The organism is Halomonas sp. Ps84H-12, assembly GCF_024124725.1.
In the GTDB taxonomy this organism is placed as follows: domain Bacteria; phylum Pseudomonadota; class Gammaproteobacteria; order Pseudomonadales; family Halomonadaceae; genus Vreelandella; species Vreelandella aquamarina.
Genome location: NZ_JAMXSJ010000001.1, coordinates 1 through 55,523 on the forward strand (window position 1 = coordinate 1; position 55,523 = coordinate 55,523).

The 55,523-nt window shown below is 62.4% G+C and carries 61 protein-coding genes and 1 tRNA gene (1 of these 62 running past the window's edge); 51 read left to right on the top strand and 11 right to left on the bottom strand.

Features of this window, described 5'->3' with window-relative positions:
• Window positions 1-552: 552 nt before the first annotated feature.
• From NH344_RS00005 to NH344_RS00035, 7 genes are all read right to left on the bottom strand, one after another.
• The gene (locus tag NH344_RS00005; RefSeq protein ID WP_044630780.1) at window positions 553-1,425 is read right to left on the bottom strand and encodes a GGDEF domain-containing protein; all 873 of its coding nucleotides are present in this window, start codon (window positions 1,423-1,425) and stop codon (window positions 553-555) included.
• A gap of 178 nt (window positions 1,426-1,603) precedes the next feature.
• Window positions 1,604-1,691 (bottom strand) — tRNA-Ser (locus NH344_RS00010).
• Between the two features lie 107 nt (window positions 1,692-1,798).
• The gene (locus NH344_RS00015) at window positions 1,799-2,305 is read right to left on the bottom strand and encodes a YiiD C-terminal domain-containing protein (protein ID WP_044630779.1); all 507 of its coding nucleotides are present in this window, start codon (window positions 2,303-2,305) and stop codon (window positions 1,799-1,801) included.
• A gap of 32 nt (window positions 2,306-2,337) precedes the next feature.
• Window positions 2,338-2,898: a nitroreductase gene (locus NH344_RS00020; protein WP_044630778.1), complete on the bottom strand. Its 561-nt coding sequence runs from the start codon at window positions 2,896-2,898 to the stop codon at window positions 2,338-2,340.
• Window positions 2,899-2,927: 29 nt separating this feature from the next.
• Window positions 2,928-3,761, bottom strand: a complete 834-nt coding sequence (gene queF / locus NH344_RS00025) for an NADPH-dependent 7-cyano-7-deazaguanine reductase QueF (RefSeq protein WP_044630777.1) — start codon at window positions 3,759-3,761, stop codon at window positions 2,928-2,930.
• Window positions 3,762-3,822: 61 nt separating this feature from the next.
• Window positions 3,823-4,596, bottom strand: a complete 774-nt coding sequence (locus tag NH344_RS00030) for an ABC transporter permease (protein ID WP_044630776.1) — start codon at window positions 4,594-4,596, stop codon at window positions 3,823-3,825.
• Window positions 4,593-5,555, bottom strand: coding sequence for an ABC transporter ATP-binding protein (locus NH344_RS00035; RefSeq protein ID WP_044630775.1), 963 nt, complete (start codon window positions 5,553-5,555; stop codon window positions 4,593-4,595). The genes NH344_RS00030 and NH344_RS00035 overlap by 4 nt, the downstream gene beginning before the upstream one ends.
• Window positions 5,556-5,879: 324 nt before the next feature.
• Between NH344_RS00035 and NH344_RS00040 the strand changes: the two genes are divergently transcribed.
• The 9 genes from NH344_RS00040 (at window position 5,880) to NH344_RS00080 (ending at window position 12,583) form a co-directional block, all read left to right on the top strand.
• On the top strand, window positions 5,880-6,032 hold the full coding sequence (locus NH344_RS00040; protein ID WP_228169093.1) for a hypothetical protein: 153 nt from the start codon (window positions 5,880-5,882) through the stop codon (window positions 6,030-6,032).
• Window positions 6,016-6,165 (top strand): hypothetical protein, encoded by a 150-nt coding sequence (locus NH344_RS00045; RefSeq protein ID WP_230834371.1) that lies wholly within the window; start codon window positions 6,016-6,018, stop codon window positions 6,163-6,165. The genes NH344_RS00040 and NH344_RS00045 overlap by 17 nt, the downstream gene beginning before the upstream one ends.
• A gap of 725 nt (window positions 6,166-6,890) precedes the next feature.
• Complete coding sequence (locus NH344_RS00050) at window positions 6,891-7,643, top strand: hypothetical protein (RefSeq protein ID WP_003296443.1); 753 nt, start codon at window positions 6,891-6,893, stop codon at window positions 7,641-7,643.
• Between the two features lie 118 nt (window positions 7,644-7,761).
• Complete coding sequence (locus tag NH344_RS00055; protein ID WP_003296444.1) at window positions 7,762-8,001, top strand: AlpA family transcriptional regulator; 240 nt, start codon at window positions 7,762-7,764, stop codon at window positions 7,999-8,001.
• 10 nt (window positions 8,002-8,011) lie between these two features.
• On the top strand, window positions 8,012-8,875 hold the full coding sequence (locus NH344_RS00060) for a ParA family protein (RefSeq protein ID WP_003296445.1): 864 nt from the start codon (window positions 8,012-8,014) through the stop codon (window positions 8,873-8,875).
• Window positions 8,859-9,119 carry a type II toxin-antitoxin system HicA family toxin gene (locus tag NH344_RS00065; RefSeq protein ID WP_172515618.1) on the top strand — a complete coding sequence of 87 codons (261 nt, stop codon included), beginning with the start codon at window positions 8,859-8,861 and terminating at the stop codon, window positions 9,117-9,119. Before NH344_RS00060 ends, NH344_RS00065 begins: the two co-directional genes overlap by 17 nt.
• Window positions 9,112-10,806 carry a ParB family protein gene (locus tag NH344_RS00070; protein WP_106763754.1) on the top strand — a complete coding sequence of 565 codons (1,695 nt, stop codon included), beginning with the start codon at window positions 9,112-9,114 and terminating at the stop codon, window positions 10,804-10,806. Before NH344_RS00065 ends, NH344_RS00070 begins: the two co-directional genes overlap by 8 nt.
• An 11-nt stretch (window positions 10,807-10,817) precedes the next feature.
• On the top strand, window positions 10,818-11,378 hold the full coding sequence (locus tag NH344_RS00075) for a DUF2857 domain-containing protein (protein ID WP_003296448.1): 561 nt from the start codon (window positions 10,818-10,820) through the stop codon (window positions 11,376-11,378).
• On the top strand, window positions 11,378-12,583 hold the full coding sequence (locus NH344_RS00080; RefSeq protein WP_106763487.1) for an STY4528 family pathogenicity island replication protein: 1,206 nt from the start codon (window positions 11,378-11,380) through the stop codon (window positions 12,581-12,583). Before NH344_RS00075 ends, NH344_RS00080 begins: the two co-directional genes overlap by 1 nt.
• A 79-nt stretch (window positions 12,584-12,662) precedes the next feature.
• Here NH344_RS00080 and NH344_RS00085 read toward each other — a convergent pair whose 3' ends face one another.
• Window positions 12,663-12,920 carry a hypothetical protein gene (locus NH344_RS00085; RefSeq protein ID WP_041609531.1) on the bottom strand — a complete coding sequence of 86 codons (258 nt, stop codon included), beginning with the start codon at window positions 12,918-12,920 and terminating at the stop codon, window positions 12,663-12,665.
• Window positions 12,921-12,941: 21 nt separating this feature from the next.
• Here NH344_RS00085 and NH344_RS00090 point away from each other — a divergent pair, with 21 nt between their 5' ends.
• The 23 genes from NH344_RS00090 to NH344_RS00200 all read left to right on the top strand — a co-directional run bounded on the left by NH344_RS00090 (window position 12,942) and on the right by NH344_RS00200 (window position 34,421).
• The gene (locus NH344_RS00090) at window positions 12,942-13,730 is read left to right on the top strand and encodes a PFL_4669 family integrating conjugative element protein (RefSeq protein WP_003296450.1); all 789 of its coding nucleotides are present in this window, start codon (window positions 12,942-12,944) and stop codon (window positions 13,728-13,730) included.
• Window positions 13,727-14,257: a DUF3158 family protein gene (locus NH344_RS00095; RefSeq protein WP_015879464.1), complete on the top strand. Its 531-nt coding sequence runs from the start codon at window positions 13,727-13,729 to the stop codon at window positions 14,255-14,257. The genes NH344_RS00090 and NH344_RS00095 overlap by 4 nt, the downstream gene beginning before the upstream one ends.
• A gap of 73 nt (window positions 14,258-14,330) precedes the next feature.
• Window positions 14,331-14,732: a single-stranded DNA-binding protein gene (locus NH344_RS00100; RefSeq protein WP_003296452.1), complete on the top strand. Its 402-nt coding sequence runs from the start codon at window positions 14,331-14,333 to the stop codon at window positions 14,730-14,732.
• A gap of 274 nt (window positions 14,733-15,006) precedes the next feature.
• Window positions 15,007-17,016: a DNA topoisomerase III gene (locus NH344_RS00105; protein WP_106763491.1), complete on the top strand. Its 2,010-nt coding sequence runs from the start codon at window positions 15,007-15,009 to the stop codon at window positions 17,014-17,016.
• 351 nt (window positions 17,017-17,367) lie between these two features.
• Window positions 17,368-17,679: a hypothetical protein gene (locus NH344_RS00110; protein ID WP_003296454.1), complete on the top strand. Its 312-nt coding sequence runs from the start codon at window positions 17,368-17,370 to the stop codon at window positions 17,677-17,679.
• A 290-nt stretch (window positions 17,680-17,969) separates the two neighbouring features.
• Window positions 17,970-19,562 carry an ATP-binding protein gene (locus NH344_RS00115; RefSeq protein WP_106763493.1) on the top strand — a complete coding sequence of 531 codons (1,593 nt, stop codon included), beginning with the start codon at window positions 17,970-17,972 and terminating at the stop codon, window positions 19,560-19,562.
• Between the two features lie 361 nt (window positions 19,563-19,923).
• The gene (locus NH344_RS00120; protein ID WP_106763496.1) at window positions 19,924-20,487 is read left to right on the top strand and encodes a hypothetical protein; all 564 of its coding nucleotides are present in this window, start codon (window positions 19,924-19,926) and stop codon (window positions 20,485-20,487) included.
• A 332-nt stretch (window positions 20,488-20,819) separates the two neighbouring features.
• Window positions 20,820-21,032, top strand: coding sequence for a hypothetical protein (locus NH344_RS00125; protein ID WP_106763498.1), 213 nt, complete (start codon window positions 20,820-20,822; stop codon window positions 21,030-21,032).
• Window positions 21,033-21,055: 23 nt separating this feature from the next.
• On the top strand, window positions 21,056-21,448 hold the full coding sequence (locus tag NH344_RS00130) for a hypothetical protein (RefSeq protein WP_003296459.1): 393 nt from the start codon (window positions 21,056-21,058) through the stop codon (window positions 21,446-21,448).
• 97 nt (window positions 21,449-21,545) lie between these two features.
• Window positions 21,546-22,007 (top strand): hypothetical protein, encoded by a 462-nt coding sequence (locus NH344_RS00135; RefSeq protein ID WP_058167139.1) that lies wholly within the window; start codon window positions 21,546-21,548, stop codon window positions 22,005-22,007.
• Window positions 22,008-22,108: 101 nt separating this feature from the next.
• Complete coding sequence (locus NH344_RS00140) at window positions 22,109-22,771, top strand: hypothetical protein (RefSeq protein ID WP_058167138.1); 663 nt, start codon at window positions 22,109-22,111, stop codon at window positions 22,769-22,771.
• A gap of 120 nt (window positions 22,772-22,891) precedes the next feature.
• Window positions 22,892-23,635 (top strand): hypothetical protein, encoded by a 744-nt coding sequence (locus NH344_RS00145; RefSeq protein ID WP_058167137.1) that lies wholly within the window; start codon window positions 22,892-22,894, stop codon window positions 23,633-23,635.
• A gap of 291 nt (window positions 23,636-23,926) precedes the next feature.
• Entirely contained in the window at window positions 23,927-24,739 is an 813-nt protein-coding gene (locus tag NH344_RS00150) for a hypothetical protein (RefSeq protein ID WP_003296462.1), read from the top strand.
• 592 nt (window positions 24,740-25,331) lie between these two features.
• Window positions 25,332-26,246 carry a DUF3577 domain-containing protein gene (locus NH344_RS00155; protein ID WP_033947817.1) on the top strand — a complete coding sequence of 305 codons (915 nt, stop codon included), beginning with the start codon at window positions 25,332-25,334 and terminating at the stop codon, window positions 26,244-26,246.
• Window positions 26,247-26,399: 153 nt separating this feature from the next.
• Window positions 26,400-27,227: a DUF932 domain-containing protein gene (locus tag NH344_RS00160; RefSeq protein ID WP_003296474.1), complete on the top strand. Its 828-nt coding sequence runs from the start codon at window positions 26,400-26,402 to the stop codon at window positions 27,225-27,227.
• Window positions 27,228-27,325: 98 nt separating this feature from the next.
• Window positions 27,326-28,012 carry a DUF3275 family protein gene (locus NH344_RS00165; protein WP_058167136.1) on the top strand — a complete coding sequence of 229 codons (687 nt, stop codon included), beginning with the start codon at window positions 27,326-27,328 and terminating at the stop codon, window positions 28,010-28,012.
• Window positions 28,013-28,101: 89 nt separating this feature from the next.
• Window positions 28,102-28,443 (top strand): hypothetical protein, encoded by a 342-nt coding sequence (locus tag NH344_RS00170; protein ID WP_106763501.1) that lies wholly within the window; start codon window positions 28,102-28,104, stop codon window positions 28,441-28,443.
• An 82-nt stretch (window positions 28,444-28,525) separates the two neighbouring features.
• Window positions 28,526-29,182: a hypothetical protein gene (locus NH344_RS00175; protein ID WP_106763503.1), complete on the top strand. Its 657-nt coding sequence runs from the start codon at window positions 28,526-28,528 to the stop codon at window positions 29,180-29,182.
• 66 nt (window positions 29,183-29,248) lie between these two features.
• Window positions 29,249-30,358: a DUF6094 domain-containing protein gene (locus tag NH344_RS00180; RefSeq protein WP_172515616.1), complete on the top strand. Its 1,110-nt coding sequence runs from the start codon at window positions 29,249-29,251 to the stop codon at window positions 30,356-30,358.
• Window positions 30,359-30,413: 55 nt separating this feature from the next.
• Entirely contained in the window at window positions 30,414-30,734 is a 321-nt protein-coding gene (locus NH344_RS00185; RefSeq protein WP_015879475.1) for a hypothetical protein, read from the top strand.
• A gap of 86 nt (window positions 30,735-30,820) precedes the next feature.
• A complete protein-coding gene (locus NH344_RS00190; RefSeq protein WP_106763505.1) occupies window positions 30,821-31,129 on the top strand; it encodes a hypothetical protein in 309 nt (102 codons plus the stop codon).
• Window positions 31,130-31,225: 96 nt separating this feature from the next.
• A complete protein-coding gene (locus tag NH344_RS00195; RefSeq protein WP_165794830.1) occupies window positions 31,226-33,511 on the top strand; it encodes a helicase-related protein in 2,286 nt (761 codons plus the stop codon).
• Window positions 33,512-33,641: 130 nt separating this feature from the next.
• Window positions 33,642-34,421 (top strand): competence protein CoiA family protein, encoded by a 780-nt coding sequence (locus tag NH344_RS00200; protein WP_232068225.1) that lies wholly within the window; start codon window positions 33,642-33,644, stop codon window positions 34,419-34,421.
• A gap of 69 nt (window positions 34,422-34,490) precedes the next feature.
• On the opposite strand, the gene NH344_RS00205 is transcribed toward NH344_RS00200, so the two are convergent.
• Window positions 34,491-36,305, bottom strand: coding sequence for an ATP-dependent helicase (locus NH344_RS00205; protein ID WP_015879479.1), 1,815 nt, complete (start codon window positions 36,303-36,305; stop codon window positions 34,491-34,493).
• Window positions 36,292-38,079, bottom strand: a complete 1,788-nt coding sequence (locus NH344_RS00210; protein WP_015879480.1) for an AAA family ATPase — start codon at window positions 38,077-38,079, stop codon at window positions 36,292-36,294. Before NH344_RS00210 ends, NH344_RS00205 begins: the two co-directional genes overlap by 14 nt.
• A 225-nt stretch (window positions 38,080-38,304) precedes the next feature.
• Between NH344_RS00210 and NH344_RS00215 the strand changes: the two genes are divergently transcribed.
• From NH344_RS00215 to NH344_RS00245, 7 genes are read left to right on the top strand one after another with little or no spacing between them, the layout of a single operon-like run.
• Window positions 38,305-38,868: a PilL N-terminal domain-containing protein gene (locus tag NH344_RS00215; protein ID WP_015879481.1), complete on the top strand. Its 564-nt coding sequence runs from the start codon at window positions 38,305-38,307 to the stop codon at window positions 38,866-38,868.
• Window positions 38,865-39,524, top strand: coding sequence for a hypothetical protein (locus NH344_RS00220; protein ID WP_015879482.1), 660 nt, complete (start codon window positions 38,865-38,867; stop codon window positions 39,522-39,524). The genes NH344_RS00215 and NH344_RS00220 overlap by 4 nt, the downstream gene beginning before the upstream one ends.
• A 12-nt stretch (window positions 39,525-39,536) precedes the next feature.
• Entirely contained in the window at window positions 39,537-40,265 is a 729-nt protein-coding gene (locus tag NH344_RS00225; RefSeq protein ID WP_015879483.1) for a TIGR03759 family integrating conjugative element protein, read from the top strand.
• Complete coding sequence (locus tag NH344_RS00230; protein ID WP_015879484.1) at window positions 40,247-40,837, top strand: transglycosylase SLT domain-containing protein; 591 nt, start codon at window positions 40,247-40,249, stop codon at window positions 40,835-40,837. The genes NH344_RS00225 and NH344_RS00230 overlap by 19 nt, the downstream gene beginning before the upstream one ends.
• Window positions 40,834-41,379, top strand: coding sequence for an integrating conjugative element protein (locus tag NH344_RS00235; protein WP_015879485.1), 546 nt, complete (start codon window positions 40,834-40,836; stop codon window positions 41,377-41,379). The genes NH344_RS00230 and NH344_RS00235 overlap by 4 nt, the downstream gene beginning before the upstream one ends.
• 4 nt (window positions 41,380-41,383) lie before the next feature.
• Window positions 41,384-43,573, top strand: a complete 2,190-nt coding sequence (gene traD / locus NH344_RS00240) for a type IV conjugative transfer system coupling protein TraD (RefSeq protein ID WP_106763512.1) — start codon at window positions 41,384-41,386, stop codon at window positions 43,571-43,573.
• Complete coding sequence (locus NH344_RS00245) at window positions 43,570-44,319, top strand: TIGR03747 family integrating conjugative element membrane protein (protein WP_015879487.1); 750 nt, start codon at window positions 43,570-43,572, stop codon at window positions 44,317-44,319. The genes traD and NH344_RS00245 overlap by 4 nt, the downstream gene beginning before the upstream one ends.
• Here the strand turns inward: NH344_RS00245 and NH344_RS00250 are convergent, their stop codons facing one another.
• Window positions 44,320-45,690 carry a HEPN domain-containing protein gene (locus NH344_RS00250; RefSeq protein WP_015879488.1) on the bottom strand — a complete coding sequence of 457 codons (1,371 nt, stop codon included), beginning with the start codon at window positions 45,688-45,690 and terminating at the stop codon, window positions 44,320-44,322.
• 163 nt (window positions 45,691-45,853) lie between these two features.
• On the opposite strand from NH344_RS00250, the gene NH344_RS00255 reads away from it, so the two are divergent.
• The 12 genes from NH344_RS00255 to NH344_RS00310 form a co-directional block, all read left to right on the top strand.
• Entirely contained in the window at window positions 45,854-46,231 is a 378-nt protein-coding gene (locus tag NH344_RS00255) for an RAQPRD family integrative conjugative element protein (RefSeq protein ID WP_015879489.1), read from the top strand.
• On the top strand, window positions 46,228-46,461 hold the full coding sequence (locus NH344_RS00260; protein ID WP_003296490.1) for a TIGR03758 family integrating conjugative element protein: 234 nt from the start codon (window positions 46,228-46,230) through the stop codon (window positions 46,459-46,461). The genes NH344_RS00255 and NH344_RS00260 overlap by 4 nt, the downstream gene beginning before the upstream one ends.
• Window positions 46,462-46,477: 16 nt before the next feature.
• Window positions 46,478-46,840, top strand: a complete 363-nt coding sequence (locus tag NH344_RS00265) for a TIGR03745 family integrating conjugative element membrane protein (protein ID WP_015879490.1) — start codon at window positions 46,478-46,480, stop codon at window positions 46,838-46,840.
• A 10-nt stretch (window positions 46,841-46,850) separates the two neighbouring features.
• Window positions 46,851-47,246: a TIGR03750 family conjugal transfer protein gene (locus NH344_RS00270; protein ID WP_106763514.1), complete on the top strand. Its 396-nt coding sequence runs from the start codon at window positions 46,851-46,853 to the stop codon at window positions 47,244-47,246.
• Window positions 47,246-47,926: a PFL_4703 family integrating conjugative element protein gene (locus tag NH344_RS00275; RefSeq protein WP_106763516.1), complete on the top strand. Its 681-nt coding sequence runs from the start codon at window positions 47,246-47,248 to the stop codon at window positions 47,924-47,926. The genes NH344_RS00270 and NH344_RS00275 overlap by 1 nt, the downstream gene beginning before the upstream one ends.
• On the top strand, window positions 47,923-48,825 hold the full coding sequence (locus NH344_RS00280; protein WP_172515615.1) for a TIGR03749 family integrating conjugative element protein: 903 nt from the start codon (window positions 47,923-47,925) through the stop codon (window positions 48,823-48,825). Before NH344_RS00275 ends, NH344_RS00280 begins: the two co-directional genes overlap by 4 nt.
• Entirely contained in the window at window positions 48,815-50,218 is a 1,404-nt protein-coding gene (locus NH344_RS00285) for a TIGR03752 family integrating conjugative element protein (RefSeq protein WP_106763520.1), read from the top strand. The genes NH344_RS00280 and NH344_RS00285 overlap by 11 nt, the downstream gene beginning before the upstream one ends.
• Window positions 50,199-50,633 (top strand): TIGR03751 family conjugal transfer lipoprotein, encoded by a 435-nt coding sequence (locus NH344_RS00290; protein WP_106763523.1) that lies wholly within the window; start codon window positions 50,199-50,201, stop codon window positions 50,631-50,633. The genes NH344_RS00285 and NH344_RS00290 overlap by 20 nt, the downstream gene beginning before the upstream one ends.
• Complete coding sequence (locus tag NH344_RS00295) at window positions 50,633-53,509, top strand: conjugative transfer ATPase (RefSeq protein ID WP_106763525.1); 2,877 nt, start codon at window positions 50,633-50,635, stop codon at window positions 53,507-53,509. The genes NH344_RS00290 and NH344_RS00295 overlap by 1 nt, the downstream gene beginning before the upstream one ends.
• Before the next feature lie 15 nt (window positions 53,510-53,524).
• Entirely contained in the window at window positions 53,525-54,283 is a 759-nt protein-coding gene (locus NH344_RS00300; protein ID WP_106763528.1) for a DsbA family protein, read from the top strand.
• Window positions 54,284-54,454: 171 nt separating this feature from the next.
• Window positions 54,455-54,961, top strand: a complete 507-nt coding sequence (gene radC / locus NH344_RS00305; protein ID WP_106763531.1) for a DNA repair protein RadC — start codon at window positions 54,455-54,457, stop codon at window positions 54,959-54,961.
• 181 nt (window positions 54,962-55,142) lie between these two features.
• Window positions 55,143-55,523, top strand: partial view of a TIGR03757 family integrating conjugative element protein gene (locus NH344_RS00310; protein ID WP_106763757.1) — the 5' portion only. 42 nt of this gene lie beyond the right edge of the window; 381 of the gene's 423 nt are visible here — the first part of the coding sequence; it begins with the start codon at window positions 55,143-55,145; its stop codon lies beyond the right edge, outside the window.

Below are 55,523 nucleotides of genomic sequence, written 5' to 3' on the forward strand. Positions count from 1 at the left end.
TGCTGTTCAGCTAACGGTTCCCGCTATCAGGGTCCGTAGGGGACTTTCACCCCCAAGTCATCCGGCCAACCACCACGGCGGACCGGATAGCGCCTAATTGGCGCTGCGCGCCATGCCTGGCGCACCATAAAAAAACCCCGGCCATGCTTGGCCGGGGTAGTAGTAACTCCTCCGTAATCCTTCTTCACGAGCCTCCAGTTCTCGTGCATCCCTGGTCTTGCAAGCGTTCCGTGCTTGCTCCTGCTCCTTAACACCTCTCCTTGTGTTACTGCCCACCTTGAACCTTATATGTGTCAAATACATTAACCCGAGATAGAAATAGCAGCACTTTGATTATTTTTTTGGTCTGTGCATTTTCAAGGGCTGCGCTGAACCACGCACGCGGATAAAAATGTGCGAAACCGCTAGCCAGCAGCTAGGCTTAAGGCACACTTATTTCTCAGAGGAAGAGAACATGCCGTCTACCACTACCATTGTTGTTGTCGTTGTTGTGATTGCCGTGACAATTTTTGGCTTTAGCGGTGGGCTACCGTTTTAAAGTCAGTAGCTTTACTAACGCGAACGACGCCTTTTCATTCGGTACATTTTCACGTCTGCATAATTCAGTAGCGTATCAGCATCTTTGCCGTCTTCTGGGTAGGTGGCCACACCCACACTGCAAGACGGCATGCCGATATCCCGCATATCCGCCCCTCCTACCTCTGCCGCGAGCGGTTCAGAGAGCACCTCCAGTATTTGGGCAGCTTTTTCGATGGCGGCCTCTTTAGAGTGAACGTCGGTTAATATCACCGTAAATTCATCGCCCCCCATACGTGCCACCGTATCAGTCTCACGCACGCAGCCACTCAAACGGCGAGCTACCTCGCAAAGCACCGCATCTCCCACCGCGTGGCCATGCACATCGTTAATTCGTTTGAAGTCGTTTACATCTAAAAACAGCAGCGCAAAACGGTTTTGATAGCGCTTTGCCGTACTTAACGCTGCCTCCAAACGACCGTAAAACAATGAACGATTGGTCAGTTTGGTGAGCGGATCGTGATGTGCAAGAAAGCGCAGGTCGTCTTCCGCTTGCACCTGAGCGGTTACATCTCGAGCAACGCCAATTCTCACCTGCTCTTCATCCGACCAACGGGCCGACCAAAGCACATGCACCACGCTGCCGTTCTTATGTAGGTAGCGGTTACGAAAATCGAGATGGGGCTGCCCATTCATCACCCGCCTAATGGAGGCTTTGGTTATAGCCAAATCTTCCGGGTGCATATAGTGAGTAATTAGCGTGCCTACCAGCTCATCGGCACGGTAACCCAGCAGCGATTCGCAGGCATCGCTGACAAAAAGAATCTTATGATCCGCATCCACGACGAACACAGCGTCGAGCATCAAATGAATCAGCTTAGGATAAAGCGCCTGCAAATCAACGGACATGGGCAGCCTAGTCGGGTGACTTTTCTCGAGTATAGACGGATCGTGGGTTGTCAGGGCAACTCTTGTGTCGGTGGAGGAGGCATTCTGCACGCTAAGGCATGAGCGCTGTTTGTTTATTCGCGAAAATCTCGGACACAAAAAAGCCCGCTGATTGCTCAGCGGGCTTTTTTAAATTCTGTGGCGGAGAGGGAGGGATTCGAACCCTCGAAGCCTTTCGACTTACACACTTTCCAGGCGTGCTCCTTCGACCACTCGGACACCTCTCCACATTTTAGCTCTGCTGTTAGGCGCTGCCTTTCTCAACAGAACGGCGCATATTCTATGGTCTAAGCCGTGAAATAGCAAGCCTTTTTCCTGCTTAGCTTTTGCCTACTTAGGCGTTTGGCAGCACAGCGTAGCGGCCTATGGCTTCTAGGCAGAGCGAATCTCCGCAATAGAGCTGATGGGTTAGCTCGATGCTGCCCTTACCTCGCTCACTGAGTTTAGCAGCAAGCTGTGCAGGGCCATCCGGATGGCTAGGGGCACAAGTCATGCGATAATCACCCGTGACCGGGGCAAGAAAGCGTTGGCTGGCTTCAGCAACCACCACATCCTGCGCCCTGCCCTGCTGGCGAAGCCAGAGAGTGACCCAGCACCAGCCTTGTAGCGTGGCTTGTGCGCTCAGCGCGCCGCCAAAGCCGGTGCCTTTGTCGTTGAGGTTAGGTGTGAGCGCCAGTTGCCACGTGAGCGCGCCGCTGGCTTGGCTCATGCGGGTAATGCCAAGTGCCTCCACCATGGGAATGGCCGCTTCCAGCCAGTGCTGAAAGGCGACTAGGTCCTCCTCGCCTTCCGGTAGCGGTAAGCGGGGATGTGGAATGCCGGGTTGGCGGGGCTGACTCATGGCGACCTCCTTGGCATTACAGGGGCGTAGATTTAATCCCAGCGCTCGACAAAATCCGCGCTATTGTGGGTTGCCACTGGCTTGTGGCGACCCGCTAGGCTGCCCAAATAGATAAAGGCAACGACTTCGTCATCTTCATCCAGACCCAGGCCTTTGCGCACCACGGGATCAAACGCGTATTTTCCGCTGCGCCACATGGCTCCTAGACCTAGCGCGTGGGCCGCCAGCAAAATGCCGTGAGCGGCACAACCTGCTGAAATCACCTGCTCAATTTTCGGTACTTTGGGAAGGTCCGGCGTCACCTTGGCAATCACCGCGATAATCATCGGTGCGCGCAGGGGCTTTTTGCGCGCGGAGTTTAGCGTGTCGTCACTGGCGTGGGGGTCTTCCTGAAATTCGGCTTCAGCAAACAGCTCGCCCAGGCGCTCCCGGCCTTCGCCGGAGAACTCGATAAAGCGCCACGGGCGCAGCTCTTTGTGATCAGGGGCACGCAGGGCCGCTTGGTATATGGCGCTAAGCTGGTCGGCGCTGGGGGCAGGCTCGGTGAGCTTGCCCATGGAGCTACGTTCGTGAAGCAGCGTGAGGGCGTCCATGATAACTTCTTCTCCATTAAAGGTGAGCGTTACTGCCGGGCAAGGCGCAGCGGGCTGGGGGGTGTCAGCCCTGGGGTGGCTCGCCAGGGGCTGATATCTAGGCCGCCACGGCGCACGTAGCGGGCCAATACCAGCAGCTCTTCTGGCTTCGCTTGCTGCATCAAGTCCGTAAAAATATGTTCGACGCAGTGCTCGTGAAAATCCTGGTGCTGGCGGTAGCCAATTAGGTAGCGCAGTAGCCCTTCTCGGTCGAGCTTGGGGCCTTTATAGCGAATCAAGACGCTTCCCCAATCCGGCTGACCGGTCACCGGGCAGTTGGATTTTAGCAGATGCGAATGCAGCGTCTCTTCGACGATCTCATCACTGGCAGTAAGGTGCGTGGCACTTGGCGTGTAGTCGCTCACCTCGATATCCAGGTCGTCTAAGCACTCCCCCGGCAGGCGCTGAGGGGCCAGTTCACTATCGTCCACCCCCAGCAGCTTAACGCTTACGCTGGCACCGGCAGCGCTGCTGAGGTCACGCACTAGCGTCTCTTCTACCTTAGCTTGGCTGGCAAAGCGGGTTTGGTTGAGGCTGTTGAGATAGAGCTTCCAGGATTTGGACTCAATCAGATGGGGCGAGCTTGCTGGCAGACGGAAGCGTGCCACGGCGACAATCGGCTTGCCGCGGCCATTGAGCCAGGAGACTTCAAACGCGTGCCACTCATCTTCGCCAACAAACGGCAGTGCGCCCTCTTCAATGCCCAGCGGCGCACGATTGGCCGCACGGGGAATGGGGTACAGCAACCCTGCATCGTACTGCTCGGGGTAAGCAGAATCACGCCCCAAGGGCGCATGTTCTAAGGTATCGGGGCGGTGTACCATGAAAACTCTCTTAGTCGTGCCATCTTATAAGGGTATTTCAATCAAGGCTGTGAAGGCGACCCTAGCTACGTATGCCTTTGCCACGCTCTAGCATGGTCAGCGCCACCACAAACAGTACGACGATAAAAGCAAAAATAGCGGCCAATGCCCAGCCTACCGGAATATCAGAAACACCTAAAAAGCCGTAACGGAAGACATTCACCATATACAGAATCGGGTTGAGCATCGAGACACCCTGCCAGAAATCCGGCAGCATCGAAATCGAATAGAACACCCCGCCTAAATAGGTGAGCGGCGTCAGAATAAACGTTGGCACGATGGAGATATCATCAAACTTGTTCGCCAGCAGCGCGTTAATAAAGCCACCAATGGAGAATAGCGCCGAGGTGAGCACCACCACTAATACGGTAAGCAGCGGATGCTCAACCGTTAAGCGGGTAAAGAACAGCGACACCAGCGTCACGATCAGCCCCACACCCAAGCCACGAGCCATTCCGCCCAAAATAAAGCCCGAAAGAATGACACCATTCGGCATCGGCGACACCATCATCTCTTCAATGGAGCGCTGAAACTTATTGGAAAAGAAGCTAGAGGCCACGTTGGAGTAGCTGTTGGTGATCACCGACATCATGATCAGCCCTGGCACAATGAAATCCATATAGCTGAAGCCATCCATCTCACCAATGCGCGAGCCGATCAGGCTGCCGAAAATGATGAAGTACATGGCCATGGTGATCGACGGTGGCAGCAGGGTTTGCGGCCAGATTCGGGTGAAGCGCTTGATCTCTTTAAGCACTAGCGTCCATAAAGCCACGAGGGTTTGCATTGCATTCATACGCGGGCCTCCTGCTTTTCACGCTGGTCGATGGCCTGCTGACTGCTCTCTACCATGGAAACAAACATCTCCTCTAAGCGGTTGGCACGGTTACGCATCGAGACGACCTGAATGCCCTGCGCGCTTAACGCACTGAACACATCGTTCAACTGCTGGCCACGATGAATCACTAGCGCCAGCTGGGAGGGCTCGATTTGCTGCAGCTCAAAGCCTTCAATGGTGGGCACTTGCTCCACCGGCTCGGCGAGATCCAGTAGGAAGGTTTCGGTGTCCAGTTCCGCCAGCAGCTCGCGCACGCTGGTATTCCGCACAATTTCGCCATGGTTGATGATGGCGATATTGCGGCACAGGCTCTCGGCTTCTTCGAGGTAGTGCGTGGTCAGAATGATCGTGGTGCCTTCATCACGGTTAATGCGGCGCATGTACTCCCACATGCTGCGGCGCAGTTCGATATCGACCCCGGCAGTGGGCTCGTCGAGAATCAGCAACTTGGGTCGGTGCATCAAGGCACGCGCAATCATTAGGCGGCGCTTCATACCTCCTGAGAGCATTCGCGCACTGCCGTTGCGCTTTTCCCACAGCCCTAAATCGGTCAGCAGCTGCTTGGCGCGAGGCAACGCTTCGCTGCGCTTCATGCCGTAGTAACCTGCCTGGGCCAGCACGATATCCAGCACTTTCTCAAACTGGTTGAAGTTAAATTCCTGCGGCACCACGCCGAGCTGATATTTCGCTTTGGCGAAGTCTTTATCAATGTCGATTCCAAAAATCGACACTTTACCCGCCGTTTTCTGTACCAGCGAGCAAACGACGCCAAGGGTGGTGGACTTTCCTGCGCCGTTGGGGCCCAACAGCGCAAAAAAATCGCCCTGCTGGACGTCTAAATCGATACCTTTTAACGCTTGGAAGCCGTTGCCATACACCTTGGTAAGGCCACGGATCGACAATGCCGGTTCGGCCATGAATATGTCCTGTCAGCAAGTGGGGAGCAAAAAGAGCTAGAAGGGAGGATATCGGGGCATGCATATATTTTTTCAAGTTTGCAGCTTATAACCTCTGAACCACCACTTCCATGCCCCTGATTTTTCTCTATTTAGCACTACATTAGGTGATACTTTGCCACGCTATTGCTGCGATAGCGCCTAGATTAATACTTTAGTATCAGCCTAGCGCCCGCCTGCCCAGGCAGCGGCACTTCAAGGGAACATGCTGACCATATAAGCGAGCCTAACCGATAGGGACGCTGATCTTCCAAACCATTCTGGATAATACGCAGCAAACCGGCAGTGGCTTTTGCGCAGGTCAGCAATGGTGCCGCCTTGGTAGATACCACCAAGCAGCGTATGCAGGATATTGATCAGCGAATTCAGCGCGTAAACGACCTGTTCTCAGACATTACCGCCGCCACCCACGAGCAAACCCGTGGCCCGTGGCATTGAGCAAATTAATGTGGCCATCGCCCAGTTAGATCAGGCGGCCCAAGACAACGCCTCAATGGTGCAGCAAACAGCCACCGCCGCCCAAACGGCACGCACGCAAAAACGCCGCTTGATAAGCGGTGAATGGCAATAACTAGATTGGGGATCAAGCAAAACTTTAGAAAGGGGGTTTGCATGGAGCGGGAAAAGGGACTAGCACTGACGCGCTAAGCGTATGTTTTCCAACTCTTTTCTTCGCTGAGGGTCTCAACGAAGGCCTCAATTTTAGCCTCGTTTTCGGGCGTCGTCAACGAAGACCGTCCACCAATTTCCACTCGCCGCCAACACCATCCGCTCACCTGCGTGCTACCCCGTGCCGAGGCAGTCCGCTGCATCGCGTACGTGTGCGCGAACTGAGTGCGCATCTCTCAGCCTTGCACAGCTGATCATGCGCAAGGCGGAGCGAGGCAGTCAGTTGCTATGTCGATCTATCAGGATGCCGTGGAAGTCTCACCGGCATCGCCTCCCCCCTGGCCAGCACCAATCAAACCGCATAGACGCAGCGCCGAGGCAAGTCGGTTAGACCCCTTATAGAACACGCGATACGAAATGAGTCTTGATGAAAAAATCAAGGCCGACGACGCTGACAAGCGTGTACAAGCGCAACCAGGTGCGGTCACTAATCGCTCGATGGTCGAAGCATCGCGATTTTCACATATCGAGCGGGCAATGGCCACTGGCCTTGAGCATGTGGACCCAACATGCTTCGGCATACCCCGCCAACGTGCGCCCAAGAAGCCAAACAACAAATGCCGTGACCATACGTCGATCGGCAGCAGAGGAGTCGGTGATGTAGCGCTCCCGCAAGGAGATGGAGACATGCATGAAGAGCTGCCAGCTTCAAAGGTGTTCTATCGTCCGATTGAGGCCGCCATACGCTGGGCAGGATTATGGCGTTACTCGCAAGAAATCCTGTCCTCCATCTCGTCGCCTAGAAATCTGCCGAGAACGCTCAATTGCCCCCGATGGGATGAACTGCGACTCTGCACGGAACGCATCTACGATGCCATCGTCAACGGTGAGCTTCCCTATGGTCGAAACGGCATCACGTTGAACGATGAATCCCTGCTTGATTCCCATGAGTTGACCGTGCGCCACCTCGATCTCAAACACTGGATGCAAACCCACTACCCAGGGCATCGACCTGCTTTTCTTTTCAGTCGCATCGAGCGCATCGCGCACCCCGTCATCACGCTGGAAGCCGGACAGGCCATGTTGGTGGAACGCCAAGCCATGAAGGCGGAGCTTGAGCTTTGTCGTCGCGAACTGCGGAACCTCAAGGAGCGTCACGAAGAACTGCTCAAGCAATCTGGGGCAATCCCAGCCTGCGGCCAGTGTTCTCTCAGTGATCGTGCGGAGGCCACCTACCTGCACATCATTGGCAGCATGTTGGAGCTGATGCTGAGCAGATCTCCTTCGGGCAAGCCGCACTCTTGCTTCAGCACCCAGGAGGCCATCGTCAGCGCGTTGATCGCTCATCGTGGCGGCACCATGGGCATCACCGAGCGCACGCTGAACGGCAAGTTCGCCAGCGCACGGAGGAAGCTGGGCAGCGCTAGCGTAGTTGCTTGAGGTTTTCCAGCTTGTATCTGCAGCCCCGGAAATTGCATTTGCAATGTCTTTCCGCATCCATGTCTATTGAATAGAGGTCACCCCAACAAACGCCACTGAGCGTTAAGGAGTGACCACTATGTCGCAGCCCACTGCACTGCTGCCCGGCGAGCGCCGCATCCTGCGGCTGGACGAAGTCGAGGCCAAATCCGGATTCAAACGCGCGCATATCTACTCGCTCATGAAAAAGGGTGAGTTTCCCCAATCGCTACGCCTCGGCGTTCGTGCTGTCGGATGGGATTCCACCGAGATCGATCTGTGGATCACCGAACGTCTCAAGAACCGTGCGCAGCAGCCAGCTCTCCCGAGCGATGTCTGAGGAGAGCCCTATGCAGGTCGTATCCATCATTTCGACCAAAGGCGGCGTGGGCAAGACCACCGTCGCGGCCAACCTCGGCGCATTCATCGCCGACGCAGGTCTGCGGGTGCTGCTGCTCGACCTGGACATGCAGCCAACCCTGTCGTCCTACTACGAGCTGAAGCATCGCGCACCGGGCGGCATCTACGAGCTTCTGGCTTTCAACGAACGCGACCTGGCGAACCTGGTGTCGCGCACAGTCATCGACAACCTGGATCTGGTGCTGTCCAACGACGAGCACCGGCAGCTCAATACCTTGCTGCTGCACGCCCCAGATGGACGCCTGCGGTTGCGCAACCTGATGCCAACCTTCCAGCCGCACTACGATCTGGTGGTCATAGACACCCAGGGCGCGCGCAGCGTATTGCTGGAAATGGCACTGCTGGCATCCCAGCAGGCCGTGTCGCCCGTCACACCGGAAATCCTGGCTGCACGCGAACTGCGGCGTGGAACCCTGCAATTGGTCGAGGACATCACGCCGTACCGAAAGCTGGGCATTGAACCGCCCGCACTGCAGTTGCTGATAAACCGCGTCCCCGCCGTCTCGTCCAACGCGCGCCTGATCCAGCAGACGCTACGCCTGATCTTCCAGGAGCAGGCCAGCATCCAGGTACTGGCCACTGAAATTCCTGCGATCGAAGCTTTTCCGCGCGCAGCCACCCGAGGCCTGCCTGTTCATCGCGTCGAGCATCGACGGCCTTCGGGCCGTCAGGCATTGGCCGCGTTGGAGATCGTGCGCGGCCTGGCAAATGAGCTATGCCCTCAGTGGCAGGAACGGTTCGCAGCGGTCACCGGCAAGGCCGGAGGGAGGTTCGCCCATGTCGAACGCCCATGAACTGGCCCGCGGCCACAAGCGGTTGCTGCCGCTGATCGAGTATGCCCTGAGCGAAGGATGGGAGGTCGTTCGTACCCCAGGTGGACATCTCAAGTTCACCCGGCCGGGCCTGCCACCGATCTTCACCAGCGCCACCGCCAGCGACCACCGAGCGGGGCTCAACGCCCGCGCCATGCTGCGGCGAGCCCAGCGTGGGCTCGAACGCTCGGAGCTTCCTACGCAGGAAGGAGATGGCCATGCCTGACATCTCCCCCCAGGACGTTGCAAACAAGCTCCTGAGCGATGGCTTCACGCGCAGCGGCCCCGTCGCGAGCAGCTTGAGCGATCCGATTGAGGATACGCCGATGGTCGTGACGCTCGATGAACTGCGGCCGTATGAGCTTGATCCGCGCCTCACCCGCAACCCGCTTTACGACGACATCAAGGCGTCGATTCGCGAACGCGGACTCGACGCTCCCCCGCCCATCACGCGGCGTCCAGGCGCGGATCACTACATCATCCGCAACGGCGGCAATACGCGTCTGGCGATCCTGCGCGAACTCTGGAGCGAGACACGGGACGAGCGCTTCTTCCGCATTGCCTGCCAGTTCCGGCCATGGCCAGAACGCGGAGAAATAGTTTCCTTGACGGGCCATCTCGCGGAAAACGAGCTGCACGGCGGCCTGTCGTTCATCGAGCGCGCATTGGGCGTGCAGAAAGCCCGGGAACTGTATGAAGAGGAAACCGGCAAACCCTTGTCCCAATCCGAGCTGGCACGCCGCCTCAAGGCGGACGGCTATCCCGTGCCGCAACCCCACATCAGCCGGATGCAAGAGGCCATCCAATATCTGCTGCCCGCCATCCCGACCGTGCTTTACGCCGGCCTGGGGCGGCACCAGGTCGAGCAACTGACCAGCCTGCGGCGCGCCGCCGACAGAGTCTGGTCGGCCCGCAATCGCCAGGCCCACTCCCACCTCGATTTCCCCACGTTGTTCCAGGACGTGTTGGCACTGTTCGACAGTGCGGCGGGCGGCTTCAGCGTTCAGCGCGTCCAGGACGAACTGGTCGGCCAGATGGCCGATCTGCTCGACATGGAATACGACACGCTGCTCTTCGAGATTACCGACTCGGATCGGCGCTGGCAGGTCCTCAGCAGCGAGCCTGCCGGCGAACCCGAATCACCTCCCGCGCCAGCACCATCCCTGTCGTCGCCATCGACAGCGTCGACCGGGCAGCCATCCTCGCCCCCGCCACCGGAGCAGACATCGACGACGCCTTCGGCGCCGACAGCCGCGCCGCCCGCACCGGGTCCGGAGGAATCCGACGATGCGCAGCGTGCCACCCTGTTGCAGGAGCACATCGTATCGCCAGCCGGCACAACCGAGCGGCTGCAATCCATCCAGCGCCTGGTCGCGGATCACACCGGCGAGACGTTGCCGGATTTCGAGCGCAACGTCTTGCAGTCGATCCCGATTCAGGCAGGAAGTCTCTATCCGATTACCGACGTCTGGTACATCGAACCCGCGCTGGACGACCCCGATCGCCTGCGCACGCATATCGCGCAGTTCGCCCGCGAGATTGCCGGCGAAGCCGCTCTGCAAGACCTGGTCGAGGCGTGCCAGGAAGGCATCGGTTTTCGATGCCGGCAGCCCGAGGCCGAGCCAACACCCGATCGGCACGCCCAGGCGACGCTGGCACTGCTGCATGCCCTGAGCACGCCTTACTTGGCGACCGATCAGTCGGTCACGAGCATCGATCTTTCGATTCTCACCGAAATGCTGGGAGCGCTTCTACAAGGTACCCCGGCAGTCACCGGAGCGCAGCAAGGCTTGCCACACAGGCTCAGCGACAACGCCCTGGTGAAACTGTTCCGCCTGCTGCGGCTTGCCCGTCGCTTGAGGGACATCGAGTCCGGCATCGCCGATGGCGACCATGCCATCACCGGATCATGAGAGGCGTAGCCATGTCCGGACCTCACCCACTTAACCAGGCAGTGATCGCCCAGGCACTTCATGATCTACGCAACGGCCAGTTGCGCCGGGCCAAGTCGATGGGGTTCGACGACAAGGATCTGGATGCCCTCAAGCATCCCGCGATGGCCAGCGTGCTGGCCAACGCCAACGTGTCGTGGTGCTCGGTAGTCGTCAACCGCGATGTGCTGCGTCGTCTGCTGCACCAGGTAGAAGACGTCACCGAGGAGGTGGTGAAGATCGATCGGCTACTGCGCCTGGGCGCCAGCACGGAGCTGATCAGCAAATTCTTCGGCTTGACCCACCAGGAGATCGCCTTGCGTCGCAGTGTCATCGGCCTGCCGAAACGCAAGGGGCGGCATCCGGTATTGACCGAGGAACAGGACACCGACCTGTGGAAGCGCTGGTCCTCGACAGTGAAGGAGCAGGAAGTCGACAGCAACGACGACATGGGAATGCTGGGCGTCGCGGCGGATCTCGCCGAGGCCACTGGGCTGCCTCTGTCCGTGATCTGGAATGCCTTGCGCGGATGGATCGATGAAGGGCTGACCTGATGACGGATGGGCCACACCCTACGCGCGGCCCCGTCCGGCTGGGCGAGCTGTTCGAGCAGGCGCTCGGCCAACTGGCACCTCAACAGCCGCCGCCGGCCCCATCTGCAGTCTCACCACCGACCGACGGCTTTCTCTATAGTGGCAATCGACACGACAGCGTGCCGCGTGCATTGCTGCTGGACCGGCGCCTGACACCGCTTGAACGCAACGGCTGGCAGGTGTTCCGCCTGATGCTGGCGGACGACGGCATCACCGCCATGCCCACCTACGACCAGCTTGCGCCTTGGCTGGCCTCCATGCCTTGTGCCGAGAGGGCATCGCACGAGACGGTGGCCCGAGCGCTGACCGTGCTGCGACTGACGCGCTGGATCAGCCTGGTGCGGCGCCGGCGTGATCCCAGAAGCGGGCGCATTCAGGGCAACCTCTACGTCCTGCACGACGAACCGCTCACCCCTTACGAAGCCATCCAGCTCGATGCCGATTATCTGGAGTTGGTCAGCCAGGCACTGACGCATGCCAGCAAATCCGTCCAGCGCGTGGGCGCGACCACCCTGCAGGAGTTGACGCAAGACCCCATGCTCAGCGGCCGAGTGCTGCCGAGTCGCCTGGAGATTCTGTCACAGCGGCTGTCAGCGCAGGGCTGGAACGGCACATCGAGTTATCCACAGGGCGGCGGCGAACACGATTCCGAAGACGGCTCCGACGACCGTCTTCGGAATCTGGCGAACCTCTCTTCGGATTCCGAAGCAGGCCGGAAAAGCCCGGAAAACGGCGCACTTCGGAATCCGAAGTCGGACCGTACAGTACGTATAAAAGAAAGTATTAAAGAAGTACGTACAGTACCGCGCGCGCAAGAAGAACGTCAGCAACTGCAGTTGCCCAGGCGCTTCCTGGCGCTGAAGGCGGAGCAGCAGAACGGCGCGCTGGCCGCGATGCAGTCAGTGGATCACGATCTGCGGCAAGCCCTGCTGGACGAATGGGATGCACGTTGCGCCTCCACGACGATCCGCAATCCCACCGGCTACCTGTTCGGCATCATTCAGAAAGCCTTACGGGGAGAATTTCGCACCTGGGCTGCACAGAAGGCGCCTGCGGCGCCAGTCAACAGGACACCAGAGCCCGATCCGCCGCCCGCCACACCTGCTGATGCGGAAGTCGCGAAAGCTCATCTGGCGCGCCTGCAGGAACTGTTGCGCTCGACCTGACACGCCCGCGAGCCGGCACGGCGTCGAGAGTCATCAGCCCGGAAGCTGCTCTGCAATGTCCAAGGTGTTCCACCGTCGCCTATACCCCGGGTATAGCGGAACACACCGCCTTCCGCCCGCAGCGGCCCTGATCCACACCGTGCTCCCCCGGCAGCATCCACTGAGCGCCATGGACGCCTATACCCCGGGTATAGCGCAACACGCAGCCTTCCGGTGCGGCATCGCAACGGTGCTTCCGAACGATGCGCGCGGCTGGCCGCTCCGACAAATCAGGCAAGCGGCGGGTTCGGTTTGATGACTGACGGCCTTCCGGCCAACCCGGATGCTGACGACTCATTCATCACCGAGAGTCGTCACCATGGCCCAAGAGAACAATGCCACCGAATCCCTTCAGTTGAACCTGGGATCGCTGCGCAGCGCGATGTCCCTGACCCTGCACACCCACCATGCGTCCCGCATCTGGCATGGCCGCGCCCCGGCCGAAGGCAGGCCCGGCATCATCGGCCTCAACGGCTTTGTCTCCATCATGAACAAGCTCAAGCGCGGTGCCGAACAGGACGACCCCTATTCGGACTGGTGGATGCTGCGCATCGAGGACAAGCTATCCACCACCAAGGAACAGCTCCAGACCCTGCGTCAGCAAGTAGACCAGGCACTGGCCGGCGTGCCGCCTGCGTTGAGCCTGGGCGAGAACCTCAACGTCCAGCCGGTCAAGCTGCCGCTGTTCGTGTCCTCGCAGTTGGGCTTCATGGCGGTGTATCTGCTGGCGGACTACGACGATCTTGCCCGACGTCTGATCCTGGCCCACCACACCGCGCTGATCGATCGCTCGACACTCGAACGCTGGCTCAACGACGGCGCGCACTCATTGCGCAGCCTGTTCTCGCTGGCGCAGCAGTACCGGTATTCCGGCACCACGCGCGACGACTTCGCGGCGAAGAATGCCGCAGCACGGGCGGCGCTGGAAAAGTACGGTGAATTGCCCCAGGACGTGCTCGAAGGTACCCGGCGCAGCCGCTTCGCGCCGCCGATCGCACGCCGTGGCCTGCAGCAGCGCACCGCCCCCGAAACCGAACCAGCCAGCGAGCCGGATGCTGCGGCAGACCCCGCCGAAGCAGCCTCATCCGACGAGGGTGAGTCAGCATGACAGTACGCGAACCGAACCAACGCCGGCACTTCCAGCCCCTGGAACAGGCGGACTTCATCCAGTTGGAACAGGCGGGCTATCTAAAAGGCCTTTTAAGGGCTTTTAAGGGTAAAGGGGATCTCGAAGACTGGGTCAACCGGTGTCACGCGCTCAGGGATGAGTTGATTGACCTGGCGCAGCGGCGCGTGCTGGCGCAGGCGCGAGGCTATCCCTTCCGTCTGCTGTCCATTGAACTGGCCCAGCAGCGTACCGGCGCAGGCACGACCTTTCTGCGCTGGCGCAAGCACGACCGCTCGGCGATGGGCGTCGCCCTCTGGCAGGAGGTCATGGCCTCCACGGCCACGCCGGTGAATCTGCTGGAGGATCTGCTCGCGCTGGAACAGCAGCGCATCGCGTTGAACATGCAGATCAGTCTGCTGCATACCCTCGGCCGGCAGGCCCAGGACTGCGCCGGCAAGATGGCCCAGGCCGAGGACGCTTATCTGCGCCGGCTCAAATCCATTCCCGCCGCAATGCACGATCGGTGATTGCGCCAGGCATCCCAGCACGCGCCCGGGGCCGGCTTGGCACGGGCATTTCAACCACCACGGAGATCACAACATGAGCACGCATTTTTCTGGAGAAGGCAACATCGGCTCGCCGCCCGAGTACCGCGAGTTCCCGAATGGCAACGACGAACCCAGTCGCCTGCTGCGCCTGAACGTCTATTTCGACAACCCGGTGCCCAAGAAGGACGGCACCTTCGAGGACCGTGGTGGCTTCTGGGCGCCGGTCGAAATCTGGCACCGCGATGCCGAGCACTGGAAGGATCTGTACCAGAAAGGCATGCGCGTTCTGGTCATCGGCCGCATGGAGCGCGAACCCTGGGAGGACAAGGATGAGAAGCCGCGCGAGACCTGGCAGATCAATGCGCGCAGCGTCGGCATCCTGCCGTACCGGATCGAGTCGGTCACGCTCAGCCCGAAGCCGACATCAGCGGAGCAGCCGCCACCGTCGGAGTAGGCGCATCTCCAGGGGCGAGCCTACCGAGGCTCGCTCCGTCTTCCTGTCTTCGGGAAGCGAGGTTCCACCAACATCCACCGCGTTTTCGCGCGCCCAGCGCAAGAAGCTCCAGTACACATCAACACTTCGCACGCCCAACGCCCCCGGTCGGATATGCCGCCGTTTCCGTGATCAAAGCGGGTGCCTGCACATTCCTCTTGTTTGCGGTGAGGTTCGCAACATCCAGACATGCTGCTGCCCAGATACATCGGCAATGTGATTTGGATGGACAGGCATGCGGCTATTTCTCTGCGAAAAACCTTCGCAAGGCAAGGACATCGGGCGCCTGTTGGGCGCAAGGCAGCGCGGCAATGGTTGCCTCAACGGCCCCGGCGTTGTCGTGACGTGGTGCATTGGCCACCTTGTCGAAGCCGCGCCGCCGGAAGCCTATGACGAACAGCTCAAGCGCTGGACGATCGAGCAACTTCCCATTATTCCCCAGCACTGGCGGGTTGAGGTCAAACCCAAGACCGCAGCGCAATTCAAGGTCGTCAAAGACCTTCTGAGCAAGGCGACCGGACTGGTCATCGCCACCGACGCCGATCGCGAAGGCGAACTGATTGCGCGCGAGATCATCGATCTCTGTGGCTATCGCGGCCCCATTCAACGGCTGTGGTTGTCAGCACTGAACGACGCCTCGATCCATGCCGCGCTCGGCAAGCTGAAGCCTTCGGGCGACACGCTGCCCATGTATCACTCGGCGCTGGCGCGCTCCAGAGCGGACTGGCTGGTGGGGATGAACCTGAGCCGCCTGTTCACCCTCCTGGGGCGCCGGGCCGGCTATGACGGCGTGCTGTCGGTCGGACGCGTGCAGACCCCCACGCTCAGACTGGTGGTCGATCGCGATCGTGAAATCGCGGCCTTCGTCTCCGTCCCGTTCTGGTCCATCGAAGTGGCGCTGTCCTGCACAGGCCAGACATTCACCGCGCAGTGGCTGCCGCCATCGGCCAGTACCGACGATGCAGGCCGTTGCCTGCAGGAGCCTGTTGCGCAGCAGGCGGTGCAGCGCATCCGCGCCGCTGGCGCTGCTCAGATGGTATCGGTCGAGACCGAACGCATGCGCGAAGGCGCGCCATTGCCGTTTGATCTCGGCACCTTGCAGGAAGTGTGTTCCAAGCAGTTCGGCCTCGATGTCCAGGAGACGCTAGAGATCGCCCAATCCCTGTACGAGACGCACAAGGCCACCACCTATCCACGTAGCGACTCCGGCTATCTTCCCGAAAGCATGCATGCCGAAGCGCCCACGGTGCTCGACAGTCTGCTCAAGACCGATCCGAGCCTGCGCCCGATCATCGACCAGCTCGACCGCACCCAGCACTCGCGCGCCTGGAACGACGCCAAGGTATCGGCCCACCACGGCATCATCCCCACGCTCGAACCCGCCAACCTGTCGGCGATGAGCGAGAAGGAACTGGCCGTCTACCGCCTGATCCGCGCCCACTACCTGGCGCAATTTCTTCCGCCGCACGAGTTCGACCGCACGACAGCAAGGTTCTCTTGCGGCGACCAGACATTGCAGGCCGTGGGCAAGCACGTAGTCGTGCCGGGTTGGCGCCTGGTACTGGCCGAGCCGCAACCCGACGATGCCGGCGATGACGCCGCACCCCGCAGCCAGGTGCTGCCAGCGCTACACCAAGGGCTGGCGTGCCAGGTGGCTGGGGTCGATCTGAAGGCGCTCAAGACGCTGCCGCCGCGCCCGTACACCCAAGGTGAGTTGGTCAAGGCGATGAAAAGCGTCGCCAAACTGGTGTCAGACCCACGCCTGAAACAGAAGCTGAAAGATTCCGTGGGCATCGGCACCGAAGCGACCCGCGCCAATATCATCGGCGGCCTGCTGAACCGTGGCTACCTGATCAAGAAAGGACGGGCCATCCGCGCCTCGGATGCCGCCTTCACGCTCATCGACACCGTGCCCGCCGCGATCGCCGATCCCGGCACAACCGCGGTGTGGGAACAGGCGCTCGACATGATCGAAACCGGACAGCTCGCGCTCGATACCTTCATCGACAAGCAGGCGGCCTGGGTCACGCAGTTGATTGCGCAGTACCGTGGCACCTCGCTGTCCATCAAGATTCCCGAGGGGCCAGCATGCCCGCAGTGTGGCGGTGCCACGCGCCAGCGCAGCGGCAAGAGCGGTCCATTCTGGTCCTGCGCGAAATACCCCGACTGCAAGGGAACGCTGCCCATAGAATCGGGCAAGCGTGCCGCGCCGCGCAAGCGCCGCGGTGGCCCGAAGGCCTCCTGAAAGACAGAGAACCCGTCGTCGCGTTGACCACCCCCGGCAACGTGACCACCGCCCCGCAGCCCTGCGAGGCTCCCAGCACGCGATACCTTCTGTTGCGGTGTGCGCGCCCCTTGCGAGGGGCGAGAAGGCCTTTTTTCCTCGAATCACGCACCGCGTATTCCCTCGATCAGTAACAGTCCCGCCCGCTGCGAAGGGTCTCCTGATGCCTTGCCTGCCATGGGGGTCGAGGCATCAGGAGACCCTTCAGGGTTGGCGGTATTCGACACCGGCGCCCACCGGTGAAAAGAACGGGCTCCCTTTGTGCGCGGATGTGCGCCAGACGATGCCGGCCCCAACCACGACAAGGGCCGGGTGAATGCTGAGACAGCGAACGGTTCCACCGACGACCGCAACCTGAACCAGTACACGGGTGGTTTCCTCCTCCAAGCCGAAGGCGGCCAGCCTTCGGCGTGTTTTCTCCTGCGCATCCGCCATGACGACCCGGCAATTCTGCCTCGGTCACACGAACAGGAGACACCCGAACGAATCCTCAACCACAAGCCGGCCGCCGAGGCGCCGCGCTACAAGGCGATTGGCAATTCGATGGCGGTGCCGTGCATGGCCTGGCTGGGCCGGCGCCTGCTGCAGACTCTGGACAACGCGGGGCGCACGACTGCGCATTGATCAGCGACACCACGCAACGGCAGGCGCATTGTCGGGCCTGCATCGCTGATTCGTCAGCCGTTGCCAGCAGCCAGGGTCGTGCAGGCTGCGTCGCGGACCCTCCGCGCCGACCGTCCTTGTCCGCATCGCATCGTGCCGCGGACACGCGCCCATTCCGGGCGTCGATGCTGCTTCTCCCTCGGGCCGACCGGCCCATTCCCCTTCCCACCGGCATCCGCCTGTTCAGTGCCCCGTCGCACCGGGCAGCGCTGTGCCTGTCCGGTGCAAACCATTATCCAAGGAGTCATCTCATGAGAACCCTTCGTCTCAAGACCAACCAGCACAGCCTCATCGCCAATCTGCGCCATGCGTTCAACCAGGGCTCGATGCTGGGCGAACTGTTACAGAACGCCCGCCGCGCCCAGGCCAGCGCGATCCACATCACGGTGAACCAGGACAGCCTGACCATCACCGACGATGGCATCGGCATTAGCGACCTGCAGACCTTGATCTTCATCGCCGAATCCGGCTGGGACAAGCAACTCAAGGCGCGCGAGAACGCCTTCGGCCTCGGTGTGCTCTCGACCTTGTACTTCGCCAAGACTCTGACGGTGCATTCGCGCGACAAACTGTTCAGCGCGCGAACCGCCGAGATCATTGCCGGCGAGCCGATCGAGGAAGACATCGCAGGCTCCCATCTGGAGGGCACCGCCATCCACCTCGAAGGCGTCAAGCCGGTGCAGGCCGGGCAGGATCTGCCCACCTGGGTGGAGCACGAGCTCCAGCGTCTGTGCGAAGCCTTTCCGGTGCCGGTCTGGCTCAACGGCGCTGAAGTGCCACGCCCGTTGGCGAAGCCCGATCTGCACTGGCGCGAGACGTCCATGGGCAAGGTCTTGATCAATCTGTCCGGTACGCGCACGCAGTGGCGCTGCTTTCTTCAGGGACTGCCCATCGGCGGACGACCTATCGACAGGCTGCCCACGAGCCAGGAACGCCAGGTCGTCCTGCTGCCTGACAACACGCTGGCGAAGCTCCCGGATCGGCAGCACCTGCTGAACGAGACGGAAGATCATCCACGTATCCAGGCTGCGGTCGATCAGGCCTACCGCGAGGCACTGATCGAGAAGAAGCAGGCGCTTGCCGCCAGCGACTTCGTCACGCACTACGCGCATGTCTGCCTCAACTCGTCGAACGCCGATCTGCTCAACGACGTGCCCTTCGTTCCTCTGTCCTGGTTCCGGGACTGGGACGAAGAGCCGGCCGGCTATCGTCAATACTGGCGGCGTTATCTGGGCGGAAATGGCGTGATCGCCCAACAGGCCCTGGAAGTGCTTGGTGTCTGGCAGATCGAGCCCGACGACGAAACCGCGCCGACCGCCGAGATCTACCTGGAAGCGGCCAAAGCGTATGTACTCGACGAGCCCGGTCTGGATGACGGCCACTGGCTCAAGCGTCTGATCAAGGTCGTCAGCCCTGAGCAGGTGCGCATCAGAACCGGCACCACCTTGCATCGAGAGGTCAATCCCGGACTTGCCGACTACGAGGTGGAGCTGGAATTGGTCGATACCCTGCATGTCGGGCTGGAGGGCCATCTCGGGACGGTGGAGTACGCAGTGGAGGCCGTGCGCAAGGGATACACGCTCTACCTGACCCCCTCGGCGGGGGCCAGAACCGGGCTGGTCTGCGACTATGTGTTCGACGATCGCTACGGTGAGGATCGTGAAGACGAGGACGCACTCCTGATCGAAACCTTCATCGCCGTAGGCTGCTCGTCATCAGCCGATCGCGTGGTCCAGGCGCTGCTGCCGTACGCGCTGCGCCATGGCGTGCAACCCAAGCTGGCCGGCGCCACCGTGCGCCTGGTCTTCGATGACACCGGCAAATTGCAGGCGGTCACTGCCTGATCGGTGCCATCTCTCCACGCCCCCGATTTCGGGGGCGTTTTTTCTTCTTGTGGGCCGACGAAAAACCGGTTCTCGCTACCGGGTGCGGGCGAATCCGGCTGTGCTGATTTCCCGTTTCCGGATGACGCGGACAGTACCAGAACCGATGCTGGCATCCGCTGTTGCCGACATTGTCGGCTTCGCCAGCAGCCAGGGTTTCAGGCTGCCGTGGAGCTTGCTCCATGCCACCCGCCAGTTCGCCGTCGCATCGCTCGGGCGAACGCTGCCCATGCGGGCATCGATGCCTCTTTCTCCAACCTACGGGATGAGCGCTTCGTCCCGCAGGGGCGTGGCGTTTCCCGACTGATCTCAAGGAATGTCCATGGAAACCATCATCACGCAAGACCGCATCACCCTGAAACACCTCAAGGTCGCGGATTTCGCCAGCGAAGAGACGCTGTGCTTCACTGCCACCGTCCTGTTCGATGGCGTTGCCATTGCCGATGCCCGCAACGACGGGCACGGCGGTTCCACCTTCATCCGCGCACTCGGCGGTCAGGCTGCACGGCTGGCCGAGGCCGAAGCCTTCGCCAGGAGCCTGCCCCCCGACATGCTGAAAGGTGGCATCTCCGGCGAGGACGACGACCCGCTGGTCATCGACATCACGCTCGACTACCTGGTCGATCATCTGGCTGAAGCACAGCATGCCGAGCGCAAGCTGCGCACCGCCTACACCCGCGACATCGCCAACAAGGTGCTGTTCATCAGGGACGGCAAGCTGCTGTTCCTGAAAGGCATCAAGCTCAAGGCCATCGCCGACCGCGCCGGGTACTTCGCGGCGCTGCGCGCACGGCAGGAAACACCCATCGTCATTCTGGCCGAGCTGCCACCAGACGAGGCTTTCGCCTTGTGGAAGCAGCATGTCCTGGGCGGCGAATCGTCCTGATCCCCAAGGCTTCCCGAGCCTCCACAGCCCCGCGATTGCGGGGTTTTTTTCGTCCATCAATCGGGACGCCTCGGATTCCCATTTGCGCATGACGCCGGCGCGGCGCTGGCTGAATCTGCCTGCATGTGTCGCTGACCTGGTCAGCACCATGCCAGCAGCCAGGGTTTCAGGCTGCCGCGGGATTTCCCTCCCGTGCGACCCACACCAGTCCGCCATCGCATCGAGTCCGCGGACGCGCGCCTTCATGGTGCCGATGCCGATTCATCCACCGCCAGCGGGAGCTGCCATCCCGTCAGGGGCAGGGCCGCCTCGCTTCTTAAAGGAGTCCGTCCATGTTCCAGCAAAGCTCGTTCGGCCACTTGGCCCTGATCTACGCAGGCAAACACCTACCCCTCGAAGTGCTTCACAGCGCCGCCGGCCACTACATCGGTACGCGCGACATCGAAGGCCCCGTCTCCCGCGAGTCGGCCGAGTACTTCCGCAGTTCGGCGGCAGCCCAGCGAGCCCTCGACCGAGGCGGCTGGACCCAGCTGCCCACCCCTTGATCCCCATCCATGAGGAGACCGTCATGAATCAGCTTCTACCAACCGACGTCGTCGATCAGATCATGCGTGAAACGCGCCATTTCGAGCGTGCGCCCGAGGCCTTTTTCGAGGCTTGGAAACGCGGTGCGGAAATCGCCGGGCCCGAGTGGTTTGGCGATGGCACCCGCGAAGGCCTGCGCCGTGCCGCCAGCAAGTGGGACTTGCGTCCGAACCTGCTGGAACTCAACGACGCCCTGGGCGTTTTGAGCGGCGGACAGCGCATGTTCCTGTCCGCGATGGTGAGCTTCTACAACTCGCGCGAGGGCGCCGCGATGCTCAAGCGCTGCGGCTTCGAGGGGCTTTCCGACCTCGGTGGCCTGGATCTGGAGCGGCGTCAGGTGATCGCCGATCTGGTACTCAACTACAGCGGCTGGTAGGTCCGAACGACCGACCACCGCCATTTTCTCAACCCCCAGCGAGGGACATCCGTCCCTTCGGGGCGGTGTCCCTCCATTCTTCCCACAGGAGCGACCCATGTCCCGAAATCCATCCTTTGCCGTCGTCCTCGAAGGAGGCCTGGTGCAGGCCATCGTCGTGCAGGACTGGCCCGATCATCTCCCGCTGCCGCCATTCGCGGTAGTGGACTACGACACCGAAGGCGCGGCCGACGACGAAATCGTCTGCTTCGACATCGGCAACTCCGAAGCCGAAGCCCTGTGCCGCAGCAACACCCCCACGGTGTTCGAGTCCTTGCCGGACGCGCTGTCACCACGGGTTGTGCTTGCCGCACTGGGCGAGCCCGTCCTGGATGACGCACCCGAACCGCTGGCGATCGCCCGCCGGGTGCGGCAGAACGTCCTCGATCTGGATGCCCGGATCAACACCAGCGAGCAGGCACCGACGGGCGACGACTACAACGCGCTCTACGTCCTGGCCAACTGCGGCCTGATCGAACTGCTGAAGTCTCTGGGCGACCCCACCGACTTCGGCGAATAGCGCTTTTCCCACCATTGCCCGAAGCCACGGTTTCGGGTTCATCCCCGCGGATGCCATGTCCGCAGGGGCTGGCTCCGCATCACCAACCAGGAGCCACCCCCATGGCAAACAACTACTACGACGCCACCGGCGTCCTCGTTCTCGACCAAGTCACCCCGGTGATTACCGCGCTGTTCGGCGGTTTGAAGCTGGATGCCTCATACCCCGGCAACGGCGAGGTCTACATCGCCCAGATTGCCGAAGACAGCGGCGCGCATTGGGACGATGTCTGCGAAGACCTCGTTGCACTGGCCCAGTCGCTGGGGCTGTCCGTGCCCAGCGAGGGCCCTCCCACGATGGACGACGTTCTGGCCGTGCTTTCCAGGCATTTCGGCACCGACCAGGACGAAGATCTGCAGCACCTGATCGAACACCATCGTTTCGAGGATGACTCGGATCTCGACGCGCTGTTCCTGATCGCCACGCGACTCGACGATGGTCACGGCCTCAAGGAGATTCGCTTCGAGGGTTGCTGGTATTGCAGCAAACCACGCCTCTTCAACTTCGGCGGTGACGGTTCTTTCATCAGCCGCGAGTTCTCGGTCTTCGGTGCCTCCGGTCAGGTGCTCGATCTCGGCAACCGTATCCGGCAAGCCCTTCTGATTCAGAACCTGGAGGCTGCTGCCAATCTGTTCGCCCGGGAAACACAACGCCTGCTCGCCGGCATCACCGACGAAACGCAGCGCCGGCAATTGCAACACCGCCTGTCCGAGCTGTTGAGCTGACAGGCCGCGATACGACGCTTGATCCATACCGGTGCCGCCTGCCGGCACCACTTCCTTTCCCACTGGGTCGATCCCCGGTGGGGGTTGGCCCTGCGTCACCCCTCACCGGAGAATCAAACCATGGACCATTCATCCAATCCTTTCGCCCGCGGCTACTACGGTTTCGAGATTCGGCGCCTTGCCGTCATCAGCTACGACGAGCGCCACCCGCAAACCTTTCTGCCGCTGCATCCATCGCAGGCTCATCTACCCGATGAAAAGGTGGCGTACCAAGCGTGCATCTTCAACGATGATTTCGTGCTGATCACCGAAGGCCAAACGGTGCCCGCCGAACTCGATGCCTTGTGCGGCGGCAGCGGCGCCGTGCAGGCCGTGTACCACAGCATCTACGGCCGAACCCTCGATAGAGGCTTCATCCATGTGGGCGACAGCTACACACTGGAATATGCCCAAGCGGTGGTGCGCAATCTGCAGTTCGAGACGGGCTTCTACAGCCGTGCCTGGGAGATCAGCACGGCCCACATCACCGAAGCATCGGGCCGCTACCTGTGCGAACTGGCGGATATCGCCACACCGAGCGGGTTCCTGTTCGTCGCCTTTCGCATCCCGTACAGCCCAGCCATCGGCGTCAAGCTGATCGCCACACCCTGGACGGATGAGAACCTGATGCACGTCGAAGGCATCACCGCCGAGCAACTGCGCCGGGAGCACCTGTCCAAGGGCATGCCCGAGGATCTGGCCGACGTACTGGCGCTGGCCGGACAGGCTGACGTCAGGGTGCTGGTATTCGATGCTGATGCCAACGAGCTGGACGGTCTGACCGTCTTCGAGGAAGAGGACGACACCCCCTCTGTGGACACCTGACCAGTCATGTCCCCCCGAGCCCCTCCGATGAGGGGCTTTTTTCTGCCTCGGGAATGCGGTGCAGGCCGGTTCGGTTTATCGCAGGCCGGGCCGGCCAGGCTCTGCCATCCTGCTGCCATGTTCGCTGGCGTAGCCGGCAACATCCCAGGCGGTCAAGGCCATCGAGACCGCGGCATGCCGATCGCGTGCTGGCTTTCATCCTCTTCTGGACGCACCGCGTCCATCCAATCCACCCACTTGGGACAACCCGCCCCCTGTGGCCGGGAAGTCCCTTTTTTCTGGAGATTTCCCATGGACCATCAACTCATTCGTCAACAACTCCCGACGCTGGTTTCCGGCCATGTGCCGTCCAATGCCCGCGGCTTCAAGTTCGTCATCTTCGACGGTGAGCCCAAGGTATCGACGATGGGCTTCCATATCGATCCCAAGCCTTTTGAAGGCAAGGTCATCGCGAGCACAGACGAGGCCATTGTCGTCAAGACCGGACGCACCCAGTTCATGGTGCTCGACCGGTCGCGCGTGACCGAGGAACCCGACGAAGGTGCCAAGGTACAGGTCGAGCCTTATGCCAGACGCCGCTTCGACGGCTTGCGAGCGGATACCCCCGAGGAACGCACCGAGTACACCCACGACGGCCAGCCCTACAAGCTGCAGACGTTCGTGCTCGGTTCGGCTCCGGCGAAACTGCCGGTCCCGCAGCCGCGCTGCCTGGAACTGCAGCAACTCATCGAGCAGTTGGAAACGCTGCCGGCGCCCGACGGCTACCGGCGCATCACGCACCTGTTGGTCGATGCTGGCGCGTGCGACTTCACTTGGGTCGATCCACTGCCCAAGGACATCATCGCCACGCCGCCGGCCATCAGTTTCAACGTGGTCACGGCGAAGTTCCAGGGGCGCGTCACCGTGCTGTACGAACGAGGCGACGATCTCTATGCGGTGGAACTGCACCGCGACGGTGAGCTGGTGGAGCGCGTGGATGAGGTGTTCTTCGATGACCTCGGCAACACGTTGGAACGCCTGATCGACGATGGCAGTTGGCGCCAGATTCGCGTCAGCACCGTGCAGAAGCCCGCACGGCGCAAGCCGCGGGCGGTATCCGCATGACTGCGCGAAGCGGCTGAGTCCGTCGGCGGCATTTCGTCCTTTCCGCACCGCCTTGTCGGAGCATTCATCCACCACGGCACTTGCCCCGGAAACTGGCCTCGCGCCAGCTTCCGGGGCTGTGCCTATCTGCTGGGAAATATCTCATGACCGTGTCGGCAGAACACTGAACCTGCCTCAGCCCCCCGGTTCCGCCGCGAGTGCGCACTTAGCTGGCCTGTTTTACCGAACGCCAGGACGACCTGTCCGACCCTGCCGAAGAGACCATCGGCTGCTATTGCGGCGATTGAATGCGGTCAGGCGACAGTACTCATTCCCGATGGTGTGCGAAGCCGCGCGGTGTGAGGCTTGCCCCATGCTTGCTGACGTTGTCAGCGACATGCCAGGCAACCATCGGTCTTCGAGGTTGCGGCGCGGCACCCGCCGCGTGACCGAGCCAGTTCGCAACGCATCCCTCCGTGCGAACGACCATCGGCTTGCCGGTGGTGGATGCACCTTCCTAGTCCATTCGCCTTATCAACCCACCGCGGGGTTACGCACCCCCCGCGCAGTCGGGTCCGGTGTGTCTCCGCTTCATTCCCATTGGAGATTCACCATGACCAATACGACTTCCAACGCGAAGAGCTACTTCGATCTTCACACCGAGGGCTACGCCCGCTTGCAGCGTGTCCGGGAGGTTCCTGTCCGTGGTGGCCGCCGTGCGCAGCCGTTCCTGGCTTGCACTGTCGCCGCACTCGTCGGGTCCGCCAAAGACCCCGTCACCCGCTACTTCGACGTCAAAGTCTCCGGTGCCGACGCCAAGAAATTGGTCGAGAGTTACATCGGCGTCGATGACCCGAGGCAGCGTCCGCTGGTCAAGTTCCGGATCGGCGATCTCTGGGGCGATGCCTTCATGCGCACCAGCGGCGACCGCAAGAATCAGCCGGCGGCCAGTCTCAAGGGCCGACTGTTGAAAGCCGAACTGATCGATCGTGCCGAACTGGCGCAGATCGAGCAGTACGAGCTGATCACCCGGGGTATCGGTTATCTCAACCGTCCGCGCGAGGTTACGCCGAAGGATGGCGATCCGTTCCTGTCGTGCTCCATCGGGGCGCTGGCCGGCCCGGTCGATGAGCCGGATTACCGGTACATCAACACCATCGTCGCCACTGCGGACGCCCAGCATCTGGTGCGCCGCTGCGTACAGGCCATCGAGGCCGAGCGCAAGGTGCTGATCGCCTTCCGTCTCAACGACATGAAGGCCGATGCGTACCTCCGCACCAAGGGCGAGCGTGCCGGCGAACCGGCGGCGAGCCTGGAATCCAAGCTGATCCACATCGGCCTGATCAAGATCGATGGCCAGCAGGTCTTTCCGGCCGCCGCACCGGCGCCCGTTTCCGAGGACGCTGCGGCGACCGAGGATGCGGATACCGCCGATGGCACCGTCGAGGCGCCGACCGCCGAGTCCGTTCAGGACGAACCCGTGCCGGCACCCGAGGCCGAGGAACCCGCACTCGCGGCTTCCTTCTGATCCACCCCCGCAAGGCCCCATTCCGGGGTCTTGCTTCTTATCCCCAACCTGCCTGCAGGCCACTGACGTGGCGCGTGGGCGTTCGTCTTTTCATCCCCGCAGTCCGTTCCGCACCGTGCGGATTCGGCTGCATAACAATCCCAGGAGAATGCCATGTCTCTCGCATCCCGTTTCGCACCGCGCTCACCGGTACTGCGCTCGGACCGTCCTCTGTTGGACGACCAGATTCGCGCCGTGGTGCCGTCGATCTTTGCGGAAACACCGCACGAAAGCCGTTCCCAGCGGTACAGCTACATCCCGACGGCCACCGTGCTGTCGGAACTTCGTCAGGAGGGATTCCTGCCCTTCATGGTGTGCCAAACACGTGTCCGCAACGAGGACCGCCGCGAGTACACCAAACACCTGATCCGCCTTCGCCACGCCAGCCAGATCAATGGCGACGAAGCCAACGAGATCATCTTGTTGAACTCGCACGATGGCACCAGCAGCTATCAGATGCTGGCAGGTCAGTTTCGATTCGTCTGCCAGAACGGGCTGGTCTGCGGCGACACGTTCGCGGACATCCGCGTGCCTCACAAGGGCGATGTCGCGGGCCAGGTCATCGAAGGTGCCTACGAAGTCCTGAAAGGCTTCGAGCGGGTGCAGGAAGCGCGCGAGAGCATGCGCGCGATCACGCTGGAGGCTGGGGAGGACGACGTTTTCGCCCGTTCGGCCCTGGCGCTCAAGTACGACGATCCGGACAAGCCCGCGCCTGTCACGGAGAGTCAGTTGTTGGTTCCCAGACGCTGGGACGATCGCAAGAGCGACCTCTGGTCGATCTTCAACCGCGTCCAGGAAAACCTCGTCAAGGGAGGGCTGACCGGACGCACTGCGAACGGCCGCCGCCAGCGTACCCGCCCTGTACAGGGTATCGATCAGAACCTGCGCCTGAACCGCGCCCTCTGGATGCTCGCCGAAGGCATGCGCCAGTTGAAGTCCTGAGCCACTACTCGGACCTCGCCCGTCAGGGCGGGTCCATTTTCTTCCTGACCCGTTGCGCGCCGCGCAAGACGGTTCCATTCATCACAAGGAGATATGCCATGGCTACAGCAGCCGTTCAATCCGATCCGCCCCTCATCGTCCGCGGCCAACTCGCCATCCGCACCATCCCGGGCCGCAACGGTCGGTTCACGGTCGGTCGCCTCACGACCCGCCTTGGACTGTTCCATGTGAAAGACCCGGAACTGGAGCAGTACCCCGAAGGGAAGTACGACGGTGAGTTCGTCATCCGCTACATCTATCCGAAGGCCTATCCGGTTGGCGATGGCATGCGCTTTGAAATCCGCGCCAACCTGGACGGCATGACCCTGTCGGGCATCGACAAGCTGAGCAAGGCCGAGGCTCGCGCCTTCGCCGCACAGGACGTCGATCCGCTCGATGAAGAGCTGGGCACGCCACCGGCGACAACGCCGGCAACAGCCGAGAAATCCAAGTCCCGGTCCAAGCCGGAGCCTGCGCCCGTGCAGGCATCGAAGGACCCGCTGGTCGATACCACGCCATTCGGCGTCGATACGCCGTCCGCCACCGTGGCCGCTTCGGATAGTCCCGAGAGCGACGACGCGGCGCTGTTCGGCATTCTCTGGCCGTTGGAAGAGTCGGTGAAACTTGACTCGACCATCGATCGCCGCACCCTGCGTCTGCAGATCGCGCGGCTCAACCAGTTGGGCTATGCCTTCGACGCCACGGCCCAGCAATGGAACCTGCAACTCGAACCGCAGGCTGCCTGATCGTCCTGCCGCATCCGCGGCATTTCATCCACCCGCCGGGGCAGCCCCGATGGGGAGGTTCCCGGCTATTTCAATCGAGGAGCTTCACCATGAGTCGGCACTACTTCGACACATTTCACAAAGGATTTTCCGTCACCGTACTACTCGGCTGGGATCGGCCGATGAACTACTTCTTCTTGGTCATCGAGAAGCCAACCGAGTTGATCGACGACACCATGAAGGTCGAGAGCGACGACTTCTTGTACAGCAATCTGCACGAGAGCGATCCGTTCAACCATGACCTGGACTACTACCGTGAGGTCTTGCGTCATTTTCAGATCCTTGTGCCGGAAAGCCTGTTCATCGAGGTCCAGCACGACGCTGAAAGGAATGTCGGCAACCGCGTAGTCAAGCATCAGGCCGACGGTTCGTTCACCGAACGTGAACTCTGAGTAGTCCGCGTTCTTTCATCCCTAACGGGGCATTCACTGCCCCTGCGGGTGGTGGTGCCCCTCACTCATTGAGGACTCCACCATGTCTGCATCTTCATCCCCACAGCTGCTGTACCGCATCGACGAATGCGGCGACGTGATGGCCGATGCCTGCGTCTGCGGCGAAGACGGCGATCTGGTCTTTCTGTCGGTCTGGGCGCGGGACACCGCGATCCAGCAGTTTCTCGCCCGGCTCACCTTGGGCCGCGACGAGGATGGACTGGACCAGTTCCATCTCATCACCGACCAGGGCGGCTCCGTGCCCGTGTTCGTTCCCTCGGTCGAGCGTCTGGAAAAGCGCTTGACCCGCAGCTATCGCCGCACCCTGTTCGGGTCGCTCGTCAATCTCTGGCTGTTCGATCGGCGCTGCATCCGGCCGGACAAGGCCACCACCAGCGCGCTCGCACTGTTGCCGCGCGCGGCGGCCGATCCTACGTCGCGCCTCTGGCTGCTCGTCAAGGAGACGTGCCCGCTGCCCTTGCTGGATCACTGGCAAGGGACGGTGCTGGCACTGCTGCGAGACCGCGACATGCTCCGCGACCTGCCGACGGCCCTCGGGCCGCTGCGTGGATTTCGTCTGGGGCTGGACGTGCCAGCGCTCACCGAAGCGCTGGGCAGCCTGATCCGCCAGGGCGTACTGACCGCCCATCCGCTCCCGCAGCCGGCGACCACCCAACGGTCGCTGGAAGCGGTGGCCTGACCCACGGCAGGTGCGTGTGACCGACACGCACCCGCTTTCCTTCATCCCCGCTACAGGAGATTTCTTATGGCACTCATGTTCCCGCGGCTCGCCCGCAACTTCATCAAGGCTGGATATTTTCCGACCGACGAGCCCACGCTCGAAAGAGCGCTCAGCGCACTGGCGCCCGGCGACGGGCCGATGTGCATTCTCGATCCTTGTGCAGGCGAAGGCGTCGCCATCGCGGAGGCTGCGCATGCCCTCGGGCGTGACCAGGTCACCGCCTATGCGGTGGAGTTCGACCCGGAGCGCGCCAACCATGCGCGTCTGCTCGTCGATCACTGCATCCAGGGCGACCTCATGGACACCTTGATCGCACGCCAGAGCTTCGGTTTGCTGTGGCTCAACCCGCCATACGGGGATCTGTCCAAGGATGCGAACGGCAACATCGGCTACGAAGGCAAGGGCCGCGCACGGCTGGAAAAGCTGTTCTATCAGCGCACGCTGCAACTGCTGCAGTACGACGGCATCTTGGTTTTCATCGTCCCGCACTACGTGCTTGACCAGGAACTGGTCGGTTGGCTCACGCGGCACTTTGCCGATCTGCGCATCTACCGAGCGGTGGATACGCAGTTCAAGCAGGTGGTCGTGTTCGGTCGCCGGGTCCGCCAGCGCGAGCTGGTGGGCGATGAGGTCAAGAACGTCCGTGCTCGCCTGTTGCAGATCGGGCAAGGCGACCTGGAAGCGGAGGAACTGCCACCCGCGTGGCCATCGCTTCCGTATGCCGTCCCTGTCGCCCAGCACGAGCCGGAGCATTTCTACCGTCTGAGCATGGAGCCGGCGCAGTTCGCCGACGAAGTGCAGCGCCTGCATGGCCTGTGGCCGTCGTTCGAGACCCATCTGGGCGCCGCCCAGCAGTCCTTGCGCCGCCCGGCGCGCGCATTGTCCCAGTGGCACCTGGCACTGGCCCTCGCGGCCGGCGCGATCTCCGGTGTCGTGCAGTCGAAGAACGGCCGCACCCTGGCCGTGAAAGGCGACACCTACAAGCAGAAGGCGACGACCACCGAATATCGCGAGCGCGATGACGGTTCAATCGCAGAGACACGCATCCTCACCGACAAGTTTGTCCCCGTGATTCGTGCCTGGGACTTGTCCCCGGACTCGGCCACCCTCGGCCGGATTCTCACCATCCACTGATCGCATCGGGCGGCTCGCCGCCTTGCTTCATTCATCCACCAGAAGGAGAACTCCCATGCTTTCGCGTTTGTTCGCGCGGCGCGAGCCGCAAGCCCGTCCGTTGTTCGCCCTCGGTTCGCTGAGGCTGAGCGAGAAGGTGCACTGGTTGGCCAGCAAAGGCCTCATCGATCCCTTGCCTTATGTGCAGCGCCATGTGCGAGGCGATTGGGGCGATGTCGACGAGACCACCCGCCAGGTCAATGATGTGGCACTCGACCAGGACAATCCCATGATCTCTCGCTACAGGATCACGCCGCAGCTGCTGCTGATCGTGATGACCAGCGAGGATCACCGCACCACCGTGGTCCAACTGCCCGAAGAGCAGTCCTCGATCTAGCACCAGCCCATTTCATCCACCCACCGGGGTCATGTCGCCCCGATGGGGACGCCATGGCCCTTTCTTTCATCGAAGGAGCTATCACCATGGCAACTGTAATGTCCATCAGCGCGGCCCCCAATCTGCGCTTCTCGCCGGGTGCGACGGTCATGACCGTCGGCGTGGCCAATCTGGTCGAACAGGGACGGCTCAACCCGAGCCCGTACCTTCGCCGCCACCTCAGCGGCGACTGGGGCGACCTCGACGAGGACGATCGGCGATCGAACGATGCCGCGCTGGCATCGGGCGAGGCCCGGTTGCTCTCTTCGTACCAGGTCGATCCCGATCTGAAACTCTGGATCATCACTGAGTGGGACCGCAGCGTCACGACGCTGTTGTTACCCAGCGAGTATTGATTTCCGGGCGGCTGCGCGCCGTCCACCCACCTTCACCCCCAGGGGCATACATCGCCCCTGGGGGCGGTGCATGCCCCATTTTTTTGGAGCATCACCATGACCATGCAACTCGAAGCGGCCCCCGCCGCACCTTCCATGCCCGCCACGGGCGATCTGTTCAACCCTGCGGACAGCGAAAGCGATCTGTCTTTCAGCCTGCAGGATTTCGTCACCGAGTTTGGGGATGAGTTACTCGACTCCCTCAACCGGGCCAACCCGCCCGTTTACAACGGTGTGCCGCGCGCCAACCGCCAGCTCGTCCTCGCCAGCCTCAAGCGGCAGCTGTTCCCCGCCCAGGCCGAGGTCGTCCATGCGGCCGCCGAACTGCTCGTCAATCAGGGCGAGCGCGCGGCCATCGTCAATGGCGAGATGGGGACGGGAAAAACCACCGTCGGCATCGCGCTAGGGGCGGTGCTCAACGCGGAAGGCTATCGCCGCACGCTCGTCCTCAGCCCGCCCCATCTAGTCTACAAATGGCGGCGCGAGATCCTCGAAACCGTCGCCGGTGCGAAAGTCTGGGTGCTCAACGGCCCGGACACATTGCTCAAGTTGATCAAGCTGCGCGAGCAGTTGAACGTGCCGGCCGAAGGGCAGGAGTTCTTCATCATCGGCAGGGTCAGAATGCGGATGGGATTCCACTGGAAGCCCGCCTTCGTCCGCAAACGCACCCGTTACGGCATGGTCGGCGCCTGCCCGCACTGCGGGACGATGGTCACTGATCTCGACGGCGAGCCGGTCAGTGCTCTGGAGCTGGAGGCGGAAGAAACCCGCCGCAAGTGCCATGTCTGCGACGGCGCACTCTGGACGCTGATGCGGCCACGTAGCCTGTCGGGCAGTGATCAGTCCTCGGCGGTGCTGCGTGCGCTGAAGAGAATCCCGACCATCGGCGAGGCCACGGCCAACAAGCTGATGAAGACCTTCGGCGATTCGTTCCTGGCGTCGATGCTCGGCGACAACCTGCACAACTTCATCAACCTGATGGACGAGCGCGGGGAGTTGGTGTTTTCCGACCGGCAGGCGCAGCGCATGGAACGCGCCATGTCCTCAATGGAGTTCGGCTTCGGAGAAGGCGGCTATCAGCCCTCGGAATATGTGAAGCGGTATCTGCCGCAAAGCACCTTCGACTTGCTCATCGCAGATGAAGCCCATGAATACAAAACGGGTGGATCGGCGCAGGGCCAGGCGATGGGCGTCATCGCAGCCAAGGCACGCAAGACCGTACTGCTAACCGGTACCCTCATGGGGGGCTATGCAGACGATCTCTTTCATTTGCTGTTCCGGGCCTTGCCCGCGAGGATGATCGAAGATGGTTACCGCCCGAGCGCCAGCGGCAGCATGAATGCCGCTGCCATGGCGTTTATGAGGGACCATGGTGTCCTCAAGGACATCTATTCCGAGAGCAACGGGCCGGCCCACAAGACCGCCAAAGGCTCGAAGATCACCGTCAGAACGGTCAAGGCACCCGGGTTCGGGCCGAAAGGCGTACTGCGCTGCGTGCTGCCGTACACGATCTTCCTCAAGCTCAGAGACATCGGCGGCGTGCTGCCGCCGTATGACGAAGAGTTCCGGGAGGTCGCCATGGATGCCGGGCAGGCCGACGCCTACCGCAATCTGGCCGCCAGCCTGACGGCGGAACTCAAGGAGGCCCTGCGCAAGCGGGATACCACCTTGCTGGGCGTAGTCCTCAATGTGCTGTTGGCGTGGTCCGACTGCTGCTTCCGGGCAGAAACCGTGCGCCACCCGCGTACGCGCCAGGTCCTGGCCTTCACACCGGCCCAGTTCAACGAGCTGGAGATCATGCCGAAAGAGCGTGAGCTGATCGACATCTGCCGCGAGGAGAAAGCCGCGGGTCGTAAGACCCTGGTGTACTCCGTCTACACCGGCACGCGCGATACCACCAGCCGTTTGAAGATGTTGCTGGAGCAAGAGGGTTTTCGGGTGGCGGTACTGCGCGCAAGCGTGGATGCCTCTCGCCGCGAAGACTGGATTGCCGAGCAGCTCGATCGCGGGATCGACGTCCTCATCACGAATCCGGAACTGGTGAAAACCGGCCTGGATTTGCTGGAGTTCCCCACGATTGTGTTCATGCAGTCGGGGTGGAACATCTACACGTTGCAACAAGCCGCGCGCCGGTCATGGCGGATCGGCCAGAAGCAGCATGTGAAGGTGATCTACCTGGGGTATGCGGCCACGTCGCAGATGACGTGCTTGGCCCTGATGGCGAAGAAGATCCTGGTATCGCAGAGCACCTCCGGCGACGTCCCGGAATCGGGGCTGGATGTGCTCAACCAGGACGGCGATTCGATCGAGGTCGCCCTGGCCCGGCAACTCGTCGCGGCCTGATACTCTCGTTCATGCCGGCGTCCCTCTGGGCGCCGGCTTTTTTTATTCCTGCACAGTACCTTCAATCGTCGCCATGACGCCCAGCGTCGGGGTCGTTAAACTGGGCGGACATACGCAGATCTCGAGGGGCATGATGGTCATGGTGATCGAAGCAGCCTACGCGAATGGCACTGGCGTCGCGAATGCACTGCGCATGTCGCAGGCCCAGTGGCTGGGGCTGCAACGGAACTATCACGTCGGCGATCTGCTAATGCCATGCTGCAATGCTCCAGCCGTCCCCAAGATCAGTGCCAATGGCCATCCTTTCTTCGCGCATCTAAGCGGTGCCTGCAGCACTTCCGAAGAAAGCCAGTGGCACCTCGCGGCCAAGATACTGGTGCGCAGCGTTTTGGAGGATCTTGGTTGCCGAGCCTCGGTTGAGGTTCCAGGGAGCAGCGAAACCAGCCGCTGGAAAGCCGATGTCTGGGGCGAGCGTGGCGAGGCCAAGTTGGCTATCGAGATCCAAAGGTCATATCAGTCGCTGCGTGACTACCGTACCCGGCAAAAGAAATATCGGGCCGAGGGCATCAAGGCGCTTTGGTTGCTAAGACAAGAGAGATACAGCACTCTCACGAGGAGCATGAGCAAGGAGCGACTGCGGACCGAGTTCGGAGGAAAATTCCCTCCAGCCGGGCACTTCGGCCCATGTCTCGCAGATGTGCCTATAGCAATGCTCGAGTTGGAGCCGACCACCACGATCACAGGTGCTGGATTTTTCACCGCCAGTCTTCCGGATTTACTCGAAGCAGTGCTTAGTGATCGCTTTCTTTGCGTAGATGGTCTTTGGTGCATCGACAACCTAGATGCGATGTCTCGTGCCGCCCAACTTGCGCGCGAACGTGCCGCAGCCCAGCGCGCGGCAGATATTTAGTTAAGAACCGGTATTAACTCATCCGGAGCCCATGCGATTCTGATACAGCCCCAACCCTTATATAGTCGCTCAGAGGTTCGCAGCACGCATTCGTGCCTCTAATTCATCCAGGAATGGTGAGCGCCCATGGCGCATCGGACCATAGCGCCCTTCAACGAATCCCGAGTACAGCATGTGAACCTCGTCGCGGGCGCGTGTGAGTCCCACATAGAACAGCCGGCGACTCTCGCGCAACTTCTCTGGACTCAGTTTTCGCCATGGCAAACTCCCATAGTCGAGACCGACCATAATGACCACGTCGTACTCGCATCCCTTAGCGGAATGAAGTGTCAGCAGGTTCAGGTGATCCGGCGAACCATCACGTCCGCCCAGACTCGCAATGTCCAGCGTAGCCAGCGCGCCACCTTCGGCAAGCGCCGCCGTCATGCGATCCAGTTGTTCCTTCTGATCGGCAAGCGACGATTCAGCAACCAACAGACGATCCAAGATGCCGTTGCGCAGTGATGCGACAAAATCACGTGCGGACTGCTGATCGGCGCGCAACGCCCACAACAGAGCGGTTAGCTCCTGCCCCTCGCGTCGAGCCTGCGCATCGTCCAAGTTCGCTCGATGAAATGCGAGATAACGGTCGATCAATCCACGCAGTTGCGGACGCGCGATACGCCAGCCACCCGCACACCATGCGGCGCAGTCTTCTACCCAACTCGTCAAGGCAACTTTACGGTAAGGCGCGGCGGTGTCCACGCGGATATAATCGAAACCGCCGGCTGCCACGGCCTTGGCCACAATATCGCCTGCGCGATAGTCCGTATACAAGATTGCGATATCGCCCAGCGTTCGTCCTGGCTTGGAGTCCAAGGCCACCGGAATGATCTGCGCGACGGCGTGTGCGGCCTGATCTGCGAGCCCATCAGGGCACAGCACAAACTCGATAGTCGCCTGACGGGTCGGGTCGTTCGCCCGATAGCCACGATCCTCACCCAACGCCATTTCTGAAGCGCTGACAATGCCTGCCCCTGAGCGATAATTCAATTGAAGTCTGACCGGCTCGATGTCTTCACGCTCAGCTAGCTCCATGAGCAACGCGCCATCGGCCCCTGTGAAACCGTAGATCGACTGGTCTGCATCACCGACTGCGAACAAGCGCACGCCACCATCAAAAGCCAGGCGCTTGACGATGCGATGGAGTGCAACCCCCAAATCCTGATATTCATCTACCGCCAGCACCGGAAATTTCGCCTGCACCAGAGGCAGTACCCAATCATGCTCAGCGATCAGGCGCTGGCCATAGACCACCATGTCGTCGTAGTCGATCAGCCCCCCTTGGCGCAGTGCCGCCTCGTAGGCTTCGGCCCAGGCGGCAAGTTCTTCCTCGCTACGCCAGGCAACGCTGTTTCGGTTCAGTACGGATCGGCGATGCCGTCCAAGATCGATAGCTTTGTAAGGATGGTTGGCCCCAAAGAGCTCGTCTCCGGACTGCCTGATCAAACGATCACTCACTCGCTGGGATGCCACTGAGAGGGGAAACTGAATCGGTAGATCAGCTAAGCGTCCATATGGCATCAACAGATGGCGTAGGCAGAATCCGTGGACGGTGCCGATGAACAGGTTTGGCGCCTCCCGCAGCCCCAACATTTCAAGCCGACGGGTTAATTCGCGTGCGCACTCTTGACTGTAGGTGATGCACGCAGCACCACGCGGTGCCTGCACGTCTTCGGCCAAGATGCGAGCCAGCTTCAGCACAAGCGTCTTGGTTTTTCCGCTTCCAGGGCCGGCGAGCACCACGCAATGTCCCTGGGAGTTGTACGCCGCCAACTGACCAGGATTTCCGGCCAGCTCGGCAGCCTGGGCCAGGTAGGCTGTGCTGAAACTACGCGACGGCATTGCGGATATGCTCCAGCGCGGAACGGATGTAGTGCGGGCAAGTATCCTCGGACACTGAGCGTGCAAGGGCCTGAGCGAATCGTCCCTTTCCGATTCTTTCGATAAGCTTCAGCAGCCGTTCTTCATCGACCTGGTCTAAGTCATCCACCCACTGCTGCAATGCTTCTCGGGTTGCTTGCCTCAGTTGCGGCAATTCCTGCTGAATTACATCCCGCATCGACTCAGCCAACCCACCGGCGAACAACTCCGTTTCCAGTGTGTTCTCGTTCACGAAGTATCCGAACTCCTCGGCAAGCTCAATTACGTCATCTGTCTCCATCTCCGAGTGGTCGTACTCGTCTTCAACCACGTCAAGAAGATTGATCAGTCGCCGGCGAACCAGCGGAGCCTTGCCATTGACCGGATCATAGTCCGTCAGGATGACATGAGGAATATCCAGTCCTTCAGGGCCTAGGAGCTTCACATACGGCGTGAAGTTAGTTCCGCCAACCGAGCACACGGTAATCCCAAGCATATCGAGGTGGATATCAAGCGCCTCAGCGAACGCGGGGACCAGGAAACGCTCTGCGTCGCCTTCGACCAGAATGACCCCCCGAGAAAAGAAAATCTCGCCACGCGTGACATCAATGTAGCGCTGTAGATCTTCTTCATCCCTCTGTGTGAACGGCGCATTCGCAGTTGAAACGGCGACAGTCTTGCCTGCCCCCACGTCATGACGTAGCAGAACGATGGATCTAATCGGCGTAACGCTTGCAATGTGTGGGGAGTGAGTTGTAAGGATCGTTGTTAGCGGAGCATCTTCCTCGTTTTCATCCCCTCCGGTGCCAAGGAAATAACGATAGACAAGGCGCTGAACGTGCGGGTGCAGGTGCGCTTCGGGCTCCTCAACCACAAAGAATGTATGGTCACGTTCTCCGTCAGACACGAGGCGGTCGAGTTCGAGGCTCTTCAATGCCAGGAAGATCAGGTTCGCGGTTCCCAGACTAGCGTCACCGACGCCGCGAATTCCATTGTCAATTAACAATCGCAAGCTGCGAAGCAGCGCATCCACCCGAGTTGGAGCGAGTCCAAGCGACACAGGCACAGCATGCTGCTCACCAGCAATGGAGATCAACCGCTCGCTGATCCGGTTCGCCGTCGCAACCACTTGGGCGTGGCCAGCTAGTTCCCGCTGTGCGTCGTCAACCTGATTTTGAATCTCCTCACGGGCGTCTTCGTCCAACGACTCGGCAAGATCTTCGATGAGGGGTCTCAATGGTGAATTGCGCCAACTCGCGAGATCCTTCTCAGCATCACGCAGTGCCACCTGGACGTCTATTGGCAACATGCGGCGAAACGCACTACCGACGTGCATTTCGGGGTCGTTACCACCAAAGATCACATACTCATAGTCTTTCAACGATTCCGGAGCGCGTCCCAGTCCGGCTTTGGGCTGGAAGCGATAGGTGAGACGGGCCGTCATGGGTGGGCCTGGATCAATCACACAATCGTTGAGATGAGCCATCAACCGCGGGTTATCAGTGAAGTCGGTCAAGTCCACCGAGACTTCGATGATTTTACCGATCTTGTCTTCAACCAGGCCATCCCAGAAGTGCTCTATGCTCAATTGCCGGTCACGCTCGGACAATCCTGGGTCGAGAATCAGCTGTAATCCACGAATGAAGTTACTTTTTCCGACTTTATTCTCACCAACGATAACGATGCTATCGCCAGTCTTTATATCAACATCCGAAAAATTGGCGAAATTGATCAGCCTAACGCGTGAGATCCGCATGCACACCCCCTGCAATATGTCTTACGAATAATATCAGCCCATCGTCGGCAACACCGTTAGTTATTCACCGCCTTCCCTACAAGCCTGCGCTGACTCAACCTCCGAAGACTCATACTTCCAACCTACACCCGCGAACAAAGCGATCCAAGACTCTTTCGTATTCTTTGCTGAACGATTCGGTCTGCCCGGCGAAGGTATCGGCTCATCGCCATCGAGAGCCGAACCATGCCAGCAACCCAACTTCTACGGCGCCTGACCGGCAGCGGCCTGCTGATCACCGCTGTGTTGAGCGGCGGCTGCGCCACCACCGCCGCACCGCCCGTTGATCCTCTTGTCGAGGAAGCCGACACAGCGCCGCAGTCACCTGAACTGATTCCGGTGGTGCGCTATGGCCGCTACACGCTCGTGGAGCTTGTTCCCACCGCGGCCCAGCGTGACCTGCTGCTGCAGGTCATCGACGTGGCGATGCCAGCGGATGCCAGAGCGACGGTGGGCGACGGCCTGCGCCACGCACTCCAGCGCAGCGGCTACCAGCTTTGCGAGAACGCCCATGCGGTGATCGAGCTGTATTCGCTGCCGCTGCCGGCGGCGCACCTGTATCTGGGGCCGATGACGCTGCGCGACGCACTGCTCACGCTCGCCGGGCCGGCCTGGGATGTACAGGTCGATGACAGGGCGCGCCAGATCTGCTTCGTTCCTGCCGGCGAGCCCTCCGCAGATCCCGAGACCGACACGCCACTGGCCGCGCCGGTGCAGACCTTTCCCATCGTCGACGGAGGCCAGCCATGAGCGCAGTGGCCCATGCGTCGCGTTCGCGCGCGGCCTTCGTGCTGTACCTGCTGCTGTGGGCCTGGATGGTCGGACTCAGCGCACTGGTGCTCGTCAACTTCCGCGTTGCGGGCGACCTGGCCGGTCAGAGTCAAGTTGATTCGGCCTTACGCCAACTGCAGGTGCTCGAAGGCCGGCTCGCCGAATTCGCCGACGACGTACAGACGCTGCAAGCCCGCCCCGAAGCGGCGACCACGGCAGCTTTGCAGGAAGCTTTGCAGGACACCCGCCAGCGCCTCGAAGCCGACATCGCCCGTCTCGAACAGTCGCTGGCCGGCTACGCCACCGAGGCGGCCCTGCAGACACTGCACAGCGAGGTCGAGCAGCTCAAGGCACAGCGCCAGACCGCCGCGCGCACGCCCGCAGCGCCGCGTCCCGCCAGGGCGACGACGACGGCACCGGCACAGGTGCCGTTTCCCTTCCGCTTGATCGGTGCGGAACTGCGCGCCGGGCAGCGCGCCGTTTCCATCGCCCCCGCCACCGACCCGCTCTCGGCCGGGCAGATCCAGGTGCTGCTTCCCGGCGAGCATGCCGGGCGCTGGCAGTTGCAGACCATCGACGGCAACACCGCCGTGTTCCAGGCCGGCGACCAGACGCGCCGGCTGGCGATTCCTTGATCGGGAGGCGCCATGCAACGTCGCGCACTTTCCATGCTGTTCCTGTTGGCCGCGCTGAACGCACCGGCCTTCGCGCAGCAGCCCGCCACCCAGAGCACACCCGCACAGTCTTCCCGTGTCACGCCGAGCCAGATCGATCAGGCACGCGATGAACGCCTGGCGCGGGACTGGGGGCTGCGCGGCGACGAATGGGGACGCTACCGCGAACTGATGGAAGGGCCGCTGGGCATCCATTCACCCAACCTCGACCCGCTGACCGCACTCGGCATCGAAGCCCGCTCCGACGAGGAGCGACGGCGCTATGCCGAACTGCAAGTGCAGGTCGAAGCGCGCCGCGTGGAAAAGTTGCTGGCGTATCAACGAGCCTACGACGAAGCCTGGCAACGCCTGCATCCCGACGCCCAGCGGGTGAATCTGCCCGATGCGCTGCCGGGCGGCAGTGCGATGACCGGCAGCGGTCGTACCGCCGTGTTCGTCCGGGACGGCTGCGCGCCGTGTGCCCAGGTCGTGCAGCGTCTGCAGACGGCGAACGCCGAGTTCGACCTGTACATGGTCGGCAGCCGCCAGGACGACGCGCGCATCCGCGAGTGGGCCCAGCGCGCGCAGATCGATCCGGCGCGCGTGCGCAGCGGCTCGATCACGCTCAACCACGACGGTGGCCGCTGGCTGGCGCTGGGTTTGCCCGGTGAACTGCCCGCGGTGGTGCGTCAGGTGAACGGCCAATGGCAGCGCCAGCCCTGATGCCGACGTGGCCGCTGCGCGTGCTGCTGGCCGCCGCGCTGGCGACCGGGCCAGTCCAGGCCCAGGAAATTCCGCCGCCCGCCTACCAGTTGGCGGCCCAGCGCGCCGGCATTCCTTCGACGGTGCTCTATGCCGTGGCGCTGCAGGAAAGCGGCGTGCGCCGGGACGATCGCATCGTGCCGTGGCCCTGGTCGCTCAATGTCGCCGGCCAGTCGCGCCGCTACGCCACGCGCGCGCAGGCTTGTGCGGGCGTGCGCCAGGCGCTGCGCGAGGTGCCCCCCACGCGCATCGACGTGGGCTTGGGCCAGATCAACCTCGGCTACCAGCAGCACCGCTACCGCCAGCCCTGCGATCTGCTCGACCCCTACGACAACCTGCGCATCGCCGCCGACATCCTGAAAGAGCAGCACACCCCCGGCGAAGACTGGCTGCTGGCGGTCGGGCGTTACCACCGACCGGCTGGCGGCGCGCCCGCGGCGCGTTACCGGCGCAGCGTTTCACAATACCTCCAGCGCGTGCTCGGCCCGCAACAGACCGCCGCACACGCGCCCCGCCAGGAGAACAGCCGATGACCTCATCCATCCGGGCCACGCACGGCCTTCTTGTCGTAATGCTCGCCACCGTGCCGATGAGCGCGGTGCGTGCCACGCCGCCCCTGATCGTGGTGGAAGACCGGGGCGGCGCTTCCGCGCTGCCGTACTACGAAGCGCTCGACCTGCAGCCGCGCGCCACGAGTCAGCCACTCCCCTCCATCGTCATTCCCGAGGCACCAACCGCCGCTGTCGATGAGACGGCCATGCTGCCGGTGCGCAGTGCCAGGCTCACGCCGGGAACGGTTGCCCGCCGCGTCATCGAGGCCCCCGGACTGCAACCATTCTTCCTGGTCGGTGACGATGCGACCTCTCAAGCCTGGTTGCGTCAGCACGCCGACACGCTGCGCCAACGCAACGCCTGGGGCCTGGTGGTCAATGTCGAGACGGCCCAGGCGCTGGCACAACTGCGTGCAATCGCGCCCGGCCTGAATCTGTCGCCGATGTCCGCCGACGATCTGGCCGAACGCCTGGGCCTGCGGCATTACCCGGTGCTGGTCACGGCCACCGGCATCGAGCAATGACGCCATGTCGCAGACGCAGCCCGTCGAAGTTCTGCTGCGCCCCGCGGTGGAGCTGTACACCGTGGCGGTCTGCGCCGGCGCCGCGTTTCTGTGCCTGGTGGCACCGTGGTCGCTCGCGCTGAGCCCGGCCATGGGTATCGGCAGTGCGCTGGCGTTCGCCACCTTCGGTGCGATCCGCTGGCGCGACGCGCAGGTGACTCTGCGCTATCGCCGCAACATCCGCAGGTTGCCGCGCTACGTCATGACAAGCCGCGACGTGCCGGTCAGCCAGCAGCGGTTGTTCATCGGCAAAGGCTTTCGCTGGGAACAGAAGCACACGCACAGGCTGATGCAGACGTACCGGCCCGAGTTCCGGCGCTACGTCGAACCGACACCGGCCTACCAGCTGGCGCGACGCCTGGAGGAACGGTTGGAGTTCGCGCCGTTTCCACTTTCGCGCCTGTCGAGCCTCACCAGCTGGGACATGCCGCTCAACCCCGTGCGCCCCTTGCCGCCAGTAGGCGGCCTGCCGCGCCTGCACGGCATCGAACCCGAGGAAGTCGACGTCAGCCTGCCGCTGGGCGAACGCGTCGGACACTCTCTGGTGCTGGGCACGACACGCGTGGGCAAGACGCGGCTCGCCGAGTTGTTCGTGACCCAGGACATCCGGCGGCAAAACGCTGCGGGCGAGCATGAAGTCGTCATCGTCATCGACCCCAAGGGTGATGCCGATCTCCTGAAGCGGGTGTACGTCGAGGCCAAGCGCGCCGGCCGCGAGAACGAGCTGTATATCTTTCATCTCGGCTGGCCCGATATCAGCGCGCGCTATAACGCCGTGGGACGGTTCGGCCGCATCAGCGAGGTCGCAACGCGCATCGCCGGCCAGCTTTCTGGCGAAGGCAACAGCGCGGCCTTTCGCGAATTTGCCTGGAGATTCGTCAATGTCATTGCCAGGGCGCTGATCGAGCTGGGGCAACGTCCGGACTATCTGTTGATCCAGCGTCATGTGATCAACATCGATGCGCTGTTCATCGAGTACGCCGCGCATTTCTTCGCCCGCACCGAGCCGAAGGCCTGGGAAGTCATCGTCCAGATCGAGGCCAAGCTCAACGAGAAGAACATCCCCAGGAACATGATCGGACGCGAGAAGCGTGTCGTGGCCCTGGAGCAGTACCTCAGCCAGGCGCGCAACTACGATCCGGTGCTCGACGGCCTGCGCTCGGCGGTCCGGTACGACAAGACGTATTTCGACAAGATCGTCGCCTCGCTGCTGCCTCTGTTGGAAAAGCTCACCAGCGGCAAGGTCGCCCAGTTGCTGGCCCCGAACTACTCGGACCTCGGTGATCCCCGTCCTATTTTCGATTGGATGCAGGTGATCCGGAAGCGCGCCATTGTCTATGTCGGCCTGGATGCGCTTTCTGATGCCGAAGTCGCTGCGGCGGTCGGCAATTCGATGTTCAGTGACTTGGTTTCCGTCGCAGGCCACATTTATAAACACGGTATCGACGATGGTCTGCCGTGGGCCTCCGCGAACACCAAGGTGCCGATCAATGTTCACGCGGATGAATTCAATGAGTTGATGGGCGACGAGTTCATTCCGATGATCAACAAGGGGGGCGGCGCCGGGCTCCAGATCACCGCTTACACGCAGACCCTGAGCGACATCGAGGCGCGCATCGGCAATAGGGCCAAAGCCGGTCAGGTCGTCGGGAATTTCAACAATGTGTTCATGTTGAGGGTGCGCGAAACCGCCACCGCCGAACTGCTGACCAGGCAGTTGCCGAAGGTGGAGGTCTACACCACGACCATCGTCAGCGGTGCGACCGATAGTTCGGAGATCCGCGGTTCAACCGATTTCACCAGCAACACGCAAGACCGCATCAGCATGTCCAGCGTGCCGATGATCGAGCCCTCTCATGTCGTAGCGTTGCCGAAGGGTCAATGCTTCGCCCTGATGCAGGGCGGACAGCTGTGGAAGGTCAGGATGCCGCTGCCGGCGGCCGACCCTGATGAGGCCATGCCGGAGGATCTGCAGCAGCTCGCGGGGTACATGCGCCAGCACTACACCGAGGCTGCGCACTGGTGGGAGAACCTGGGGTCGCCGATGCTGCAGGATGGCCCCTTGCCCGACGACTTGCTCGACGAAGCGCCCATTGCGAGCGACCCTCCCGCGAACGTCACGGGCGACACGGGCCTGGATGAGCACACGCCATGAGCGACCCGGCATCCACTGCGCAGCGGCAGCAACAGCGCCGGCAGGGCCTGATCGCCACTGCGATCTCCTTGCCGCTGCGCCTGTTCGGGGTACTGATCGCCTCGCTGATGCTGTCGATCCTGATCGAGTGCGTGGGCATGCACCTGTTCTGGAAGGACCAGGGCTGGCGCCATGCGCAATCGATGCTGCAGTACGAGCTGGGGCATCTGTCGAATCACTTCACGCGCAGCGCCATCGTGCAGGAGCCAGGGCGCACCGCGCACCGCCTGGTGGAGACGGGTTACGAGTGGGTGTTCGTCAAGACCGGGCTGCTCGACAAGATGAACGATACCGCAGAACGCGCCCGCGCGCCGGGCCAAGGACAATCCCGTGATTTCCGCTACTTCATCAGCCAAGTCTATGTCTGGGCCGAGCGCTATCTGATTGCCGCCGCTTTCATCACCTTGACCTTTATGGTGCGCCTGCTGGTTCTGGTATTGACACTGCCGCTGGTGCTCACGGCAGTGTTCGTCGGTCTGGTCGATGGACTGGTGCGCCGCGACGTGCGCAAGTTCGGCGCCGGCCGGGAATCGGGCTTCGTCTACCATCGCGCGAAAGCCTCGCTACTGCCACTGGCGATACTGCCCTGGGTGATCTACTTGGCGATGCCGGTCTCGGTGCATCCACTGCTGATTCTGTTACCCAGCGCCGCCTTACTGGGACTGGCTGTATCTCTGACTGCGGGGAGCTTCAAAAAGTACCTGTAGCTATATTGTTCTGAACGCCTTGTCTTCATCTGAACCACCATAGTGCTGTAACCGCACTGCGCACTCAATCAACACGATCCGTGCGAGGTAGGTGGCATACTGGCGCTCTGCGGCGAATGATTCCAGCCTGTCGTAGTGTGTGCCATGCAGTATCTGCGATCGACCGTGGTCATAGATGTCCTTGACCAACTGCTTCAGTGTGCGAGGACGGTTGCCCCGTACTACCTGAGTTTCGCTACTCGTACCAGTTAAATGGATGACCATTTCACGGATACCATCGTTCTTGCCACCGCAGCACAGTACATCTAGGCAGGTTCCGAGCTTCGCCAGCGCTATGGCATCACTTGATTCACGATTGCCTTCGCCGAACCAATCCAGCGCAGTAGCCCATCGATTGGCAAGCTTGGGATGCGGGTGACTCGATGGATCAAGCAACCCATCAAGGATCGCCGCGAATGCCGGAATAATAGACGTCATGTCATCCAACGCTTGCCTTACTCGCTCGGGAGGTTGCGAAGTAATACGCTTCCCAAGCGAGCTTCCGGGCAACCACAGAAATCCTTTGGTTTCGACCAGGCGATCGCTACCGGCAGGCGGTAGACGCTCGTCTTGAAGCGCCTGTTGCAAGAAGCACTCGGGGGCCCCAAAGCCAAGAGAGATAGCGTCAAGCGCTGTCTTGGCAACCAACCTCGCCAACTTGCGTGAGAATTCACGCTCATAGCCACGGACTGTTACCTTGACCAAGGCCGGACATCCGACGATCGCACTGTAGACGGCGTTGGCCAGCCCTTCGATGGAGGAGCCATCATTGGGATTCTGCAAGGCATCCTTGAGAATTTCCTTCCAGCGGTGGTTCGCCTCTGGTTGGTTCAGATAGTGATCCTTTCCGTACTGAGGGAAGTCGACCGAATCTATCCAGTCGGATCTATTCAAGAATGTCACCGGGCCGAGGGAGAAAGGAGAAACCCTCTCCATGCCCAGGGTCCAGGCAGGAAAATAGTGCGTGTGCTCGTTGGCGATGCTTGCGAGTCGTTCCTCAATGAGTAACTTCAGTTTTGGAAGAAGCCCGCCCTGATCGCATTCATCAAATCCTAAGAGCTCACCCGCAGCATGCAAGTCGGCAACGGTCTGACGGACTACCTTTTGATAGGCCTCAGACTCAATCTTCACTGACTTCTGGGGCCGATTCTGATGGAGGGTGCTGGAGAATTGCCCAAGTGCCTCTCTTGCCTTCCTTGTGAAGAACCGCTGCATACCATTCTCGGCAGTGACGAAATCAGGAATTCCAGGTTCTTCGGACCATGGCGTGGCCCCCTTGTGTATTTGATCTAACTCATCTACGAGAGCTTTCAGCTCGGCCTTTAACCCCATACATTTTCCCTTGATCTAATGCTGATCGCAGGATATCGCAAGCTGGCACCAACGGTATTGGCATCCATCAATCCGGTCAGTTCGCAGTACCCATTGTTTGCGGTCTTGAAGCGCCTGCCTCGCCACGATCGAGCCATTGCTGATCGAACCGAGGAATGGCGCGATGGTGTTTTCGTTTCCACGCCACGCCGCGCATCGCGGCGTGGCCGCCCTGCTGCTGATGGCGCTGACGGCGAGCCCGCCGCTGGCGGCCCATGCCGGCACGCCAGCCCAACGCCAGGAGCTGGCTGCGGCCCTGCGCCAGCTCGACGCGCTGGAACGCTTCGTCGCACAGAGTGCGGCGAATACCCCGATCACAGCGGGCGAGCGCTACCACTTCGACTACCCACGTCTACTCGATGACCTCGCGCGCGTGCGCGCCGGCATCCAGTTCCACCTCGCGCCGTCTCGCGCCCAGCCACGCGACCCCGCCGTACTGAGCGGCGATTACCGCAACGAGTCCGCCCCCGACGTTTTCTCGGCACCGGAGGCCCAGCCATGACCTCCGCGCAGATCAGCGCCTTCCAGGCCAACAGCAGCATCGCACCCGCCGCGATGGCGACGGTGATCGTCGGCCTCGTGTTCGCGGTGCTGCTGCTGTGGGGGGCCTGGGCCATTCGCACCGCCTACGTCGGCTGGGCGGAAAACCAGCTCAACCAGCGTCAGTTCCTCGGCGTCGTCGTGCGTTTTCTCGCGATGTACCTGGTGCTGACTTTTTTCCTCCTCTCCTAACCACAAGGGTCAGACCATGAAAACCGCTCATTTCCCCCGCATCTGTCTCGCCCGGCGCGCCGCGCTGGCACTGAGCCTCACCACGCTGCCCGCGCTGTCGTTCGCACAGGGCCTGCCGCAACTGGAGAATCCGTCGCGCGGCACCGGCGGCGGGATCATGGAGACCATTCGCAACTACGGCTACGACATCGTGCTCCTGGTCGCACTGCTGGTCGTGGCGTCGATGTTCATTGGCGTGTGCTACCACGCCTACGGCACCTACGCGGAAATCCACACGGGCAGGAAGACCTGGGGCCAGTTCGGACTCACGGTAGCCATCGGCGCGGTGCTGTTGGTCATCGGTATCTGGCTGCTCACCGAAGCGACCGGGATTCTCTGAGGCCGCGCCCATGTCCGAGCATCAGCACATCCGTGCGGACGGCACCGTGATGTTCCTTCCGCACCGGCTCAACCGGCATCCCGTGGTGGTGCGCGGCCTGACGGCGGACGAGCTGTGGATCTGCTGCGGCCTGTCCGGCGCAGCCGGATTGCTGGTCGGCGCGCCCCTGTCCTGGCTGTTCTCGACCATCGCGATCGCGCCCACCTTCATCGTGCTGGGTATCGCCTTCGGCGTGTTCATCGGCGGAGGCATCCTGCGCCGTCAGAAACGCGGCAGACCCGACACCTGGTTGTACCGCCAACTGCAATGGCGCATCGCGACCCGCTATCCCTTGGTAGCCGGCTGGATCGGCGGGCATGTGCTGATCACGCGTTCGGGGCGCTGGTCGAACCGGAGGGCTGCGTGATGAGCCGCTTCCGGAACGAAGTCGCGCACCTGCAGGCGCATATCAAGACCTTGCGGCTGGGGGCCGGCGCGTTGCTGCTGATCGCGCTGGTGATGGGTGGCGGATGGTGGAGCGCGCCACGCGACCTGACCATTCACGTGCCGCCCGATCTGCGCTCGGGCAGCACCCGCCCGTGGTGGGACGTGCCGCCGGAAAGCGTCTATGCGTTCACCTTCTATGTGTGGCAGCAGCTGCACCGCTGGCCCAGCAATGGTGAAGAGGACTATGCGCGCAACCTGCATGCGCTCTCGCCGTACTTCACGCCTGCCTGCCGCGCCTTCCTGCAGGCCGACTACGACTACCGCCGCAGCACCGGCGAACTGCGCCAGCGGGTGCGCGGCGTGTACGAGATTCCCGGGCGCGGCTACGGCGACAACCCGTCCGCGCGCGTGCGCACGGTTTCCGAGCGCAACTGGGTGGTGACGCTCGATCTCAGTGCGGACGAATACCACGGGCCGGAACAGGTCAAGCGCGCACTGGTGCGCTACCCGATCAAGGTGGCGCGCTCGGACGTCGATCCGGCACGCAACCCGTTCGGCCTCGTCCTGGACTGCTACGACGGTGCGCCGCAGCGCATCGCTGCGTCCACGCCCGAATCCCCGGCCCGCGGTGATCTGGGCCTGCAAGGAGACTCCCCATGAAGAGCCGCCTTCTCGTCTGGCTGGGCATGCTGGCCTGCGTACTGGTGCCCATGGCCCATGCCGTGGAGATCATGCACTGGGAGCGTCTGCCGCTGGCCGTGCCGCTGCAGGTCGGTGAGGAGCGCATCGTGTTCGTGGATCGCAACGTGCGCGTCGGCGTGCCGGCCAGCGTGGGCGACCGGCTGCGTGTGCAGAGTGCCGGCGGTGCGATCTACCTGCGCGCCAGCGAACCGATCGAACCCACGCGGCTGCAACTGCAGGATGCCGACAGCGGCGCGCTGATTCTGCTGGACATCGCCGCAGAGCCCGCCCAGGACGGCGAGCCGCCGCTGGAGCCGGTGCGCATCGTGGAGGGCAACGCCACGCCGCAGCGTTACGGCCAGGCGCAAGCGCCCGGAGCGGCTGCACCCGCTCCGGATCAGGCCCGCTCGCCGCGGCGCGAAACCCCGGTGGCGGTGGTGCTGACCCGCTACGCAGCCCAGAACCTGTACGCGCCGCTGCGCACCGTGGAACCGGTGCCGGGCATCATGCGCGTCAACCTGCGCCGCGACCTGTCGCTGGACACCTTGCTGCCGACCCTGCCGGTGCATGCCGAGGCGCTGGCGGCATGGCGGCTGGAAGATCAGTGGGTCACCGCCGTGCGGCTGACCCATACCGGCAGCGGCTGGATCGACCTCGATCCGCGCGCGCTGCAAGGGGACTTTCTCACCGCCACCTTCCAGCATCCGACGCTCGGTCCGCGCGGCACGCCGGAGGACACCACGGTGCTGTATCTGGTCACGCGCGGTCGCGGCCTGCCGCAGTCGCTGCTGCCGGCGGTCCACCGCTTCGATCCGACGGCGCTGCTGCCGCAGGCCGTCCCCGGTCACGACGACAAGGAGGCCGGCGATGCGCAGTAATGGCTTGCTCAAGTGGCTGGTATTGCCGGTCGCCTTGCTGGTGCTGTTCTTCGGCATCCGGCTGTTCTCCGGTGGCGGCGACCAGCCTCGCCCCATGGCCGATGCCGATCCACAGCTCACCGCCGAGGAAATGCAGGCGCTCGGCATCGAGGGCGACACGCCCCGCGACACCGTCGCCACCCTGGTGGCCCAAGTGCGGCAGTTGCGCACCGAACTGCAGACGGCGACGGCGGACAACCGCACCCAGCGCGAAGAGAACCAGCGCCTGCGCCAGCGCGAAAGCGCGATCGACCAGCGTATCGACACGGCCCTGGAAGCCGAACGCACCGCCTTGCGCCGCGACCAGGAGCGGCTGGTCGGCGAGCGCCGGCAGACCGAAGGCCTGTTGCAGGATCTGCAGCGCCGGCTGGAGAACATCGGCAGCACAGACCACTCCGACCTGCCCGTCGGGCTGGGTCTGCGCGAGGGCGACGGCGATGGCTTTGCCGGTGAGGGCGGCATCCGTTGGGTGGAGCCGGACGACGCGAGGCAGACCGATGGGCGCGCAGGCACGAGCCTGAGCTTCCCCACCAGCTTCGGGCCGGCGCAAAAGACGCTGGAGGCCACCGTCGAACAGGTGGCCGATGCCGGCGCCAGGGCAGCCGGCGTCCAGACGGCCCGGGCGGTCTACACCGTGCCGACGAACTCCACCCTGATGGGCTCGGTCGCGATGACCGCGCTGATTGGCCGCGTGCCGGTCGATGGCACCGTGAACGATCCGTTCCCGTTCAAAGTCCTCGTCGGGGAGGACAACCTGACCGCGAATGGCATTGATATCCCCGACGTCGCCGGCGCAGTGTTCAGCGGCACGGCCAGTGGCGACTGGACCCTGTCGTGCGTCAGGGGGCAGGTCCGTTCGATCACGTTCGTCTTTCATGATGGCACCGTGCGCACGATCCCCGAGGACAGCGAGCGCAGCAGCCAGCAGAACAACCAGCAGGATGGCCTGGGCTGGATCAGCGACCCGTATGGGATTCCCTGCGTCAGTGGCGCACGGCGCAGCAACGCACAGCAATACCTGGGCACCCAGGCATTGATCACCGCTGCCGGCGCGGGCGTCGCTTCACTGATCGATTCCGACAGCGGCCAGATGTCGTATGTCGGCGCCGATGGGTCGATCGGCACGGTTGGCATCAGCACCAACGAAGCGGTCGGACGCATCCTCGCCGGCGGCGTGCAGGACATGTCGCAGTGGGTGAACCGTCTTTACGGGCAGGCCTTCGCCGCAGTGTATGTCCAGCCCGGCGCCCAGGTTGCCATCCATCTCGAAAAGCCCCTTCACATCGACTACGAGCCCGAAGGCCGCCGCGTCGACCATCGAGCAGGAGAAGCGCATGCACTCGATCTGGATTAGGCCGCTGCTGCTGGTGGCGGTCGCGACGGTGCTGGCCGGCTGCGCCACCAGCAAGGAGGAGCTGATGCCGCACGGTGGCCGCACCATGCAGGACATCTGGCACCAGCAGGCCGGCGACGGCGGCAGCGGCCAGGTCGCCCGCCGTCAGTTGCTGGATGCGCGCCAGAGCCTGCGCCGGCCGCTGACGGATGCGGATGTGCAGGCCGCGCCCGCTGAGCAGATGCGCTACACGCGCACGGCGGCCAACGAGATCCACCACCAGTTTCCACGGCTTCCCAACCCGGATCTGGTCATGTATGTCTTCCCGCACCTTGCCGGCACCGATCCCGTGCCGGTGCCCGGTTACAGCACGGTGTTCCCCCTGTACCAGAGGGTGCAGTACGCCATGCCCGGCGAACGCACGGAGGCGTACTGATGGCCTTGTCGTTGCCCTGGCGCCGGCGTGCCGCCGACGATGCCACACCGACCGACGATCGGCAGGACGACTGGACGCGCCATGTGCGCGCACTGCGCGAAGCCGGCATTTCCGAACCCGGCGCGGCGGTCGCGCACGAGCGTCCGGCCACGGCCGCCGACGAGCAGGCGCTGTATGACGTGGCGCCGTCATTCGTCGCGCTGCTGCCGTGGGTCGAGTATCTGCCGGACTCGCAGTGCATGCTGCTTGAGGACGGCGTCTCGGTTGCCGCCTTCTTCGAGCTGACGCCGCTGGGCACCGAAGGCCGCGAGGCCGCCTGGCTGGCGCAAGCACGCGACGCATTGGAAAACGCTCTGCAGGACAGCTTCGACGAGCTCGATGCCAACCCGTGGGTGCTCCAGCTCTATGCCCAGGACGAAGCCAACTTCGACCAGTACCTGGACACGCTGCGTGGCTACGTCCAGCCGCGCGCCGAGGGCAGCCGTTTCACCGAGTTCTACCTGGCCTCGTTCGCCCACCACCTGCGCGCCGTCTCCAAATCCGGCGGCCTATTCAAGGACAGCGTGGTCACCCGCCTGCCGTGGCGCGGCCAGAACCGGCGCGTGCGCATGGTGGTCTATCGCCGCGCCGCAGGCCAGACCGGCCGCCGCGGCCAGACGCCCGAGCAGGCGCTGAATGTTGTGTGCGACCGCCTGATCGGCGGCCTGGCCAATGCCGGCATCCAGACGCGCAGGATGGGAGCGCCGCAGATCCACGACTGGCTGCTGCGCTGGTTCAACCCCAGGCCCACCATGCTCGGGCCGACGGCACAGGATCGCGAACGCTTCTACCGGCTGGCAGCCTATCCGGAGGCGTCGGAGCCCGACGAGATCGAGTTGGCCAGTGGCAGGGACTTTTCGCAGCGGCTGTTCTTCGGCCAGCCACGCTCGGATGCCGAGTCTGGGCTGTGGTACTTCGACGGCGTACCACACCGGGTCATGGTCACCGACCGCCTGCGCACGCCACCTTCCACAGGCCATCTCACCGGCGAAACGCGCAAGGGCGACGCGATCAACACGCTGTTCGATCAGTTGCCCGAGGGCACCGTGATGTGCCTGACGCTGGTCGCCACACCGCAGGACGTGCTTGAAGCGCACCTCAATCACCTGGCGAAGAAGGCTGTGGGCGAGACCCTGGCTTCGGAACAGGCGCTGCAGGACGTGCAGGAAGCACGTTCGCTGATCGGCAGCGCCCACAAGCTCTATCGCGGCTCGCTCGCGTTCTATCTGTCCGGCGACAACGAGGACGAGCTGGACCGGCGTGGCCTACAGCTTGCGAACGTGATGCTCAACGCCGGGCTGCAACCGGTTCGCGAAGAGGACGAAGTCGCCCCGCTCAACACCTATCTGCGCTGGCTGCCTTGCGTCTACAACCCCGGTGCCGACCGCAAGCAGTGGTACACGCAACTGATGTTCGCGCAGCACGCGGCGAACCTGTCGCCAGCCTGGGGGCGCAGTCGGGGTACGGGCCGGCCCGGCATCACGCTGTTCAACCGCGGGGGCGGCGTCATCACGTTCGACCCGTTCAACAGGCTGGACAGGCAGATGAATGCCCATCTGTTTCTGTTTGGCCCCACCGGCAGCGGCAAGTCGGCCACGTTGAACAACATTCTCAACCAGGTCGCCGCGATCTATCGCCCGAGGATGTTCATCGTCGAGGCCGGGAACTCGTTTGGTCTGCTGGCAGATTTCGCCGCACGGCTGGGCCTGACGGTGAATCGGGTCAAGCTCGCACCCGGCTCGGGGGTGAGCCTTGCCCCGTTCGCCGATGCGCGTCGGCTGATCGAAACGCCCAGCGACGTACAGACCTTGGACGCCGATGCGCTGGACGAAGAACAGCCAGACGATCCCGCCAATACCGATACAGACGAACAGCGCGACGTGCTGGGCGAGCTGGAGATTACCGCGCGCCTGATGATCACCGGAGGCGAGGATAAAGAAGAGGCGCGGATGACCCGCGCCGACCGCAGTTTGATCCGGCAGTGCATTCTCGATGCCGCCCGCCAGTGCGTCGCGGCAGATCGCGATGTGCTCACGCGCGATGTGCGCGATGCGTTGCGCGAGCGCGGCCACGATACGACGCTGCCCGATACCCGGCGCACGCGCTTGCTGGAGATGGCCGACGCCATGGACATCTTCACGCAGGGCTCGGACGGCGAGATGTTCGACCGCCCCGGCACGCCCTGGCCGGAAGTGGACATCACGGTCGTCGACCTCGCCACCTATGCCAGGGAGGGCTACAACGCCCAGCTCTCGATCGCCTATATCTCGCTGATCAACACCGTCAACAACATTGCCGAACGCGACCAGTTTCTTGGCAGGCCAATCCTCAACGTGACCGATGAAGGCCACATCATCACGCGCAATCCCTTGCTGTCGCCGTATGTGGTGAAGGTGACGAAGATGTGGAGAAAATTGGGCGCTTGGTACTGGTTGGCGACACAGAACATCGACGATCTGCCCAAGGCCGCAGAGCCGATGCTCAACATGATCGAGTGGTGGCTGTGTTTGTCGATGCCCCCGGACGAGGTGGAAAAAATCGCCCGGTTCCGCGAACTCTCGCCCGCGCAGAAGGCGCTGATGCTGTCGGCCAGGAAGGAGGCCGGCAAGTTCACCGAGGGGGTGATTTTGTCGAAGTCGATGGAGGTGCTGTTCAGGGCCGTACCACCGAGCCTGTACCTGGCGTTGGCCCAGACCGAGCCTGAAGAGAAAGCCGAGCGATACCGCCTCATGCAGCAGTTTGGCGTCAACGAGCTGGAGGCCGCGCTCAAGGTGTCCGAGGACATCGACCGCGCACGCGGCATCGAGCCATTGCCTTATGCCGATCTGCTTTCCTGACGGCCGGAGCCCGCCATGCCTGTCCATCGCTCAACGACCCCACCACTGTCCGTCCGCCGTCGCCGCTGTCTGCGCCTGTTGGCCTGCGCCGTCGGCATGTTGGCGCTGCTGCTGTTCGCGCTGCTCACCGTGGTGCAGCGCGAGGTGTCAGACGCCACACCGGCCCCGACCACCGAGCAGCACCCGGCCGGCCCGCCGTGGCGCCACGGCCAGCCCGATGCCCGTTTCGTGCTGACCTTCTACGCCGACCTGGAATGTCCGTTCTGCAAGGACTACTACCCGGGCCTGAAGAGCTGGATCGGCCAGCAGGCCGACGTCAGCCTGCAATGGCATCACCTGCCTCTGGCGGCGCACGAGCCGGTCGCCTCAGCGCTGGCCAGCATGGCCGAGTGCGCGGGCGAAACCGGCGGGCATGGTGCGTTCTTCGATGCCATCGGCTGGCTGTACCAGCACACACGCAGCGGCGGCCAGGGGCTCCCCGAGGGGCGTCGCTTTCCGGGGCTGACGCCGGCGTTGCGAGACTGCCTGGACAGCGAGCGCCCGCAGGCCGTCGTGCGCACCCAGGCCGAACAGGGCACGCACGCCGGCATCACCGCCACCCCCAGCCTGCGCCTGGAGGATCGCCAGAGCGGCCGGTCGTTGCTGCTGCAGGGGCCGGTCGAGGGCGATGCGCTACTGTCCGCGATGGATCTGCTGATGGGTGATGCACCGGATACCGCTCCGGCGCACGCCGCAGGTTTGTCCGCCATCGAAGATGGCGACATGCCCAGGTAGCCGAGGTCTTCGAGGCTACGGCGCAGCACTGCTGCGCTGACCGTCGTTCGCAACGCATCCCGAAGCGAACGGCCAGCGTCCGCGCTGGTGGATGTGTGGTTTTTTCATTTCGTCACGCCCATGGAGGTTCCGCCTCCGTGGGGGGCCTCCGTTCATCTACTGGAGGTTCCCATGACCGACGTACTGACCCTCGAAGACTCCCATACCGAGTTGGAACACGATCCCGTTGTCGTCGATACGCACGAAGACCGGATCGTTCAACAGGCCATCGCGCTGCTGGAGCGACGCATGTTCAAGGCGGGTACCGCCTTGCGGAATCCGAGCGAGGTGTGCGACTACCTGCGTTTGATGCTCGTCGGCGAGCCCAACGAAATCTTCGCCGTCCTGCTTCTCGACACGCGCCACAAGGTGCTGGCGTACGAGCCGCTGTTCCGCGGCACGATCGATGGCGCATCAGTCTATCCCCGGGTGGTCGTCCAGCGTGCGCTGGCAGCCAATGCCGCCGCCGTCATCTTCGCGCACCAGCATCCCTCGGGGAACTCGGAGCCCAGTGCAGCCGATCGCGCGATCACCCGCCGACTCAAGGACGCTCTGGATCTGATCGACATCCGGGTGCTGGATCACTTCATCATCGGCGAGGGCCGACCGTACTCTTTTGCCGAGAATGGCTTGCTGTAGCGGCGTAGAATCGCGTCCGCCAAGCCGCATCCCACGCATGGGCCTGTCCCCAGGTCCATGCGCTTTTTCGTTTCCCTCGCATCACCGGAAAACAGGGATTGCCACAGTGCGCATTGTTCGTGGTGCGCATCTGCCTCATGGGTTCGACTACCGGGGTCGATTCACCCCGAGACACGAAGCCATGCACGCCTTTCTTGCACACCTTGGCCAGACGCTGGCCCTCCCCGCGCTACTGCTTGCCGGCAACGTCATGGCTGCGGAGATCTGGATCGTGACGGACGCCCGCAACCCGGTGGCAGGTGCCCAGGCGGCGGATCGCGTCATCCAACTCGACGCGGCGCAGGCCATCGAGGCGGATCTGTCGGCCGGGTTGCCGAACGACCCGCAGCGGGCCGCGGCGTTCGTGCAGCGACGTTTGAACGATGGCGGACAGGCGCTGCAACAGCGCATCCGTGATGCCTACCAGGGCGTGACCGATGCCTGGAGCCTCGGCATCACCAGCATTCCGGCGGTGATCGTCGATCAGCGCTACGTCGTCTACGGGGTGAGCGACCTCGGCCAG

Bases quoted from the DNA above. Each gene is read 5' to 3' on its own strand.
- NH344_RS00005 (WP_044630780.1), bottom strand. From the start codon at position 1,425: ATGTCCGTTGATTTGCAGGCGCTTTATCCTAAGCTGATTCATTTGATG.
- NH344_RS00015 (WP_044630779.1), bottom strand. From the start codon at position 2,305: ATGAGTCAGCCCCGCCAACCCGGCATTCCACATCCCCGCTTACCGCTA.
- NH344_RS00020 (WP_044630778.1), bottom strand. From the start codon at position 2,898: ATGGACGCCCTCACGCTGCTTCACGAACGTAGCTCCATGGGCAAGCTC.
- queF (WP_044630777.1), bottom strand. From the start codon at position 3,761: ATGGTACACCGCCCCGATACCTTAGAACATGCGCCCTTGGGGCGTGAT.
- NH344_RS00030 (WP_044630776.1), bottom strand. From the start codon at position 4,596: ATGAATGCAATGCAAACCCTCGTGGCTTTATGGACGCTAGTGCTTAAA.
- NH344_RS00035 (WP_044630775.1), bottom strand. From the start codon at position 5,555: ATGGCCGAACCGGCATTGTCGATCCGTGGCCTTACCAAGGTGTATGGC.
- NH344_RS00050 (WP_003296443.1), top strand. From the start codon at position 6,891: ATGCATGAAGAGCTGCCAGCTTCAAAGGTGTTCTATCGTCCGATTGAG.
- NH344_RS00055 (WP_003296444.1), top strand. From the start codon at position 7,762: ATGTCGCAGCCCACTGCACTGCTGCCCGGCGAGCGCCGCATCCTGCGG.
- NH344_RS00060 (WP_003296445.1), top strand. From the start codon at position 8,012: ATGCAGGTCGTATCCATCATTTCGACCAAAGGCGGCGTGGGCAAGACC.
- NH344_RS00065 (WP_172515618.1), top strand. From the start codon at position 8,859: ATGTCGAACGCCCATGAACTGGCCCGCGGCCACAAGCGGTTGCTGCCG.
- NH344_RS00070 (WP_106763754.1), top strand. From the start codon at position 9,112: ATGCCTGACATCTCCCCCCAGGACGTTGCAAACAAGCTCCTGAGCGAT.
- NH344_RS00075 (WP_003296448.1), top strand. From the start codon at position 10,818: ATGTCCGGACCTCACCCACTTAACCAGGCAGTGATCGCCCAGGCACTT.
- NH344_RS00080 (WP_106763487.1), top strand. From the start codon at position 11,378: ATGACGGATGGGCCACACCCTACGCGCGGCCCCGTCCGGCTGGGCGAG.
- NH344_RS00085 (WP_041609531.1), bottom strand. From the start codon at position 12,920: ATGAGTCGTCAGCATCCGGGTTGGCCGGAAGGCCGTCAGTCATCAAAC.
- NH344_RS00090 (WP_003296450.1), top strand. From the start codon at position 12,942: ATGGCCCAAGAGAACAATGCCACCGAATCCCTTCAGTTGAACCTGGGA.
- NH344_RS00095 (WP_015879464.1), top strand. From the start codon at position 13,727: ATGACAGTACGCGAACCGAACCAACGCCGGCACTTCCAGCCCCTGGAA.
- NH344_RS00100 (WP_003296452.1), top strand. From the start codon at position 14,331: ATGAGCACGCATTTTTCTGGAGAAGGCAACATCGGCTCGCCGCCCGAG.
- NH344_RS00105 (WP_106763491.1), top strand. From the start codon at position 15,007: ATGCGGCTATTTCTCTGCGAAAAACCTTCGCAAGGCAAGGACATCGGG.
- NH344_RS00115 (WP_106763493.1), top strand. From the start codon at position 17,970: ATGAGAACCCTTCGTCTCAAGACCAACCAGCACAGCCTCATCGCCAAT.
- NH344_RS00120 (WP_106763496.1), top strand. From the start codon at position 19,924: ATGGAAACCATCATCACGCAAGACCGCATCACCCTGAAACACCTCAAG.
- NH344_RS00125 (WP_106763498.1), top strand. From the start codon at position 20,820: ATGTTCCAGCAAAGCTCGTTCGGCCACTTGGCCCTGATCTACGCAGGC.
- NH344_RS00130 (WP_003296459.1), top strand. From the start codon at position 21,056: ATGAATCAGCTTCTACCAACCGACGTCGTCGATCAGATCATGCGTGAA.
- NH344_RS00135 (WP_058167139.1), top strand. From the start codon at position 21,546: ATGTCCCGAAATCCATCCTTTGCCGTCGTCCTCGAAGGAGGCCTGGTG.
- NH344_RS00140 (WP_058167138.1), top strand. From the start codon at position 22,109: ATGGCAAACAACTACTACGACGCCACCGGCGTCCTCGTTCTCGACCAA.
- NH344_RS00145 (WP_058167137.1), top strand. From the start codon at position 22,892: ATGGACCATTCATCCAATCCTTTCGCCCGCGGCTACTACGGTTTCGAG.
- NH344_RS00150 (WP_003296462.1), top strand. From the start codon at position 23,927: ATGGACCATCAACTCATTCGTCAACAACTCCCGACGCTGGTTTCCGGC.
- NH344_RS00155 (WP_033947817.1), top strand. From the start codon at position 25,332: ATGACCAATACGACTTCCAACGCGAAGAGCTACTTCGATCTTCACACC.
- NH344_RS00160 (WP_003296474.1), top strand. From the start codon at position 26,400: ATGTCTCTCGCATCCCGTTTCGCACCGCGCTCACCGGTACTGCGCTCG.
- NH344_RS00165 (WP_058167136.1), top strand. From the start codon at position 27,326: ATGGCTACAGCAGCCGTTCAATCCGATCCGCCCCTCATCGTCCGCGGC.
- NH344_RS00170 (WP_106763501.1), top strand. From the start codon at position 28,102: ATGAGTCGGCACTACTTCGACACATTTCACAAAGGATTTTCCGTCACC.
- NH344_RS00175 (WP_106763503.1), top strand. From the start codon at position 28,526: ATGTCTGCATCTTCATCCCCACAGCTGCTGTACCGCATCGACGAATGC.
- NH344_RS00180 (WP_172515616.1), top strand. From the start codon at position 29,249: ATGGCACTCATGTTCCCGCGGCTCGCCCGCAACTTCATCAAGGCTGGA.
- NH344_RS00185 (WP_015879475.1), top strand. From the start codon at position 30,414: ATGCTTTCGCGTTTGTTCGCGCGGCGCGAGCCGCAAGCCCGTCCGTTG.
- NH344_RS00190 (WP_106763505.1), top strand. From the start codon at position 30,821: ATGGCAACTGTAATGTCCATCAGCGCGGCCCCCAATCTGCGCTTCTCG.
- NH344_RS00195 (WP_165794830.1), top strand. From the start codon at position 31,226: ATGACCATGCAACTCGAAGCGGCCCCCGCCGCACCTTCCATGCCCGCC.
- NH344_RS00200 (WP_232068225.1), top strand. From the start codon at position 33,642: ATGATGGTCATGGTGATCGAAGCAGCCTACGCGAATGGCACTGGCGTC.
- NH344_RS00205 (WP_015879479.1), bottom strand. From the start codon at position 36,305: ATGCCGTCGCGTAGTTTCAGCACAGCCTACCTGGCCCAGGCTGCCGAG.
- NH344_RS00210 (WP_015879480.1), bottom strand. From the start codon at position 38,079: ATGCGGATCTCACGCGTTAGGCTGATCAATTTCGCCAATTTTTCGGAT.
- NH344_RS00215 (WP_015879481.1), top strand. From the start codon at position 38,305: ATGCCAGCAACCCAACTTCTACGGCGCCTGACCGGCAGCGGCCTGCTG.
- NH344_RS00220 (WP_015879482.1), top strand. From the start codon at position 38,865: ATGAGCGCAGTGGCCCATGCGTCGCGTTCGCGCGCGGCCTTCGTGCTG.
- NH344_RS00225 (WP_015879483.1), top strand. From the start codon at position 39,537: ATGCAACGTCGCGCACTTTCCATGCTGTTCCTGTTGGCCGCGCTGAAC.
- NH344_RS00230 (WP_015879484.1), top strand. From the start codon at position 40,247: ATGGCAGCGCCAGCCCTGATGCCGACGTGGCCGCTGCGCGTGCTGCTG.
- NH344_RS00235 (WP_015879485.1), top strand. From the start codon at position 40,834: ATGACCTCATCCATCCGGGCCACGCACGGCCTTCTTGTCGTAATGCTC.
- traD (WP_106763512.1), top strand. From the start codon at position 41,384: ATGTCGCAGACGCAGCCCGTCGAAGTTCTGCTGCGCCCCGCGGTGGAG.
- NH344_RS00245 (WP_015879487.1), top strand. From the start codon at position 43,570: ATGAGCGACCCGGCATCCACTGCGCAGCGGCAGCAACAGCGCCGGCAG.
- NH344_RS00250 (WP_015879488.1), bottom strand. From the start codon at position 45,690: ATGGGGTTAAAGGCCGAGCTGAAAGCTCTCGTAGATGAGTTAGATCAA.
- NH344_RS00255 (WP_015879489.1), top strand. From the start codon at position 45,854: ATGGTGTTTTCGTTTCCACGCCACGCCGCGCATCGCGGCGTGGCCGCC.
- NH344_RS00260 (WP_003296490.1), top strand. From the start codon at position 46,228: ATGACCTCCGCGCAGATCAGCGCCTTCCAGGCCAACAGCAGCATCGCA.
- NH344_RS00265 (WP_015879490.1), top strand. From the start codon at position 46,478: ATGAAAACCGCTCATTTCCCCCGCATCTGTCTCGCCCGGCGCGCCGCG.
- NH344_RS00270 (WP_106763514.1), top strand. From the start codon at position 46,851: ATGTCCGAGCATCAGCACATCCGTGCGGACGGCACCGTGATGTTCCTT.
- NH344_RS00275 (WP_106763516.1), top strand. From the start codon at position 47,246: ATGAGCCGCTTCCGGAACGAAGTCGCGCACCTGCAGGCGCATATCAAG.
- NH344_RS00280 (WP_172515615.1), top strand. From the start codon at position 47,923: ATGAAGAGCCGCCTTCTCGTCTGGCTGGGCATGCTGGCCTGCGTACTG.
- NH344_RS00285 (WP_106763520.1), top strand. From the start codon at position 48,815: ATGCGCAGTAATGGCTTGCTCAAGTGGCTGGTATTGCCGGTCGCCTTG.
- NH344_RS00290 (WP_106763523.1), top strand. From the start codon at position 50,199: ATGCACTCGATCTGGATTAGGCCGCTGCTGCTGGTGGCGGTCGCGACG.
- NH344_RS00295 (WP_106763525.1), top strand. From the start codon at position 50,633: ATGGCCTTGTCGTTGCCCTGGCGCCGGCGTGCCGCCGACGATGCCACA.
- NH344_RS00300 (WP_106763528.1), top strand. From the start codon at position 53,525: ATGCCTGTCCATCGCTCAACGACCCCACCACTGTCCGTCCGCCGTCGC.
- radC (WP_106763531.1), top strand. From the start codon at position 54,455: ATGACCGACGTACTGACCCTCGAAGACTCCCATACCGAGTTGGAACAC.